This window comes from Caulobacter sp., assembly GCF_965279145.1.
In the GTDB taxonomy this organism is placed as follows: Bacteria; Pseudomonadota; Alphaproteobacteria; order Caulobacterales; family Caulobacteraceae; genus Caulobacter.
The window spans coordinates 2,956,450-3,013,222 of record NZ_OZ257139.1; the positions used below are offsets into that span (position 1 = coordinate 2,956,450).

Sequence of the window (56,773 nt, forward strand, 5' to 3'; positions counted from 1 at the left end):
TGGGGCGCACCTGTGGGCGTTGCCGCTTTTGTCGGGAGGGCGCCGAGAACCTGTGTGACCGCGCCGAATTCACCGGCTGGACCCGCGACGGCGGCTACGCCCAGATGGTGGTGGCCGATGCGCAATTCTGTTTCGTCTTGCCCGAGGCCTTGAGCGATGTCGACGCGGCGCCGCTGCTGTGCGCGGGGCTGATCGGCTTTCGGGCGTGGCGCAAGGCCATGGAGGGTCGGGTGGTTCGTCGCCTGGGCCTCTATGGCTTCGGAGCGGCCGCCCATCTCCTGGCGCAACTGGCGATCGCCGAAGGGCAGGACGTCTACGCCTTCACCCAGCCCGGTGATTTCGCGGCTCAGGATCTGGCGCGGGATCTCGGCTGCATCTGGGCCGGGGCGTCGAGCGAGGCGGTGCCCGCGACCCTGGACGCGGCGATCATCTTCGCCCCGGTCGGCGCCTTGGTCCCGGAGGCCCTGCGCGCGGTCCGCAAGGGCGGTGTGGTGGTCTGCGCCGGCATCCACATGAGCGACATCCCCGCCATGGCCTATGCCGACCTGTGGGGCGAACGGGTCGTGATGTCCGTGGCCAACCTCACCCGGGCCGACGCGCTGGACTATCTGCCGCGCGCCGTGGCCGCCGGCGTCCGACCCCACGTCAAGGTCTATGGCCTGCGTCAGGCCGGGCAGGCGCTCTCGGATCTGCGCGAGGGCGCCTTTACCGGCGCGGCGGTGCTGCGGATCGATCCAGAGCCTTAGGCGGAGTGTCGGCGCTCATCGAAAGTCGACGACGCGGCGCAGCCGTCGAGGCGCGCCAGGTCCCGTGCGAGACTTGGCGCAAAGTCTCGCGGCACGGTGGTGCTGGGTTGTCAGAGGGGATAAAATATTGATTTAATTGAATTATTTTTTGGGTGCGGCAGGATTCGAACCGACAATCCGCTGATTGAGAGCCCTTGATTCAAAGGCTGCTCCTTCCCCACGTCCAGGACTCGAGTTGTGGCTTGCGATCGCTGTATTTAGAATAGTAAAAACTACTTCATGGTCCGGCACTGAACGGGCCGCGACAAACCAGTAGGCCAGAGGCGTCTCGTGATCCGCGCGGCTTGGCCGGAGTCTGAAGGGGGAACCGAATGCTCGCTTGCTATACCGACCGCTTGAGCGTGCGCCCGGGCGAGCGCTTCGCCCTTCACGCCAGCGCCGAGAACGGTCCGTGCCACCTGTCGATCGCCCGGATCGGCGCGGAGCGCCTGACGGTTCTGGAGCGCGACGACGTGAGCGTCGGCCACCATCCGGTTCCGGCCAACGCCGACCGCGACGGCTGCGGCTGGCCCGTCGCCCTTGAGGTCGAGGTCGGCGAGGGATGGGCCTCCGGCTACTACGATATTGTCCTGACCGACGCGAGCGGCGCGCGGACCCATCACTTCGTGGTTGTCAAACCGCCGGTCGGCTTGCGTCGCTCCAGCGCCCTGATGGTGCTGTCGACCAACACTTACCAAGCCTATAACTACTGGGGCGGCGCCAACGCCTATTCGAACGTCTCGGGCCTGATGAGCGGGCAGGTTCCGTTCGCCCAGGCCATGGACGAAGCGATCGGCGTACTGTCGACCCAGCGTCCGTTTCCGCAGCTGATTGTCGCGCCGCCGCCCAATCCGCCTCGCCTGATCAACCTGCGCAAGCGTGGATTCGAGGAAGCCCCCTGGGCCTCGGACATGGCCTGGATGGTCGAGCATCGGGCCTCGCCCTACGACGGCTCGGCCGGTTTCCTGCACAAGTGGGAGCATGCCTTCGTGGCCTGGGCCGAGTCCTGCGGCTACGCGCTGGATTTCGCCACCGACTACGATCTGGACGCCGAACAGGATCTTCTGGAAGGCTACGCGGCGGCGCTGTTCGTGGGCCACAGCGAGTACTGGTCGGGCGGTCAGCGCGACCAGGTCGAGCGTTTCGTCGACGCCGGCGGCAACGCCGCGATCCTGTCGGGCAACAGCTGCTTCTGGAAGGTGCGCTGGGAGAACGACGGCAAGACCTATGTCTGCCACAAATGGAAGGGTTTCGAGGCCGAGGACGTTCCGCTCGAGAAGGCCACGCACCTGTGGTCGCACCCGGCCTTCCAGCGGCCCGAGGCCGCGCTGACGGGACTAAGCTTCGTCTTCGCCGGCTACCATCGTCTGGGCATGTGCGTATCCCGCGGCCAGGCCGGTTTCACGGTCTATGATGACCGCCACTGGGCCTTGGAGGGCTCGGATCTGTTCTATGGCGACGTGATCGGCGGCGATCTGCCGCTGATCGGCTACGAGAGCGACGGTTGCCGTTTCCAGTTCGGCGACGACGGCCTGCCCAAGGCCGTGCCGATGCTGGGCGTGCCAGAGACCCTGGAGATTATCGGCGTCGCGCCCTGCGCCTTCGGCGAGGAAGCCGGCCGCGGTTACTTCCCGATTATCCCGCCCGAGAAACTGGAGGTGGTCGCCGAGGTGATGTTCGGAGACTCCGGTCCCGAGGCCCAGGCCAAGGTCCTGCGCGGCCATGCCGTCGTCGCCAGCTTCAAGCGCGGGAAGGGCGAGGTGTTCAACAGCGGCACCACCGAATGGGCTCACGGCCTGGCCGCGCGCGACCCCTTCATCGAGGTCATCACTCACAACGTCCTGAGGCGCTTTGGCGTCACCCGCGCCACCCCGGCCTGAACCGCGCCGCCGACGTATTCCATCGAAAAAAGAAGGGCCCCTCGGCAAGAGGGGCCCTTTGTCATGGCTGATGTGCGAACGGGCCTGGATGCGTTGCAGGGAGCGCCGCCAGGGCAAGCCTGGCGGCGCCGCATCCAGGCGGTGCGATGTCCGTCAGTCGACCATGGAATGCAGGAAGGCCAGCTTCTCGACCGGCGGCAGGGGGCCTGCGGCCTTCAGCAGCTTGAAGGCCTCGTCGCCCGCCTCGATCGTATGATCGATGTCGGCGTCGGTCATGGCCGTGGTCATGAACATGTTGTGCCAGGGATGGAAATAGACCCCGCGCTTGAGCAGGGCGTTGTTCCAGAAATAGGCCTTGGCGCCGGTGGGGTCCTCGTCGAACATGATCAGGGGCAGCTGAGCGGGACCCGTCTGGCGCAGCGAGAAGCCGTGGCGGTCCGCCGCCTCGTCCAGGCCCGCGCGCAGGCGCTCGCCCAGGGCGATCGTGCGCTCCAGGTAGTCGGTCTCGCGGATCAGTTTCAGCGTCGCCAGGGAGGCCGCCATCGGCGCGGCCGAGAACCAGAACGAGCCGGTCGCATAGATGGTGGCGGCGGCGAAGCGGGCCTTCTCGGCGCCCAGCAGGGCCGAGATTGGATGGCCGTTGGCGATGGCCTTGCCCCAGGCCGACAGGTCCGGCTTGACCCCGACCAGCGACCAGCTGCAGTCGCGGGCCAGGCGGAAGCCGGCGCGCACGTCGTCGACGATCAGCAGCGCTTCGTGCTCGTCGCACAGCGCGCGAGCCCGGCGGGCGTATTCGGGATCCGGCAGCTCCTGGTCGACGAAGGTGTCGTGCTTGATGGGCGAGGCGAAGATCGCCGCCAGGTCCGAGCCAGCCGCCTTGACCGCCGCCTCCAGGCTCTCAACGTTGTTGTATTCGTAGAACACCTGATTGGCGCGGTCGGCCTCGGTCACGCCGTTCTTCAGCGGCGTGCACCAGGGCGCGGCGCCGTGATAGGCGCCCTTGGCCAGGACGATGGTCTTCTTACGGGTGAAGTTGCGGGCGATCATCATCGCCATGGTCGTGGCGTCGGTGCCGTTCTTGCAGAACATCGCCCAGTCGGCGTGACTGACCTGGGCTGTCAGGGCCTCGGCCAGCTCGACCATGGCCTGGCCGGGGCCGGTCATGGTGTCGCCTTGCTTCATGCGCGCGACATAGGCCTGGTCGATCCCGGCATGGCCGTAGCCGAACAGGTTGGGGCCATAGCCGCACATGAAGTCCACATAGCGGTTGCCGTCGACATCCCAGAGGTACGCGCCCTCGGCGCGGTCGAAGAACTGCGGGTAGTCGTCGGGCAGCAGCATTACCGACTGATGGCCGTACATCCCGTTGGGGATCACGGCCATGGCGCGCTCGCGCAGCGCCGCATCCTTGCTGTTCGTCCAGGTCAAGCTCAGCCCCTTATAAGATAGTTTTGACTATTATAATGACTGAGCCATATTGGCTGTCAATGCGTTGGGAGGACGTCGCATGAAGAACGGATTGGCCTGTATTGGGCTGACGACCCTGGACGTGGTGGCGCGCGCCATCGACGTGCTGCCGAAGGAAGAGGGCACAGGCCTGATCGAGGGCATCGGCTGCGCTCCGGCCGGCACGGCGGGCGCTCCGGCCCTGCTGGCGGCTTGCCTCGGCGTGCCGAGCCGGTTGATCTCGGCGGTGGGCGATGACTTGATCGGTCGCTTCATCCGCACGGCCCTGGCCGACGCCGGCGTCGATATCACCGACCTGGAGGTTCTGCCGGGCCTGCCCAGTTCGACGACCCTGCTGGCGGTCTCCTCCAGCGGCGTTCGCCCGGGCTTCCACGCGCTGGGCGCGGGCATGCTGGCCCGCGTCACGCCGAGTGCGCTGGAGACGGCCGCCGCGGTGGGCTTTCTGCATTACGGCGGCGTCGGCGGTCCAAAGCTCGACGGCGGGGAGGGCGAGGCGATCGTCCGAGCCGCCGCGCGGGCCGGGGCGATCGTGACCTGCGACCTGATCGCGCCCCAGCCTTCGGCGGTCGACGAGGTCAAGCGCCTGCTTCCGCATGTCGACTACTTCCTGCCCAGCGCCGCCGAGGCGGTGTTCCTGACGGGCCAGGAGGATCTCTTCGCCGCCGCCGGGACCTTCCGGTCGTGGGGCGCCAAGGGCTGCATCATCAAGAACGGCGCTCGAGGCTCGGTGGTGGTCCTTGACGGCGTCAGCACGACCCTGCCGGCGCATGTGATCACGCCGGTCGACACCACCAGCTGTGGCGATTCCTATTGCGCGGGGTTCATCGCCGCCCTCTCGCGCGGCTGGGCGCCGCTGGACGCCGCGCGCTTCGGCACGGCCACCGCCGCGCTGGTCGCCCAGGGCCTGGCCACGCTGGGCAAGGTCGAGAGCTTCGAGGCCACGGAGGTCGCGATGCGTCAGATGGCGTTGAGCGAGGCGGCGTGATGGGCGAGACAAATCAAGAGACAGTCCTGCGCGCGCGCATGGTCGAGGTGATGCAGGCCATGGAGGCGCGCGGTCTCAATCGCGGCACCTCGGGCAATGTCTCGGTACGCTGCGGAGAGGACATGCTGGTCACGCCCAGCGGCGTTCCGGCGGCGCGACTGACCCCCGATCATATGGTTCTGGTCCATCCCGACGGCGCTTCGCCTCAGGGTGCGCTCAAGCCGTCCAGCGAATGGCGCATGCACCAGGGCATCCTGGATCGCCGCCCGGACGTCGGCGCGGTGGTGCATTGCCATTCGCGTCACGCCACCATCCTGGCCTGCGCCGGCCGGCCGATCCCGGCCGTGCACTACATGGTCGCTGTCAGCGGCGGGACCAGCGTGCCGGTCGCGCCCTACGCCACCTTTGGCTCGGGCGAGTTGGCCCAGGCCGTGGTCGAGGCCCTGGACGGCCGCTATGCCGCCCTGATGGCCAATCATGGCCAGATCGTCGCCGCCCCCAACCTCGACTTCGCCCTGGCCATCGCCGAGGAGATCGAGGAACAGGCAGCCATCTACTGGGGAACTCTGGCGATCGGCGGGCCTAGCCTGCTGGCCGAAGAGGAGATGGACCGCATCCTGCTCAGGTTCAGATCCTACGGACAGCGCTGATCGCCGGAGGCGCGCGCCGCTCTGGCGAGGTCATTCCATTTTCCCGGCGGGATAGGGGCGGCGCGCGACTTGAATCCTGAAAAACCGAGGCGTCGACGGCCCAAGAAAAGGGCGCGTTCAACGCCCGGGGGCCCGCCCAGCCGCGCGGCGGGCTGGGCGGGCTCCGATCCCTGCTAGTAGTGGTAGCGCAGGAAGACGCCGAGACTGCGCGGCCGGTTGTTGCTCAGGAGATCCACGCCGAGGCTGTCGATATTGGAGATCGACACGGCGTAGGTCTTGTCGAACAGGTTGCGGGCGAAGGCGCCGGCCTCGATCTTCCGGTCGGGCGATCGCCAGCTGGCCTGAGCGCCGGCCACCCATACCGCGTCCTGCGACAGGCGCGCGGCGTTGGAGTTGTCGAAATAGACCCTCGACGAATAGTTGGCGTCGACATTGGCCAGGATCGACGCGCCGTTCGCCAGCGGCGCGACCCAGGTGGCCGCGGCGTTGAACGTCACTTTCGGCGACTGCGGCAGCCAGTTGCCGGTGAAGTCCTTGCCCTCGGTGAAATAGTCCCCGTACTTGGCGTGCAGCAGCGAAACACCCGCACTCAGGGTCAGGGGCTGGATCGGCCGGGCGGTGACCTCGGCCTCGCCGCCGTAGACCTTGGAGTTGGCGGCGTTGTCGAGCACCAGCACGGTCAGGCCGTTGCGCGTGGTCTGGGCGAACACCTGCTGGTTCTTGTAGTCGTAGTAGAAGCCCGACACGTTCAGGCGCACGCGGCGGTCGAAGAACTCCGACTTCAAGCCCAGTTCGTAGGCGTCTAGGGTCTCGTTGTCGTAGGGCTCCATCTCCTGGGCCGTCGTGGCCATGCCGCCGAAGAAGCCGCCGCTCTTATAACCGCGATTGTAGGTGGCGTAGATGTTGGCGTCGTCGTTCAGCGCATAGCGCAGGCCAAGCCGGCCCGAGACCGCCGAGAAGGTCTTGCTCTGCTTGGAGGTCAGGATGACGATCAGGCCGTCTTCGGCCTGGCTTTGGTAGTCCATGGACTTGTCGTCGGCCGACCAGCGCAGGCCCACCGTACCCGTCAGCCTGTCGGTCAGCTTGTAGTCCGCTTGACCGAAGACGGCGTAGCCCTTGGTGGTCTGGGTGTAGGGATAGCCGAAGGTCGCGACGCTGTTTTCGAGGCTGAGGCCCGTCGGATTGCTGGGCGTGACGAACAGGGGTCGCAGGTCGCGCAGCACGTCCTGGCGGGTGTTGTCCTGCACCTGCTCGTCCATGTAGTAGACGCCCAGGACCCAGTTGAGGCGAGCCGAAGCATCGTTCGACTGCAGGCGCAGTTCCTGGGTGAACTGGTGCTGGCGGGAACGATAGTTGATCTCGATCATCCGCAGGGGGCTGGCGTCGGTGTTTTCCAGGTCGTTGCGGTGGGCCCACTGCCAGGCCGTCACCGAGATCAGGGACATGCCGCCAAGCTTCCAGGTCGCCTGGCTGGAGGCGCCAAACAGGTCGACCTTGTCCTTGCCCTCCAGGTTGGCGTCCACGGCGCGGGAATTGTTGTCGGTGTCGGCGTAGCCCAGCAGGTCTGTGCAGGCGCCGCTGGCGTAGGCGTTAGCCGCGCAGAGGCCGTCCGCTCCGGTCGCCGCGGCGGTGGCGGGGAACAGGGCGCGGTGTTGCGGCGCGGTGGCGTCGCCGCGATTGACGTAGCGATTGACCTGGGTCAGCAGCTCGAAATCTTCGCTCGGCGTGTAGAGCAGCGACAGCCGCCCCGCCCAATGTTTGGCCGCGTTGAGATCATGGCCGGTGACCCGGTTGTAGGTATAGCCGTCGTCCTGGACGTATTGGGCGGCCGCGCGGAAGGCCAGCTTGTCGGCCACGATCGGCCCGCCCACGCCCAGATCGGCGGTCACGGCGTTGAAGCTGCCGTATTCCAGCGAGGCGTCGGCCCCGAAGGTCTGGCTAGGCCGCTTGGTGGTGATGTTGATCGCGCCGCCGTTGGTGTTGCGGCCATAGAGGGTGCCTTGTGGTCCGCGCAGCACCTCAACCTGAGCCAGGTCGAAGAAGCCCGCCATCTGGGCCAAGGGCGAGCCGACATAAACGCCGTCGACATACACTCCGACGCCGCTGGAGGCGTTGGGGTTGAAGTCGCTGAGGCCTACGCCGCGAATGTAGATCTTGGGATTGGCGGCCGCGTCGCCGGCGCTGATGCGCATGCCCGGGGCCAGGTTGTTGAGCGCCAGGACGTTGTTGACGCCGCGCGCGGCCAGAGCGTCGCTGGTCAGGGCGGTGACCGATACGGGCACGTCCTGAAGGTTTTCCGACCGCTTCTGGGCGGTGACCACGATCTCCTCGATCGCCGTGGCGTCGCGCGTTTGGGCCGTCGCGACGCCGGTTGACAACGCCAGCACGGCGCAGCTCAGAAACATACCCGCTTTCATATTCCACTCCCCGTCTATCCAGTACTCCGACCGGTCCAAGTCATTACGATAATAAAAACTATCTCGACGCAAGGGGGCGTAGCGCAAGCGATCGGACGGCCTTGCGTGACGCGGTGGTCCGGGGCGCCCGGTTTGCAGGCGAAACCGCGCCAAACCGCTCGAAGGACGACAGAGGGCCAGGGAAAGGGGGGGGATGGCCCGCGGGCTTGTGGTGATTTTCGGTCACGGTGGCGACGGCCGGGGCCGCGAGCGGATCGAGATTCAAGGCAGGCGACGACGCCCGTCCTCCTGGGCGCGGGCTCCAGGGCTCATGGCTTAGGGGCCATGGTTTTTGGGCTTGGGCCCGGGCCTGATCGCTTCCGGACGCAGGAAGGCGATCAAGCCTCGCTCGAAGCCGAAGCGCGATCGGCCTGGGCGCTCAGTCCTTGGATAGCTGTGACCGGCGGGGGAGATCGAAATGGTAGCGGCCGATCATCCAGGCGACTTCCTCGATGACCATGTCCTCGTCGAGCTCGGGATCCTCCACCAACATCTCCATGGCCGCGTAGCTCATCAGTTCGGAGACGCGCATGGACAGCTTCAGGCGCTCCTCGTCCACCGGGGGGCCGTCCTTGACGCGAAACGCGAAGATTCGGTCCAGCACCGCCGTGCGCGACTGGACACGCACGTCCTGCAGCGGCGGCATGGCGCGGATGGCCCGCAGGATCCAGAGCCCGCCCGGAAAGGCGCGGGTGACGGTGATGATCTCCTTTTGCAGCCGGATATGACTTTCGACGGCCGCGGGGAGGGTGGTCCAGTGGGCGCCGCCCGACTCCACCCAGGCGAAGACGACCTGATCCTGGGCGTCCATCAGTCGCCGGGTCAGCTCGGTCAGCAGGGCGTACTTGTTCGGAAAGTAGCGATAGAGCGCCGGCGGCGTCAGTCCCGCCCTTTCGCAGACGAGATTGGTCGTCAGGCGCTCGAAACCCACCTCGGCCAACAGCTCCCCGGTCGTCGCCAGAATCGCTTCGAAGGTGTTGATGCCGTTGCGCCGGGACGGCCGTGACTTGGCTTCGAGTTCTGGGGTGCTCACCACAGGTCCTTGAAAAGAGCCGCGGATCGGCGGCGTGCAGTCGAGTAGCAACTGAGCCGCGTCAAGAGAACCTGTCGCCGTCGCGGCGTGCGTCGCGTGCGCGGCGTCCAAAGCCGGCACGCGTTTACTGTAGCTCAAACTATCCTATTAGCGAGGGCGTTCGCGTCGAACCCGGTGTGGCCGCGGCGCGCGCAGGCCCGGCCGGTCGGCGCCCGGCAAAGCGGCATCACGGTCGAACCGGTCAAGCGGGAGACCTGTTGACGATACTCTTGAGATAGCAAAAACTACTCTAGAGCTGTTGGACGAAGACCCGTCGAAGAACCGATCCAAAGCCGGTTGGAGGAAATGCATGTCGCTCGAGGACACCCAGGCCCGCGCCTTGCGAGCCCACGACGGCTGGATCGGTCGCCGACCGACGGCCGCGCAGATCGCGGCTTTCCTGACGATCGGATCGGTCGCCCTGATCATGGCCGGCGTTCAGCCGGTCGTGTTGGGGGGGCTGGTCAATGCGGGCCGGCTCGACGTCAACCAGATTGGCTGGAGCGTGACGATCGAGTTTCTCGCCATCGGACTGGGCGTCGGGCTGGCCGACGCCTTCCTGCCGCCGCGCCGGCTCAAGCTGGTCGGAGTCGTGGCCGCGCTCGTCCTGGCCGGCGTCAATCTCGCCGGGCTGGAGGTGTCCGGACTGGGGGTCCTGGTGATCCGGGCGCTGGCGGGCCTGGCCGAGGGCGGCCTCGTCTGGCTGACCACGCTGATGATCGTGCGCTCGCCGACGCCGGGCCGTTGGAGCGGGATATTCCTGATCAGCCAGGCGGTGCTGCAGGTGGCGTGCGCGGCCGGCATACCGATCCTGGTCTCGCCTTCGCTCGGCGCCAACGCGGGCTTCGTGACCTTGGGCGTCAGCGCCGTTCTGGCGGCGGCCGTCGCGTTCGTCCTGCCGGCCAGTCTCGCGCCGCTGGCGGGAAACAAGAGCGATGAGCCGGTGCTGGCCGAGCCGATCCCGAAGGTGGCCTATGTCAGCCTCGCCGCCATCTTCCTCCTGTTTTCGTTCTTCATCGGGTTTCTGGCCTATATCGAGCAGTTGGCTGGCCAAGCGGGTTTGACCCCGGTCCAAGGCGGTCTGGCCGTCGCCCTGGCCCTGGGTTGCTCCATCGCCGGCTCGGGCCTCGGGGCCGTGCTGGCCGAACGGATCCCCTATCACCGCGCCTTCCTGGTCTGCCTGCCGGTGTTCCTTTTCGTGCTGATCGGCCTGTGGGTCTTGCCGAGTCCCGGCGCGTTCATCGCCTTCGCCGGCCTGCACGGCTTGGCGTGGGGTTTCCTGCAGACCTTGCAGGCGCCGTTCATCATCGAATCGGATCCTTCGCGGCGCGCGGTTCTGCTGGCGCCCAGCGTCCAGGCCGTCGGCGCGGCCGCCGGGCCGATGCTGTGCTCGTTCTTCGTCAGCGCCCACGAGGTTCGCGGCGCCCTTGTCGCCGCGGGCGCGTGCCTGGCGGCCTCGTTCGTCCTGGCGATGATGCTGTGGCTTTCGCGAGCCCGGGGGCAGGCCAGGTCCGCGCTCGCCGCCTCCTAGGGGCCGACGCGCCGCGCGGCCTGAGCAACCCACGCCCGAGCGTGTGGCGAAGGAGAAGATCATCTTCGGGCGCTGGCGACGCGGCCCAAGCTCGCGGCCCTGGCGCCCAAACAGCTTTTTCCGGGCTTGCTCCGCGCCGAAACGCTGATCGGCCTCTACCGGGGCGGGTTGGCCGGGATGACCGATGAGGAGGCTCTTGAACGCCGCCTTTTCCGGAGGTGAACCACCGGCAGTTCCTGGTGCATCTTTGACGGCGCAAAGGCGTCAGAAACGGGGTGCGGCCGCGTGCGTTCACTCGCCGCGGCGTTTCCATTCACCCAAGTAAAAAGGGAAATGTCAGGGGCGAGAAGCCCCGACTATTTCCGCTACACCGAGGTTTCCCTGGCGTAGAATGGTGGGCGCAGTAGGATTCGAACCTACGACCCGCTGATTAAGAGTCAGCTGCTCTACCAACTGAGCTATGCGCCCGCTCGGTCCGAAGCACTTGCGTGCCCTGGCGGCGAGGCGCGGAACATACGCAAAGATTCTTGGAACGCAAGGGACTATTTTTTGGCTAGACGAGACATCAGCGGCGCGGTCGATTTCGCCTATCTCGAGGGGTTCGCGGCGGGGGATTCCGGCGTGGTCGACGAGGTGCTCTCGCTGTTCCGCGAACAGGCCGCCCTGTGGGCTCCGATGCTGGATTCCAGCCATGCCGGCTGGCGTGACGCGGTCCACACCGTCAAGGGCGCCGCGCGGGGCGTGGGGGCCTTTTCGCTGGGCGACGTGTGTGAGCGCGCGGAGGCGGGGCAGGACGGCCTGGAGGCGGTCCGAAGCGCCCTGGACCTGGCCCTGATGGACATCGCCGCCTACACCCACGAGCAGATGCTGAAATCGCTCAAGGGCTGACCCGGCGGTTAGGTCGGGCGGACCCTGGCCGGCAGGAAGCGCGGGTTGCGCAGCAGGGCGGCGCTGACCAGGGCCACCAGCAGGCCCACGGGGAAGATCTCGGCGAAGGTCATGGGCAGGCGGTTCAGCGGGTTCTGGTAGGCGACGCGCATGCTTTCCAGCTCGACCGCCGCCTTGCGATAGGCTTCGCCTGTGATCCCCGCCGCGCGCTTGGCGGCCAGCACCTGGGCCACGTACCTGTCCATGAAGGCGTAGTGGGTGATCGCCAGATAGACCTCCCACACCAGCACATAGACAATGGACGCCACCAGGGCGATGCCTAGGCCCAGCAGGGCGGCCGTACGGAACGTGATGACGCCGCCCAGGACCTGATCACGGTGCTGCCTGACCCCGACCAGAATTGAGGACAGCGCCACCAGCATGATCAGATAGCCCAACCAGACGCTGGAGTGCGGCGCATCCCCGCCCGACGACACGGTGGTGGCGATGATGCCAAGGATGATCACCAGGCCCGAGATCAGGCCGTAGACGGCAATGGTGCGGATCATGGCGTTGGCTCCTTCATGCGACGCCCGGAAAGGAAGCCCCAGCCTGTCGCAGCGTCGGTGTCGGCGGTATCGCCCAAAAGGGTGAGATCGTACGTCCCGGCCTTTTGGCTGGCCTGTCCGGGCGAGGTGATCATGGGATCAGCCCAAGCTCCCGCGCCTTGCCCACTGCCTGGGTGCGTCGCGCCACCTCCAGCTTGCCGTACAGGTTGCCGATGTGCGTCTTGACGGTGTTGGGCGACAGGCCAAGCCCCTTGGCGATCTCCTTGTTGGACTGGCCGGCGGCCAGGCGCTCCAGCACCCGCACCTCTTGGCCGGTCAGGCCCAACGACCTGAGGGCCAGGTCATTGCGCTTGAAATCGCCGACGGGGCTCGCCCGCGCCGCCAGCGTCCAGCCCACCCAGGCGCCGCCCACGGCGAAGGCCGCGCCGATGACGCCGATATAGAGCTCCCGGGGAAGGGCGTGGACCAGATAGCGATATTGCAGCCATTGCAGCCCGAAGGCCGCGACGGCCAGCAGCAGGGCCCAGGGGACAAGAGCGCGGATCATCGGCGGGATGGTGCGCGAACCGCGCCGCCGGTCAATGCCCGCCGCGGCGACAGAATAAAGGATGTGTAATTGGCGAGGCGAGGGCCGTCCGGATAAGCTGCCGGCAGTTCAACAGGAGCCTTTCCATGCCCCCGAGCCCTTGGCATCACGAGCGTAACGCCAGCGTCGCCGACGATATCGACTTCGAGATCAAGGGACAGGAACTGCAGTTCCTGGAGATCGAGCTGGATCCCGGCGAGAGCGCCGTGGCCGAGGCCGGCTCGTTCGTCTGGAAGGACGCCAGCGTCGAGATGACCACCGTGTTCGGCGACGGCTCCAGCGGCGGGCAGGGCGGCTTCATGGGCAAGCTGCTGGGGGCCGGCAAGCGGCTGATCACCGGCGAGAGCCTGTTCACCACCGTCTTCACCCACACCGGCCAGGGCAAGGCGCGGGTGGCCTTCGCCTCGCCGACGCCGGGCTCGATCCTGCCGCTGAACCTGGGCCAGCTGGGCGGCCAGCTGATCTGCCAGAAGGACAGCTTTCTGGCCGCCGCGCGCGGTGTGTCGATCGGGGTCTTTTTCCAGAAGCGCGTGATGACCGGTCTGTTCGGCGGCGAAGGCTTCATCATGCAGAAGCTCGAGGGCGACGGCTGGGTGTTCGTGCAGATGGGCGGCACGCTGGTCGAGCGCGAGCTGGCGCCCGGCGAGGAGCTGCATGTCGATACGGGCTGCCTGGCCGCCTATACCCCCGGCGTCGATTTCGACCTGGTGATGGCTGGCGGGGTCAAGAGCGTGGTGTTCGGCGGCGAGGGCCTGTTCTTCGCCCGCCTGCGCGGCCCCGGCAAGGTCTGGATCCAGTCGCTGCCGTTCTCGCGGCTGGCGGGCCGGATGATGGCGGCGGCCGGCGGCCAGGGCGGCAACCGGGGCGAGGGGTCCATTCTCGGCGAGATCGGGGATTTGATCGGCGGGAACCGGTAGGCGCTCTCTTCTCCCTTCCCCCTTGATGGGGGAAGGGCGGGGTTGGGGGTGATGCGGTGGTTGATGTCGAGCGCCGCGCTATGCGGCCAGCTCAGAAGTCACCCCCATCCCCAACCCTTCCCCCATCAAGGGGGAAGGGGGCTCCCGCTTCAGCCCTTGGTCTTGTCCCAGCTGTCGTACTCATAGGCGATGCAGCGGTCGATCAGGGTGCGCCACACCGGCTCTGCTATCGACTCGGACAGGCCCGACTCGCGGGCGGCGGCCTTGACCTTGGTCACCACGTCCTCGATCCGCGCGCGGTCAAAGACCTTGGAGCGGTCGGCCTTGATGCGGGCGGCGGCGGCCATGTAGCCCTGACGCTCGGTCAGCAGCGCCACCAGGGCGCGATCCAGGGCGTCGACGCCCTGACGCACGTCAAGCATGGTCTGGCAGTCGCCGGGAACCAGCCGTTCGCCGACCTCGATATTCGTCTTGACCATGAAACCCTAGATACCCGCGCCGTTGTCCATCGTGAGGAGAGCCGCCTCGTGCGCGGCGGCCTCGTCCTTGAGCCAGGCGACGAAGGCCTTCACCTGAGGCAGTCGTCCCTTGGCCTTGGGATGGACGACGTAATAGGCAAAGTCGACCGCCGTGGCCATCTCGAAGGGGATCACCAGGCGTCCGGCGTCCAGATCGGCCTGGGCCAGGGTGCGCTTTGCCAGCGCCACGCCGCGGCCGTTGGCGGCGGCTTCGATGACCATGCTGGACTGGTTGAAGCGGGGGCCGCGCGAGCCGTCGATGCTGCGCAGGCCGCGCGCCGCCAGCCACATGGCCCAGTCGGGGCAGCTGTCGTCGGCGTCGGGCGAGCCATCGTGCAGCAGGATGTGGTGTGAGAGATCCTCGGGCGCCGCTAGCGGGTTCTCGGCCAGCAGGGCGGGGCTGACCACCGGCACCACGGTCTCGCTGAGCAGGCGGATGACCTCGAGACCCGGATAGCGGCCCGAGCCGTAGCGAATCGCCAGGTCGACCTCGCCGGCCGCGAAATCGACGACTTCCATGCCGGCCGACAGCCAGACATCGACCTGGGGCTGGGCCTGCTCGAACTTGCCCAGACGCGGCACCAGCCACTTGGCGGCGAAGGACGGGGCGGCGGTCAGGGTCAGGCGGCGACCGTCGACGGCGGCCGTCAGCAGGGACGCGGCCTCGGCCAGGCGGTCGAAGGCCTCACGCAGGGCGGGCAGGGCGGTCTGGGCGGCGTCGGTCAGCAGTAGGCCCTTGGGCGTGCGCTTGAACAGGGCCGCACCGACATAGTCTTCCAGGTTCTGGATCTGCTGGCTGACGGCGCCGGGCGTCACTGAAAGCTCGTCGGCGGCGCGGCTGAAGTTCAGATGACGGGCGGCGGCCTCGAACGCGCGGAGGGCGTTCAGCGGCGGCAAGCGACGGCGCTCGTTCTGTCTTTCCATGAGTTTTACTGAACGCCTCGGCAGAAGTCCTTGTTTGCGAATTGGACCGCCCGCGACCAGTTTGCAAGGGCTCGCTGGTGGATTGGCCCTTTTCACCGGCTGGCGCGCGCGGGGTCGTTCTTCGGAACGACCCCGTCTTGCATTTTATCGGTTTATCCCGACTGCGTTGATAGAGGTTCTGATACCCAATGTCCCGGCCCTCGGTCCGTAACCGCAAGTCTGGCCTCGTCGTTCTGGGCGGGGGCGACGCCGCGCGCGCCCCGGGCGTGGTGCATCTGGTCGGGGCGGGGCCCGGCGATCCGGACCTGCTGACGATCAAGGCGCTGAAGGCCCTGCAGGCCGCCGACGTCATCGTGCATGACGGGCTGGTCTCTGACGAGATCCTCGATCTGGCCCCCGCCAGCACTCAGCGGATCAACGTGGCCAAGCGCAAGTCGCGCCACACCCTGCCGCAGGACGACATCAACCAGCTGCTGGTCGCCCTCGCTCTCGACGGCCTGACCGTCGTGCGCCTGAAGGGCGGCGATCCGTTCCTGTTCGGGCGCGGCGGCGAGGAACTGGCCGCCTGCCGCGAGGCGGGTGTCGTCTGCCATGTGGTCCCCGGCGTCACCGCCGCCCTGGCCGCCTCGGCAGGGGCCGGCGCGCCCCTGACCTATCGCGGCTCGGCCCAGGCCGTGACCTTCGTCACCGGTCATGCCGCTCCCCAAGAAGGCGTGATGGGTGAGCCGGATCTGGACTGGGCGTCGCTGGCCCGGCCCAACCAGACAGTCGTCGTCTATATGGGCGTATCAACCGCTGGCCTGATCGCCGGTCGGCTGATCGACGCCGGCCGCGCGGCCTCGACCCCGGCCCTGATCGTCGAGAACGCCAGCCGCGCCGACGAGCGCCGCATCCTGACGACGTTGGCCGGGCTGGCGTCCGCCGCCGAGGGTCTTAAGGGACCGGCGCTGCTGATGGTCGGCGAGGCCATGGCCATGGCTGATATTTCCACCGCTCTCCCCGGCGAAGGCCGGGGCCCAGGTGAAACCCACGATTCTCTCCGGATGAATCTGGGTCCCGGCCTTCGCCGGGAAGAACGGAGTTTTAAATGAAAGCCATCACCGCCAACCGCCTGCTCGATGGCGAGGTCGTGTTCTGGAAGTCCGGCCAGTGGGTCGACGCCTTCGGCGACGCCCAGCTGTTCGACAATGACGATCAGGCCGTCGAGGCCGCCGTCGCCACCGGCAAGGGCCAGCCCACCGTGGTGGTCGATGTCTATCCGATCGATCTGACGCCGTCCGAGGGTCATTGGGCGCCGGTCAGCTATCGCGAGCGCATCCGGGCGCTTGGCCCCACCAACGAACCCACCCACGGCAAGCAGGCCGACGGCGGCGAATTTATCGACGCCCTTCGCCACGCGGCGGGCGCGGCGCGCTCGACCGGCCGCGTCGACCTGATCCGCAGGAAGTAAGCGATGTACCAGTACGACATCATCGACCGCGAATTCCTGATCGACCGCTCCAACGAGTTCCGGGGTCAGGTGCAGCGCCGTCTGGCCGGCGAAATGACCGAGGACCAGTTCAAGCCTCTGCGGCTGATGAACGGCCTCTATCTGCAACTGCACGCCTACATGCTGCGGGTGGCCATTCCGTATGGCTCGCTGAACGCCGCCCAGGTGCGTCGCCTGGCCTGGATCGCCCGCACCTATGACAAGGGCTACGGGCACATGACCACGCGTCAGAACATCCAGTTCAACTGGGTGAAGCTGAAGGACGCGCCCGACATCCTCGACGCCCTGGCCCAGGTCGACCTGCACGCCATCCAGACCAGCGGCAACTGCATCCGCAACACCACGTCTGACCCCTATGCCGGCGCCACGGCCGAGGAGATCGACGATCCGCGCGTGTGGGCCGAGGTGATCCGCCAGTGGTCGACCCTGCACCCCGAGTTCAGCTACCTGCCGCGCAAGTTCAAGATCGCCATCACCGGCGCGCTGAAGGACCGCACGGCCGCCAAGGTGCACGATATCGGCCTGATGCTGCGCCGGGCGCGCGATGGCTCGCTGGGCTTCGAGGTGATCGTCGGCGGCGGTCAGGGGCGCACGCCCTATGTCGGCCCGACCATCAAGGAGCACCTGCCGGTCAGCCGGCTGCTCAGCTATCTGGAAGCCGTGTTGCGGGTCTATAACCGCCACGGTCGCCGCGACAACATCTACAAGGCCCGCATCAAGATCCTGGTCGCCGCCCTGGGCGCCGAGGAATTCGGCCGTCAGGTGGAAGAGGAATGGGCCAAGATCGACGCCGCCCGCGCCGACCTGCCCGACCACGAGCTGGCCCGCATCCGCGGCGCCTTCGCCCAGACGCCGTTCGAGATCCTGCCGGCCGTATCGACGGCGTTCGAAGCCGCTCGCGCCGCCAGCCCGGCCCTGCAGCGTTTCGCGCGCAACAACATCAAGCCGCACAAGAAGCCCGGCTACGCCATCGTCGAGATCTCGCTGAAGGCGCAAGGCCAGACGCCGGGGGATGCGACGGCCGACCAGCTGGATCTGATCGCCGACCTGGCTGAAAAGTACGGCCTCAACGACGTGCGGGTGACCCACGCCCAGAACCTGGTCCTGCCGCATGTGAAGCTGGACGATGTTCCGGCCGTCCACGCGGCCTTGGCCTCGGCAGGTCTGGCGACGGCCAATATCGACCTAGCCAGCGACATCATCGCCTGCCCGGGCCTGGATTACTGCGCCCTGGCCAATGCCCGCGCCATCGGGGTCGCCCAGGACATCGCCGCGAAATTCGCCGACGAGGACCGCGCCGAGAAGGTCGGCGAGCTGAAGATCAAGATCAGCGGCTGCATCAACGCCTGCGGTCACCACCACGTGGCCCACATCGGCATTTTGGGCGTCGATAAGAAGGGCGAGGAATTCTACCAGCTGTCGCTGGGCGGGTCGGGCGCGGAAGACGCCTCGATCGGCAAGATCCTCGGCCCGGCATTGCCGGCCGACAGGGTGGCCGGCGCCATCGACACCCTGGTCGAGGCCTATCTGGGTATCCGCACCGGCGAGGAGCGCTTCCTCGACACCTATCGCCGCGTCGGCCTCGAGCCCTTCAAGGAGGCTGTCTATGCCCAGGCTGATTAAGCTCACGAACGGCGTCGCCGCCTTCGCCGACGACAGCTTCGTCAACGTCACCGACGAGGACGCCATCCCCGAAACCGGCGACGTGATCCTGTCCCTGACCCGTTTCCAGGCCGAGGGCGACGCCCTGCTGTCGTCCAACAGCCGCAAGGTCGGGGTGCGCATCGAGTCCAACGAAGAGGTCGAGGCTTTGGCCTATGACCTGCCGCGCTTGGCGGTGGTGGCCGTGGCCTTCCCGAAGTTCCGCGACGGCCGCGCCTATACCTCGGCCCGCCTGCTGCGCGAGCGGCTGAACTATACCGGCGAGGTGAGGGCGGTCGGCGACGTGCTGCAGGAGCAGGCCGGCTTCATGGTCCGCTGCGGCATGGACGCCTTCGAGCCCGTCGACGGCGCGACGCCGGAGGTCTGGACCAAGGCCGCCAGCCGCTTCCGCCACGTCTATCAGCGGGCCGCCGATGATCGGCAGGTCGCGTTCGAAGAGAGGATTGCGTGATGGCATACGACCAGACGGGCGCGGCGCCCCTGTCTGGTTCGGGCAGCCTGGCGGCCCGACTGGACGCCGAACTGCGCGACGCCCATCCGCTGACCATCCTGCGCAAGGCCTATGAGACCTTTGGCGACAAGCTGGCCCTGGTCTCGTCCTTCGGGGCGGAATCGGCCGTGCTGCTGCACCTGGCCTCGCGGGTCGCCCCCCAGATCCCGGTACTGTTCCTCGACACCGGCATGCTGTTTGGCCAGACGCTGGACTACCGCAAGTCCTTGTCGGCCCAGCTGGGCCTGACAGACGTGCGTGACCTTCGACCGGCCTTCGCCGACCTGGCGGTCCAGGATCCCAAGTCTGACCTGTGGCGCACCGACATCGACGGCTGCTGCCATATCCGCAAGGTGCTGCCGCTGGATCGCGCCCTGGGTGGCTTCGAGGCCTGGATCACCGGCCGCAAGCGCTTCCACGGCGGCGATCGCCTGCGCCTGGCGGTGGTCGAGGAGGCCGAGGGCAAGATCAAGTTCAACCCGCTGGCCAACTGGTCGAAGGCCGAACTGGACGCCTATATCGCCGAATACAGCCTGCCGGCCCACCCCCTGGTCGCCCAAGGCTTCCCGTCGGTCGGCTGCTGGCCGTGCACCAAGCCGGCCGAAGAGGGCGAGGACGTCCGCGCCGGCCGCTGGGCCGGGCAGGACAAGACCGAGTGCGGCATCCACGTGGCGCGCGCGCCGGGCGCCGCGCCGAACGTGGGCGGGGATATTTAGGGGACAATCCTCTCCCTGTGGGAGAGGTGTCGGCGCAGCCGACGGAGAGGGGCTGCCATGAATGCCCGACGACTTCCCCCTCCGGCGCTTCGCGCCACCTCCCCCTTCAGGGGGAGGATCTGAATCTACTGCCCCGGCCGATAGGTCCGCGCGATGTGCCCCTTCAGGTCCTCGGGATAGAAGTAGACGTCCCGCAGGTTCCCTTGAGCATACCGCTCGGCCTGGTCGTTGAAGTGCTTTGAGCCCGGATCACCGCTTTCGCCGCCGGCTGAAACAGCCCGCGCGCGGACCTTGGCGCCGAACTCGACCACGGCGACGAAGCTATTGCCCGACGTGCCGTAGTATTTCCGGGTCCCCGGCCAGCGCTTGGCGCCGAACGAGGCCAGCGAGCCCCACTGGGCCGAGGCGAAGGGCACCGGGATGCTGGGGCCGGCGTCGTTGAACGGCTGGACGATGTCGCCCGTCAGGCGCTGGAAGCGGTTGATCTCGCCCCAGGGCGTGCGCCAGCTGCCGAAGTCGGTCGCCAGGCGATCGGAGGCCTGGGCCAAGGCGTTCAGCTTCTCGGCCGGCGTCGCCTGGTCGGCCATGTAGTCGTAGACATTGACGCCCTTGGCCTTGGCGGCGGGCGCGGCGGTGGTCCACAGGGCCTCGCCCCAGAACACCGCCAGCGATGTCGCCTCCGACTTGGCGGACCACTTGAAGTCCCAGCCTTTCAGCAGGGCGATCTGCTCGGCCAGCTTGGCTTTCAGAGGATCACCGGACGGCGCCGCGTCATAGGCCGCCGTCAGCGTCGGGAGCAGACGCGCGAAGGCGGTCAGGTAGGGGTCATAGGCCGCGCCGATCAGGCCGGGCAGGGTGAAGTCCTTGCGGTCCGTCAGCACCCGGGTCGCGTGGACGCCGCGCGGGTTCTCGCCGAACGTATCCATGTATTTCGGGAAGTCCGCCTTCTTGGGGCTGTAGGGACCCGCCGCCGAATAGGGCCAGTCATTGGTGTTGAAGATCCAGCCGTTCTTTGGGTTCAGCAGGGCTGGCGCTTCGTTCAGGGCGTGCAGGCCCTTCCAGTCGGTGGCCGGATCGGCGCCGTCCACCGGCTGAGTGTAGTCGAAGCGGTCGTCGCGGCGCGGAATGAACTGCGGGTGCAGATAGGCGATCTGACCCTTGCTGTCGGCGAAGATGGTGTTGTTGGACGAGTTGGCCTTGAGCTCGGCCACCTTCATGAACGATGCGTAGTCGGTCGCCTTGGTGCGCAGGAACGACTGCTCCAGCGCCGCCACCGGCTTGTTCATCAGGGCGATGCTGATCCACTTGCCATCGGCCTCGCGGACGATCGGGCCGTGATGGGTGCGGAAGACCGTGAAGCGCCGCTCCGCCATCGTGCCGTCGGCCGCCTTGTAGGGCACGACGATCACGTCGCTGGTCACCGGCCGCAGGGCCTTGCCGTACTGGTAGAAGCGCTTGCCGTCCTTCTCGAGAACCGTTTCGGCGAATTCGTCGACCACGTCGACGCCGCTGGAGGTGTGCATCCAGCCGGCCTTGGCGTTGAAGCCCTGGTAGATGAAGAACTGGCCCCAGGTGGTCGCGCCATAGGCGTTGAGGCCCTCGTCGCTGGCCACCTGCATCTCGGAGCGGAAGAAGAACGAGGTGTGCGGGTTGATCAGAAGCAGCGCATTGCCGGCCAGGGTGTTGGAGGGCGCGATGGCGAAGCCGTTCGAGCCGGTGGGCTCGCGGAACGTGAGGCCCTTCTCGTCGGTGGTCATGGCCAGCTGGCGCTTGCCGTAGAAGTTCTCAAGCTGGGTCAGAGACACCCGCTCGATATCGCCGCCGATACTGCCTTCCGAGAAGCTGAGCGCCATCCAGGGCTCGAACCGGGTGATCGTGCGCGGCTTCACCGTTGGATGGGTGGCGAGGTAGAAGTTCAGGCCGTCTGCCCAGCCGTTCATCAGGGCCTTCAACCAGGCGGGGCTCTTGGCGTAGTCGGTCTTCAGGACGACGGGGGCGATGAACAGCTTCTGGCGCAGGTCGCTCCAGATCGCCTTCTCGCCATCGGCCTCGGCCGCCCGGCCCAGCGCGGTGATGTAGTTGGTCTCGACGCGGTTGAAGTCGTCCTCGGCCTGCGTATAGGCCATGCCGAACACCGCGTCGGCGTCGGTCTTGCCGTGGATATGGGCGATGCCCCAGTCGTCGCGGACGATCTCCACCCGGGCGGCGCGGGCCTTCAGGCGGGACAGGTCGTCGGCCGCGTGGGCGGGCGATCCGGCGAGCACAAGGACCGACAACAGAGCCAGCAGGCTGGAATGACGCATGAGACCTCCAGAGCCTTCAGGCTCGATCGGGTCTCAGGTTTAAGAGAAGCTTGGCCAAGCGCAAGGCTTTGGCGCGCCCGCTATTGCGGCGGGCAGCCCTTGAACTCGCCGACCTTGCTGACCGACAGGGCTGAAAGGTCGACTCCCGACAGCGCCTTCATCGACGAGGCGCCCGTGCCGCTGAACAGGTCCAGCTTCAGGCCCTTGATCGCCCCGCCGATGTCGGAAGCGTACCAGTAGCCGTCATGGGTGCCGCCATCGGGCATCGGCAGGCCGACCGTTTCCTTGATGAACAGCACGGTGCGACGGGGGATCACCTTGGGGTCCACAGCCACCGTGCGCATGGCGGCCACGCGGCAACCCAGCGAGTCGAGGCCGCGAATGCCCTTGGCCCCGGCATGATAGAGGGTGGCCCGCATCTTCCATTCCAGCGAGCCGGGCATGGAGCCTGTCAGGGCGCCCATGATCAGGTCACCCAGCGGGTCAAGTTGACCGGCGGAGTCCGAGTCGGCGGCGAAAGCGGGAAGTGCGGCGAACATGGCCAAGGTGGCCATAATTCCGGCGAGCGTGCGACGCATCGAGGGAATCCTCTTATCGGCGTATCTGTCGGGCGGGCACTGGATAGTCCGATCACGGCGCCGTGACAACCCTTTGGAGGCGAGCGATGGTTCTGCGGATCTTCGGTGACACGAAATCGGGCAACTGCCTGAAGGTGAAGTGGACAGCCCAGCACCTGCATCTGCCGTTCGAATGGATCGAGGTCGACATCCTGAAATCGGAGTCGCGGACCCCGGAATTCCTGGCGATGAACCCGGCGGGGCAGGTCCCGGCGGTGATCCTCGACGATGGCCGCGCCCTGGCTCAGTCCAACGCCATCATGCTGCATCTGGCCGAAGGGTCGGCGCTGATCCCGACTGACGCCTATGATCGCGCCAGGATGTTCGAATGGCTGTTCTGGGAGCAATACAGCCACGAACCCTATGTGGCCGTGGCCCGCTTCCAGGTGGCCTATCTGGGCAAGCCCGCGGACTCGCTAGACGCAAAGCTGGTCGAGCGCGGCGCCGCGGCCCTGGCCCGCCTGGAAGCTCAGCTGGCTACCTCGCCCTATCTGGTCGGCGAACGGCTCACTCTGGCGGATATCGCGCTGGTGGCTTACACCCGGGTCGCTCACGAGGGCGGTTTCGACCTGTCGCGCTATCCGGCCGTCAAGGCTTGGGTCGGCCGGGTCGAAGCGGCGCTCGATATCCAATAGTTCGTGGAGCTTCCATGTCGCGTCTGTCGCCCAGCCTGAAAGTCCTCGTCCTTGCCGCGAGCCTCGCCGCGCCGGCCAACTCGGCCCTGGCCTGGGGGGCGTCGGGTCACCGGCTGGTGGGGGTGCTGGGCGCCCAGAGCCTGCCGTCCGACCTGCCGGCCTTCGTGCGCACGCCGACGGCGATCGCCGCTATCGGCGAATACGCCCGCGAGCCGGACCGCTCGAAGGGCTCGGGCAAGATCCACGATACCGACCGGGATTCGGCCCACTTCCTGGACATCGACGACCAGGGCAAGATGTACGGCGGTCCGGCCTTCACGGTGGCGACCCTGCCGCCCACCCGCGCCGACTACGAGACCGCCCTGCGCGCCGCCGGGACCGACAGCTGGAAGGCCGGCTATCTGCCCTACGCCATCATCGACGGCTACCAGCAGCTGGTGAAGGACTTCACCTACTGGCGCATCCTGGTCGCGGCCGAGAAGCAGACCACCGACGCCACGAAGAAGGCCTATTACGCCGCCGACCTGAAGCGTCGCGAGGACCTGCTGATCCGCGACCTGGGCGTCTGGGCGCACTATGTGGGCGACGGCAGCCAGCCGCTGCACCTGTCGGTGCACTACAACGGCTGGGGCGACTATCCCAACCCCAACGGCTATTCCAACTCACGCTCGACCCACTTCGACTTCGAAGGCCCGCTGGCCAAGGCCGTCGGGGACGAGGCCCAGGTCAAGGCGCTGATCCCGGCCTATGCCGACTGCGCCTGTTCGGTGGAGACGCGGGTCGTTGGCTACCTGACCGACACCTGGAAGCAGACAGAGCCGCTGTATGCGCTGCAGAAGGCCGGCGGCATGGTCGAGACCGATCCCAAGGGCAAGGCCTTCACCCAGGCGCGGCTGGCGGCCGGGGCCGCGGCCCTGCGCGATCTGGTGACCGACGCCTGGCGGGAAAGCGCCAACGGCAAGATCGGCTATCGTCCGGAGATCAGTGTGGCCGACGTCGAGAGCGGCAAGGCCGATCCCTGGAACGACCTCTACGGCAAGGACTGACGGCTTGCTCGCGTTCGGCCAGCCGGAGCCGGGGCTAGACTATCTGGACCGACCGGCCGCCTTCGGCGTCGTCGAGAACGCCGTGGGCGAGATCGCGCTTGTCCGCGTCAGCAAGCCCGGCAAGCCGCCGTATTTCGATCTGCCGGGCGGCGCGGTCGATGGCGACGAGACCGAGCCGGAAGCCGTGGTGCGGGAGTTCGGGGAGGAGACCGGCCTGATTGTTCAGGTTGATCATCCGATCGTCGCCGTCTCGCAGTTCTTCCTGAAGTCCAACGGCCAGCCGGTGCGCAATTTCGGTGGTGTCCACGTGGCGCGCATGATCGGCGCGAACCCGGTCCTCAAGGTCGAGGATGACCACGAACTGGTGTGGCTGGATCCGCGCGACGCGGTGGTCGCGCTCCGCCACGACGCCCATGCCTGGGCGGTCGCGGCGTGGATGCGCCGGGGCTAGTCAGCGGGCGGCGAAGGTCGTCGGCTGAGCGCGGCGAGCGGCCTTCAGTTCGGTGTGCTGTGCGCGGGTCAATTCGGCGTTCACGGCGTCGTGGAAGTCCATGACACAGGCGCGGGCCGACAGTTCGCCAAGGCGCTCGAAGTGGGTGCGCGCGGCGCAGAACTGGTCGGCGGCGGCCTCGGCCCGCCGGTTGAACTCGGCGGCGTCGGCCGGATGCGAGAGGCGCAGATCGCCGATCTGGATTCGGACGGCAGGCTGGGCGCGCTCGGCGGCGTGGGCGGCGGTCAGGCCGATGATCGGCGTGGCGGCCAGGGTCAGGGCGGCGACGGCGGCCAGGCGATTGATCAACTTGCTCATTTTCTTGTCCCTCGAAGTGTTGGGCGCTCAGCGCCTTGTCTTGATCGAGGGTTTAACGGCCACCGCTGACGGAATCCCGTTACGAGTGCTTCATGACGTGGATTTAAGTCTATGAAAGGAAAGTAATATTTCCTGCGGTTCAGGCGGCGGCGAAGTCGCGGGCCTGGCTGATCTGGCTCTGGCGGACCGGGAGCATGAAGCTGACCGTGGTGCCTTCGCCCGGTGTGCTGGTCATCTCCAGCGCCCCGTCGTGCATCTCGATCAACGACTTGGTCAGGGCAAGGCCAAGGCCCGTGCCCTGGGTGGTTTTGGAAAGCTGGCTCTCGACCTGCTCGAACGGCCGGGCCAGGCGGGCCAGGTCTTCCTTGGCGATGCCGATGCCGGTGTCGGTCACCGAAACCCGGATCCGCTCGCCCAGCGGATCGCGGCGGATCTCGGCGCGGATCGTGATGCTGCCCGAGCGCGGCGTGAACTTGATGGCGTTGGACAGCAGGTTCAGCAGCACCTGCTTGACCGCGCGGTAGTCGGCTTCGATCTCGGGCAGTTGCGGGAAGTCGATGGCCAGCTTCAGGCCCGCCGCCTCGGCGCGGTTGCGCACCAGACGCACGGCGTCCTCGGCGACATCCTCCATGTTGATGGGCTCGAACTTCAGGTTCATCTTGCCGGCCTCGATCTTCGACATGTCGAGGATGTCGTTGATCAGGGCCAGCAGGTGTTGGCCGCTGTTGTGGATGTCGAGGCTGTAGCCCTTGTAGCGCTGGTCGCCGAGGGGGCCGAACATCTCGTTCATCATGATCTCGGAGAAGCCGTTGATGGCGTTCAGCGGCGTCCGCAGTTCGTGGGACATGTTGGCCAGGAACTCGCTCTTGGCCTTGTTGGCGCCCTCGGCCTTGACCTTCTCGGTCTCGTACTTGCGGGCCAGTTCCGCCAACTGCTCCTGGCTGCGCTCCAGGCCGGTGACGGCGCTCTGAAGCTGCTCCTCGTTGAGGCGGCGCGCTTCTTCCTGGTTCTTGATGGCCGTGATGTCGGCGGCGGTCATCACCAGGCCGCCTTCGGCCGTGCGGCGCTCGCTGATCTGGATCCAGCGGCCGTCGTTCAGCTCGGCCTCGCGCACGCCCCGCGCGCCGTCCGGAGCGGGGTGATCCTGCTTGATGGCCAGGGCGGCGAAGCGATTGACCTCCGCCCGCGCCGCGCCGGGCTTGAGCAGCTTGGGTTCCAGCGAGAAGACATTGCGATAGTTGCGGTTGCACATCAGCAGCCGGCCCTGGCGATCCCACAGGACGAAGGCTTCGGAGACGCTTTCGATGGCGTCGCGCAGGCGGTTTTCGGCGGCCTGGGCGCGGGCTTGGGCGAGGCGCTCCTCGGTCACGTCCAGGGCCACGCCGATGATGCGGACATAGCCATCCTGACCGGGCTTGCCGAAGCCCTGGCCTCGGGCGTCGATCCAGATCGAGCGGGCGCCCTGCTGGGTGGCCGGCACCCGGAACGAGACATCGAAGGCGCCGTACATGGCCGCGTTGGCCAGGGCCTGCCGAACGCGCTCACGATGATCGATGGAGATGCGGTCCAGCATCTCCTGGCCCGAAACTATGCCGCCGCCGCCCCATCCGAACATCGCGCCCGTCACGTCGGACAGAAACACCTGGTCGGCGCGCAGGTCCCATTCCCAGATCCCGCAACGGGCGGCCTCGACGGCGAGACGGAAGCGCTGTTCGCTGTCGACGAATTCCTTGTGGGCGGCCTCGACCTTGCGGCTCTGCATCATCAGCAGCAGAGCCAGGGCGATGCCGACGCCCAGCGGCGCCAGCAGGTTGAAGGCGCCGGCCATGACCTGACGGTCCATATTGGCCACGGTGTGCGAGGGCGCGGCCGCCACGGCCAGCAGCGCGCCTTCGGCCAGCGGCTGGGCGGCGACGTCCAGGACCGCGCCGTTGGTCGCCTGGCCTCGCCGCGCTGCGGCCTCGCCGCCGACATCGTCCATCGACAGGGCGAAGGCTTCCCTGAAGCTGGTCGCGCCCAGGGCCGCGCGACCCTGGCTGGCCAGCAGACGGCCGTCGGCGAGGGCGATGGAGCGTGCGCCGTCCTTGCCCGGATCCTTGACCAGGCGGGTCGGGTCGCCGCTGGCGATGACAAAGCCGCGCCCGGTTGAGGCCGGCGCTGTCGTGGCGACATATAGCCGGCCGGTGTCGCCCGCAGCGCCGATCCAGGTCGAGCGGCCCGAGGCGGCGGCGGCTGCGGCGGCGGCCTTCCAGTTGGCGGATTCGTCGCGCCCGGCGACGGCCTGAACGCCTGCGGCGCTGACCACGGCCACGGCCATGGCCTCGCCGCCACTGGCGCGCAGGGCGATCTCGGCGGCGTCCATGGCGGCGGCGGGATCACGCTGGAGAAGGTCGGCGGCGGCCGAGAGGCCGGCGCGCTGGGCGGCCAGATTGGCTTCGATGCGACCGGCCACCAGACTGGCTTCGGCGGCCAGGGACGCGCCGCCCGGAGGAGTCTGGGCTTCGCGCTGCAGGCGCTTGACGCCGAACGCCGTATAGACGGCCAGCAGCAGCAGGGCGGCCAGGATGGCGATGCGGATATAGGCCTGCGAAGGCGAGCGCGCGGTCATCGACCGCACGGCGCCCGCCACGGAAGGTCCGGCTCCCGCCAGCCTTCCGGGTCTCGCAACCCCAACTCGCAAACGCGCGGCTCCCCGTGGACTCCATGGCGAGTCACTTCGCCAGCACTGGAATCTAGCGCACCGCCGACGGCCGCGTCACGGCTCATCCGCCAAATTGGCGGGGTATGAGCCCATTGGTCGCAATCGGCTCACAGGCAATCGCGTCAATCGAGCGCCTTGGTCGCCAGTTCCAGCACGTTCTTCGACAGGCCGGGGTGCGCCACGATCTCGCGCAGCGCCGCCTTCATCTGGTCGGCGAGGGCCGGGGCATAGCGCCGCCAGCCGCCGAGAGGCTCGACCAGCCGCGCCGCCGTCATCGGATTATAGGCGTCGACCATCAGGATCTGCTCGGTCAGGAACCGGTAGCCCGCGCCGCTGACGTCATGGAAACGGGCGGGATTGAAGTTGGCGAAGGTCGAGACCAGGGCCCGCAGGCGGTTGGGGTTGGTCTTGTCGAAATCGGGGTGCCTCGTCAGGGCGATGACCCGCTCCAGCGCGTCCTCGGCCGGGTCGCGCCCCTGCACCGAGAACCACTTGTCCAGCACCAGCGGCTCGTCGCGCCACTTGGCGTGGAAGGCCGCCAGAGCCTTCTCGCGCGCCATGCCGCCCAGCTGGACCATGGGGAACAGACCGCCCATGGCGTCGGTCATGTTGGTGGCGGCTTCGAAGTGGCCCATCAGGCGACCGACATTCTCGGCATGAGGATCGGCGGCGAGGATGTCGGCGCAGGCGTTTCGCAGGGCGCGGCGCCCTGCGGCCGAGGCGGCGGCCGAGAACTCGCCCGCGCTCTGCATTTCGCCATGCAGGCGGCGCAGCAGATCGCCAAGATGCACGGCGATGCGACCGCGAAGGGCGTCGCGGGCGTGGTGGATCGCGATCGGGTCGGCCAGATCCAGCGCCAGGGCCAGATCGGCCTCGCTGGGCAGCGCCATCAGCAAGGCCTTGAAGGCCGGCTCGGACGCTTCATCCAGCAGAGCCTGGCCCAGAGCGTCGGCATAGCGCTCCTCGCCGACCTCGTCTGGCGTCCCGGCGGTGCGGGCCAGGATAAGGTCGCGGGCCAGGCTCTGGCCGGCTTCCCAGCGGTTGAACAGGTCCGGGTCGCCGGCGAACAGGGCGTAGCGCTCGACCGGGCGGGCGTCGGTGGTCAGGTTGACCGGCGCAGAGAAGCCACGCAGGGCCGAGATCACCGGGGCCGCCGGCACGCCGTCCCAGCGCACCGTCTTGGTGGGACCGTCCAGCACCACGATCTCGCTGTCGCGCAGCACGCCGCCGTCATGGTCCAGCAGGCCGATGGTCACGGGAATGGGCAGGGCGCGCTTGGTCGGCTGGCCCGGCGTCGGCGCGGTGGTTTGGGTGAGGGTGATCTCAAGCGTGCCCGTCGCCGCGTCGTGCCGGCTGGTCAGCGCCACCGTCGGCGTGCCGGCCTGCTCGTACCAGGCGAAGAAGTCGGTCAGGTCCTGGCCCGAGGCTTCGGCGAAGCAGGCGATGAAGGCCTCGACCGTGGTCGCCTGACCGTCGTGGCGCTCGAAATAAAGGTCCGCGCCCCTGCGGAACGCTTCCGCGCCCAGCAGGGTCTTGAGCATGCGGATGATCTCCGCGCCCTTCTCGTAGATGGTCGCGGTGTAGAAGTTGTCGATCTTCATGTAGCTGGACGGTCGCACCGGGTGGGCCAGCGGTCCGGCGTCCTCGGCGAACTGACGGGCGCGCAGGGCTCGCACGTCCTTGATCCGCTGCACGGCCGCGCCGCGCTGATCGGCGCTGAAGCTCTGGTCGCGGAAGACCGTGAAGCCTTCCTTCAGGCACAGCTGGAACCAGTCGCGGCAAGTGATGCGGTTGCCGGTCCAGTTGTGGAAATATTCGTGGGCCACGACCGCCTCGATGCGCTCGTAATCCAGGTCGGTCGCGGTCTCGGGATCGGCCAGCAGCAGGGAGCTGTTGAAGATGTTCAGCCCCTTGTTCTCCATCGCCCCGAAATTGAAGTCGCGAACGGCCACGATCATGAACAGGTCCAGGTCGTATTCGCGCCCGAACGCCTCTTCGTCCCACTTCATCGAACGCTTCAGCGCGTCCAGGGCGTAGGCGGCGCGTGAGGCCTGGCCAGGGTCAACGAAGATTCGCAGGTCGACGGTGCGTCCGCTCATCGTGACGAAGCGGTCGGTCAGCACATCCAGGTCGCCGGCCACCAGGGCGAACAGATAGGCGGGCTTGGGGAAGGGGTCCTTCCACTCGGCGAAGTGGCGGTTTCCCTCCAGCGCGCCGCTGGCCACCAGATTGCCGTTGCTCAGCAGGTGCGGGAAGCCGCGATCGGCCTCGATCCGCGCGGTGTAACGGCTGAGCACGTCCGGGCGGTCGGGGAAGAAGGTGATGGTTCGGAAGCCCTCGGCCTCGCACTGGGTGCAGAACCGGCCGCCCGACATGTAGAGACCCATCAGCGCCTTGTTGGCGGCCGGATTGATCTCGACTTCGGTGGTCAGGACGAAGGCGTCAGGCACGGCGTGCAGGGTCAGGCCCTCCTCGTCGAGACCATATTCATTGGCGCTCAGCGTCTGGCCGTCGATCGCCGCCGAGATCAGCTTCAGGCGCTCGCCGTTCAGGACCAGAGGCTCGCCAGCGTCGCCGGTGCGCCGGATTCTCAGCGTGGCGCGCACCCGGGTGGCCTCGGGATGCAGGTCAAAGACCAGGTCGGTGGTCTCGATGGCGAACGGGAAGGGGCGATAGTCCGAGAGGCGGACGGCCTGGGGCGTTTCTGTGCGCATGTCGGCAATGTAGTCGGCCCGCGCCCCCCCGGCGAGAGCCCTTAAGTAATAAGGCCTTGGCCAAAGGCCACAAATTCAGTGTGGACTTGTTCCGGATCAAAGAATGCGCGCCCGACTGGGCGCAAACCCCCTCTCGGGCGCCCCCAATGCAGCGTCCATTCGAAAGAAGGGGATAAAAATGACCATCGCTACCCGCCTCGCCCTGACCTGCGCCGCCAGCCTGCTGGCCGTTTCCGCCGCCCAAGCTCAGGAGGCTGTTAAGCCGAAGGCCAAGGGTGACCTGGTTCTCAATGTCCGCGTTACCGACGTGGCCCCCGACGCTGGCAATTCCATCGTTACCGCCGCCGGCGCGGCCACTGGCCTGAAGGCCGACGTTAATGACGACATCAAGCCGACCATCGGCCTGACCTATTTCCTGACCGACAAGGTCGCCGTCGAAGTGATCGCCGGCACCACCCAGCACACGGTCAAGGCCGTCGGCCCGGGCACGGACGTCGTCGTCCACAAGACCTGGGTGCTGCCGCCGGTCGTTTCGGTGCAGTACCATCCGTTCCCGGCCGCCAAGTTCAGCCCCTATGTCGGCGCGGGCCTGAACTACATGCTGTTCTACAGCGACAAGGATCTGAACGGCTTCAAGGTGAAACTGGACAACGGCTTCGGCTACGCCCTGCAGGTCGGCGCCGACATTCCTCTGAACGCTCGCTACAACATCAATATCGACGTCAAGAAGGTCTGGTTCGAGACCGACGCCAAGATCAATGGCGGAACGCTCAAGTCCAAGGTCAACCTTGACCCGGTCGTCGCGTCCGTCGGACTCGGCTACCGCTTCTAGAGACCCGCTTGCATGTCCCCGACCGCGGACTAAACCTGCGACGAACGCGGGCGGGGACGGCATGGCTGAGCGGGAATGCGGCGAATGCGGCCAGTGCTGCAAGCTGATCGGCGTGCGCGAGCTTGAGAAGGCTCCGCACGTCTGGTGCCGTTACTACAAGCGCGGCAAGGGCTGTGAAGTCTATGAAAGCCGCCCGCAAGGCTGTGCGCAGTTCGCCTGCGACTGGCTTCTGGATGTCCGGCTGGACGACGCCTGGCGGCCCGATCGCAGCGGATTTGTCCTGCACGCCGGCGAAGGCGGCAGGGTCATCAATGTCGAACTGGACCCCGCCCAGCCCATGGCTTGGCGGCGCGCGCCGTTCGAGACGGTGCTTCGCGGCTGGGCCAGGGATGGCGCGGCCGAGGGCATGGAGGTTCTGATCTGGGTCGGGCGCCGGTGCTGGCGGCTGGATCCCCGTGGCGGCGAGATCAGTCTGGGTCCGGTCCGACCGGAGATCGACTTCCCAGCCCATGGCCGAGGGCGTCGTCCCGGGTCCGGGCGCGACTGGCCGCCCAAGGCCTGACCCGGACCGTTACGGCGCTTGATGCCAATGCGTGTTCCGCCCCAGACTGGGCTGTCTTTGGGGGGATTTGCTGATCATGACCGGATCATCCATCGCGACGTCGGCGCAAGGCCTCGACGTCGGCGCGCGGCGTTTCCTGCATCCCGGACCGCTGCGCTGGCTGCGCGCGAGCGCCTGGATGGTCCTGATGTTCGTCGCCTTCACGCTGGTCTATGCGGGCGCCGGCGTCTTCGCCACGCCGATGTTCAAGAGCGGCGGCGACCTGCCGGGCGTCCTCAAGGTGACCGCGGTCTGCATCGCGGGGTTGGCGCTGTACGCCGGCGTCGTGCGGCTGGCCGAGGGTCGGTGGCCGAGCGAACTGGCTCTGAAGCAGGCTCCGCTCGAGCTGCTGACCGGCCTGGCGATCGGCGCGGTGATGCTGACGGCGGTGGTCGCCGGGCTCTACCTGTTGGGCGTGTACGACATCAGCGGTCCCCGGGCCTCGTCGCCGTGGGGCACGATCGGCATGGCGGTGGAATCCGGCGTGATGGAAGAGCTGATAACCCGGGCGATCATCCTGCGCCTCCTGATGCGGGCCTTTGGCGTCTGGCCGGCCCTGGTCCTGTCGGCCGCCCTGTTCGGGGCGCTGCACCTGTCCAACCCCAACGCCACGGTCGTCGCGGCGACGGCCATCGCTGTCGAGGCCGGCCTGATGCTGGCGGCGTTCTATCTGCTGACCGGGCGGCTGTGGGTGTCGATCGGCGTCCACGCGGCCTGGAATTTCACCCAGGGATGGGTCTGGGGCGCGGCTGTCTCGGGCATCGCCGTCAAGGAAAGTCTGTTTGTCAGCCATCCCAAGCCGGGCGCGCCAGAATTTCTCAGCGGCGGCGCCTTCGGGCCGGAGGCGTCGCTGCCCGCCATGGTCGTCGGCACGGGCGTGGCGATCGTGGTGCTGTACTGGGCCTGGAAGCGCGGCAACTTCCGCGCTCAACCGGATCCGATCGTGGCGGCCGAACCGCAGGAAAGCTAGTCCGAAACCTGGGTCGAGGTCGCGGTGTCGGCGGCGGCCGGGACCTCCTGCAGGAAGCGCTCTATGGCCGAGGCCTGCTGCGCCAGGGCGGTCAGGGCGGGCGGTGCGTCTTCCGGGTGGTCGGCGACCAGTTCCAGGATCTGACGGGCGAGGGCGTACAGGCGCGGGGCGCTGGAGATCAGTCTGGCCTGGTACTCAATCTTGCGCGGGTCGCGATCATATTCCGCGCCGGGGGTGCGCCAGCCGCCCCAGTCATTGGGATCGGTGACCACCACGGGATAGGTGCCAGGGAGGGGGTGGTGCGCGCAGTCGCTTTCCTGCTGCCATTTGTTGCGGGCCCGCAGCACCCGCCAGTTGGCCACCATGCCCGCGCCCACGGCGTCGACCTTGTCCTCGGGCTTGAGCTCATGGGCCAGGAATTCGCGGCCCAGGCCGACGTCATAGGTGACGCGCACGGGCTCATCGAAGCCCTTGGCCCAGATCGGCACGATTCGCTCGATCGTCGCCCAGGCGCCGACGCTTTCGACCCAAACCTTCTGGTTGCGTTGATAGACAGTCTTGGCCATGGCCCCGTGGACGCGACGTGAACTTAACGAGGCCCATAAGAACCTGAAATCCTTGACGCCGGGTCAATCTTTCCCTGGAGCGCAAGGTCGGTCAGGGTGATCCATGAGGCGCGCCGTCACAGAGCGCGGCCCAGGGAGGCGACCTGTGGATTTCGACTTTTCCGACGACCAGAAGTTCCTGAAGGACGAGGCGCGCAAGTTTCTCGATGGGCGCTGCGGCCCCGCTGTCGTGCGCGGCGTCCTGGATGACGCCAGCCGCTCGTTCGACCAGGACCTGTGGGCCGCTGTAGCCGAGCAGGGCTGGCTGGGCGCCTGCATCCCCGAGGAGTTCAACGGCCTGGGCCTTGGCCGGGTCGAGCTGTGCGCTATCGCCGAGGAGCTGGGCCGCGCCGTCGCGCCGATCCCGTTCGCCTCGACGGTCTATTTCCTGGCCGAGGGCGTCATGCTTGCGGGCAGCGAGGCCCAGAAGGCCGCCGTCCTGCCGCGCATCGCCGCCGGCGAGCTGATCGGTTGCCTGGCGACCTCGGAAGGTCCGGGCGTGGTCAACGCTTCGAACCTGGCCTGCCGGGTCGAGGGCGGCAAGCTGACGGGCGTCAAGATCCCGGTCACCGACGGCGACGTGGCCGATATGGCCCTGGTTCTGGCCAGCGAGGGCGGCAAGCCCGGCCTGTTCCTGGTCGACCTGAAGGCCAAGGGCGTGGCGCGCGAAACCCTGAAGAGCCTGGACCCCACGCGCGGCGTGGCCAAGCTGACCTTCGACGGCGTCACCGCCGAGCGGGTGGGCGAGGCGGGCGCGGGCCTGGACTTGGTGCAGGCGATCATGGACCGCGCCGCGGTGCTGCTCGCCTTCGAACAGCTGGGCGGTTCCGACAAGTGCCTTGAGATGGCCAAGGAATACGCCCTGGGCCGCTATGCCTTCGGCCGCGTCATCGCCGGCTATCAGGCCATCAAGCACAAGCTGGCCGACATGTACGTCAAGAACGAGGTCGCCCGCTCCAACGCCTATTACGGCGCCTGGGCCCTGAACGTGGACGCGCCGGAGCTGCCGATCGCCGCCTCGGCCGCCCGCATCGCGGCGTCCGACGCCTACTGGTTCGCCAGCAAGGAAAGCATCCAGGTCCATGGCGGCATGGGCTTCACCTGGGATGTCGACTGTCACCTCTATTACCGGCGCTCGCGCCAGCTCAGCCTCGTGGCCGGCGCGCCGCGGGTCTGGAAAGAGCGACTGGTCAGCCAGCTCGAACAAAAGAACGCGGCGTAAGGGAGAGACGATCATGGATTTCAACGATTCACCCGAAGAAGCCGCCTATCGCGAGAAGGCCCGCGCCTGGCTGGCCGAGAACGCCGCCGCGCACCGCGCTCAGTTTGGCGAGCTCAAGCCCAACACCGACCAGCACATGGTCGCCGCCAAGGCCTGGCAGGCCCGCAAGGCCAGCGCGGGCTATGCCTGCATCACCTGGCCGGCCGCCATCGGCGGCGGCGGCGGCACGCCGATCCAGTCGGTGATCTTCGGCCAGGAAGAGACCAAGGCCGGGCTCAGCTACGGCTACTTCACCATCGGCCTGGGCATGTGCGTGCCCACCGTGATGGCCTTCTCCAACACCGAGACCAAGCAGCGCTTCGTCAGCCCCGCCGTGAAGGGCGAGGAAATCTGGTGCCAGCTGTTCTCGGAGCCGGCCGGCGGCTCCGACGTCGCGGCCCTGCGCACCCGCGCCGTCAAGGACGGCGACGAGTGGGTGATCAACGGCCAGAAGGTCTGGACCACCGGCGCGCACTATTGCGATTACGGCATCCTGCTGACCCGGACCGATCCCGACGTGCCCAAGCACAAGGGTCTGACCATGTTCTGGATCGACATGAAGGACGCCGCCGTCGAGTGCCGGCCGATCCACCAGATGTCGGGCGGCCGCGAGTTCAACGAGGTCTATTTCACAGACCTGCGCGTCAAGGACAGCCAACGTCTTGGCGAAGTGGGCGAGGGCTGGAAGGTGGCCCTGGTCACCCTGATGAACGAGCGCCTCGCGGTCGGCGGCTCGTCGGGCCCCAACTATCGCGAGATCATGGGTCTGGCCCGTCAGCTGACCGGCGCCACCGGCCCTGCGCTGAAGGACAACGCCTTCCGCGAGAAGCTGGCCGACTGGTACGTGCAGTCGGAAGGCCTGAAGTTCACCCGCTTCCGGACCATGACCGCCCTGTCGCGCGGCCAGACGCCTGGACCGGAAAGCTCGATCGGCAAGATCATCGCCGCCAACCAGATGCAGGAGCTGGCCAATACCGCTGTCGAGATGGAGGACCAGTACGGCATCCTCGTCGATCCCGACCAGGCCCCGGCCGAGGCGGCGTTCCAGCAAAGCCTGATGTGGGCTCCTGGTCTGCGCATCGCCGGCGGCACCGACGAGATCCTCAAGAACATCATCGCCGAACGGGTCCTGGGTCTGCCCGGCGACGTGCGGGTCGACAAGGATGTGGCCTTCAAGGACATGCCGACCGGTCGCTGAACACCATCATCCTGTCATGAAACCAGGGCGTCGGTCGGTGGGCCGGCGCCCTTTTTCGTGTGTCAGGCGAGTAAGTCTGGCCGGCCGATTTTGCCGTCTTTCTGATGTCGCCAAACGGGAGTCGCCCAACACGGGTGCATGAACTTGACACTGCCAGGAGCGCGGCACATGAGTTCTTCTGAGATATGGTTAACGGCGTGCTGAGGGGGAGTGATGCACGAAACCAGCGACGCTGTTTCGCGCCTGTTAGAGCTCCAAAGTCGCCTGTTTCGGGCGGTTTCGGCGCGGCGCTATCTGCTGCGCCGGGCGCCGCTGGGCGCGATCGTCGCGGCGGTGGTGATTCCCCTCGTCGGCTGTGACACCGGTCCGAACCTGTGGTTCCAGAAACGCTCCAGCGCCTGTCCGCGCCCGCAGGCCGCCCAGGGCGTGTCCGGGCAGTTCAACCAGCAGCAACAGGAAATCAGGGCGCTTCGCCAGGGCGGCTTCCGCGGCGACTTCTTCGCCCAGCTGGAGCTGGCGCGCCGCTACGAAGGTCAGCGCTCGGTCGACAAGAACCTGGAGGACCCGGTCGAGGCGGCGGTCTGGTACGCCATGGCCCTGTCCAACGCCGGTGGCTACGCCCCGATCGCGGCCTACGAGCGTCGCGGCAAGGGCGAGAGCAAGGCGCTGTCACGGTTCGACGACTGCCGGGCCTTCGAACGCCGCAGCGCCTATGGCGCGCTGGACCGCCTGCTGTCGCGGATGTCGACAGAAGAGCGCGAAAGCGTCCGCAATCGGGTGATCTACATCCTGTCCAGCCAGGGGGCCGACGGCTTCCGGGTGCTGGCGCGGATGCATGACGGCTTCTTCGGCCCCTATGGCGAGCCGTCCGACAATCTTCAGGCCATCGAGGCCTATGGCAAGCCCAGCCAGCCCGGCGCGCCGGCCGCGCTGGATCTGTTCCGTCGCAATGACGTCGACGCCTATCTCTACAACTATCTGGCCGTTCAGACGGGCGACGTCTCGGCCTATGTGATGCTGAAGGACTTCGAGCGGTCCTCGCCGCAGCGCGCGTCGTATGGCGGCTTTGTCGAGACCAAGGCCAAGCGCTGGATCCCGCCCTACGAATTCTATCCGCCCGAGTCCCCGGAATCCGGCGTTCCCCATTCCGACGAGTCCGATCAGTCCGGCGAGGCGCGGGAAGCCGCCCAGGCGCGGCTGTCCGAACTGCCTTTCGTCCATATCGGCGAGGCCCTGGCCTATCTGCGCGTGATCCCGGCGCCGCTGCTGGACGAGAAACTTCTCTCCACCAACGACGCCCAGACCTTCCAGGCGATGATTGGCCGGCCAGCCACGGGGCGGCTGTCGCCGATCGAGAAGGTGCGCGCAGTCGAGTACGCCGCCGTCAACGGCTCGTCGAAGGCGCAGCTGGTGCTAGCGGTCATGTACTCCGAAGGCGTCGGCGTGCCGCGCGACTACGCCCGCGCCTATCACTGGTACGAAGAGGCGGAACGCCAGGGCTCGGCCGAGGCCAAGTACGCCATGTCGACCTTCTTCTCGCTGGGCCTGCAGGGCGTGGCCGACCAGGATCGCGCCAAGGCGGTGGTCTATCAGCTGGACGGCGCCCTGGCCGGCTTCAAGCCTTCGGTCTGGCGGCTGCAGCAACTGCTGGCCCAGGTCTCCAGGCCGCCCCGTCCCGCCGCGGATCGCGGCGGACGGCCCTATATCGAAAGGGACTATCGATGAGCCGCCTGAGCCGCCTCCTGGCCATTCTGGCCGTGCTGTCGCTCGGCCTCGTCTCGGCGCCGCAGATGGCCCTGGCCTCGCCGGACGCCAAGATCGACCAGCAGATCCGTCCGTGCTTCGGTCTGCTGCTCGAGCCGAACCTGTCGCGAGGCTGCAAGGTCCGTTACGCCAAGCCCAAGCCCTGCGCCCGGGGCTATTATCGGGTGCGGGGACGCTGCGTGGCCAATAACGGCTATGGCCCTGGCGGCGGTCGCTATGTGCCGCGCGAGATCAATTGCGACTACGCCTATCCGGGCCAGGTCAACGACACCCTGGCTCGCCTGTATGACGGCGACGTCCTGACCCTGACCTCCACCCAGGGCGGCGCCTGCGTCGAGTCGCTGAACATCACCCAGTCGGTGACCATCGTCGTTCGCGGCTACTCGCCGTCGCTGAACCGTCCGATCCTGGTGGCTCCGTCGGGCCAGCCCTGTATCAGGATCGCGCCGGGCGTTTCCTATGTGGTGCTGCAAGGCCTGGGCATCGAAGCCCTGCGCGCCGGCCAGGCCTCGTGCATCATCGGCCGGGCCACCGAGCTGGCGCTGAAGGGCGTGACCGTCCGCTATGACGGCGAAGGCTCGGCGCTCGACATCACCGACAGCCGGGTCGAGCTGGCCGATACGGTCTTCATCGGCCGCACCCGGCAACCCGTCGTGCGGGCGACGGGCGAGATCATGGCCTCCAATGTCGAGGTGGCCGCCACCGCGATCGGCGCGGCGTTCGAGACCTCGGGCGACAGCCGCATGAAGGATATCCGCGTCAGTCGCCTGGGCGACTGGACCGGATCGGGCCGGACGCGCAATTCGGCCGGCTTCGTGATCTCCGGCATGAACCGCCAGCAGCTGGTTCAGGTCGACGGCCTGTATGTCGATGGCTTCTCGCGCGGCGTCTATATCTCTGGCGGCGATGAGACCACGCTGCTGCGGCCGGTGGTTCGCGACAGCGACTGGGCCGTGACGCTCGAGGACTCCAACCTGCGCGTGCTCGACGGTCAGCTCGAGGCGGTCGATGTGGGGCTCTATGTCGACTCCGGAACCCTCTATGCGGCCGACAACAAGATCGTCGGCGTCATGCGCGCCGGGCTCTATGCCGAAAAGGGCGCCCAGATCCGGGCTCGCGACAATCGCGTCTTCGCCCGCCCCGGCGGCTGTCAGGCGCTGGTGACCGGCTTCTTCGACGGCGCCCTGACCTGCCAGCCGTGGTTCGAGGCTCCGGAGATCTTCCGCACGCCGCGCGACCAGGCCCGTCTGGATTTCGACTCCTACTGGCCCGCGCCGTCGCTCCTGCCGGCCGGCGCGACTGGCGACGCGCCGACCAGTCTGCCGCCGGCGCCGCAGGGCGCTTCGCTGGAGTCGCCGCAGACCCATTACCGTCTGCCCAACGCCTCGAACGGCTCCGGCGGCGGGCCGGCGATCTACACCTCCAAGCCTGCGCTGGCGGGCGCCCCCAAAGCTGAAGGAGCTCCCAAATGAGCAAGCTCGTTAGCGGTCTGGTCGCGCTCCTGATGGCTTCGACCTCGCTGGCCGCCGCACAGGCTCAAGGTCCGGCCGGGCGCGGTCCCGGCGGCGGCGGTCGCGGCGCGCCCTGCGGGGCTCCGCTGTCAGGCGAGGCGCCCGACATCATGACCTATGACCGCTCGACCGGCACCCAGGTGTTCGTCGGCGGGCGCGGTGACACCGAGGTTTCGGCCTTCAACGCCCAGACCGGATCTGCGGCGGCGTTGCGCGGCGACCTCAGCAAGCCGGGCCTGGTCTCGTCGTGCGCGGTCGATGGCTTCACCCGCGACTCGTATGGCGTCAACTCCGACGGCCCCGGCCAGCTCAGTGTCAGCGGCCGTGACGGTCGCGGCGAACGCTGGGCCTTCACGCGGGCCGACGGCAAGGTCGAGGTCTGGGATCCGTCGGGTGACAACCGCTGCTTCAAGTCGGGCCTGGGCATCTTCACGCCCAACGGCGGCCTCGGTCTGGCCGTGGCGGCCCCGCCCGGCTCGGTCGGAATCGGCCTCGCCGCTGGCCAGCGCTTTGGCGGCGTGGGCGTCGGCGCCAACCGCAACTTCGCCGGCGTGGGTCTCGTCGGATGCTGAGGACGGCGGTGATCGTGGCCCTGACGGCGCTGGCCCTGAGCGCCTGCGCCCCGTCGCGCCCGCCAGGCCCCCCGGCGCCCTATGCGCCGTCGGCGGGACGGGTCACCCCGCCGCCGCCGCCGATCGAGGCGATCCGGCCCCGAGTCTGAGCCCCGAATCTAGGGCGCGATCGTCGCCCGGAAGGTCGGCGGCTTGCGCTTCATCGTCGCCTGCTCGTAGGCATAGCCCAGGTTCAGGAGCGTCTTTTCGCTCCAGGCCGGGCCGATGAACGACAGGCCCACCGGCATGCCCGTCACATCGCCCATCGGCACGGTCAGGTGCGGATAGCCGGCCACGGCGGGCAGGGTGGTGGATGAGCCGCCATAGTTGTCGCCGTTCAGCGGATCGATGGTCCAGGCAGGGCCGGTGGTCGGAGCGACAATGGCGATCGCGCCAGTGTCCTTCAGGATCTTGTCGATGCCTTCGGGGCCGGCCAGTCGCTTGGAGTCGGCCAGGGCCTTGATGTAGTCGGGGTCGTCATAGCCCTTGGTCTTCTCGGCCTTTTCAAAGCTCTCCTGACCGAACCATTCGAACTCCTTCGGGGTCGCCGTGTTGAAGGCGATCAGGTCGGCCAGCGTGCGGCTGGGGACCTTCTTCGGATCGGTGGAAGCCAAATAGGCGGCCAGATCCACCTTCAACTCGGTATAGAGCACCACGCCCTCGGCCTTGCCGATCGGGCCTTCGTCGAAGTCCTTGACTTCGACCAGGGTCGCACCCTGAGCTTTCAGGTCCTTCAGCGCCTGCTCGAATACCGCGTCGGTCTTGGACGAATAGCCGGTGTAGAACCGCGCCACGGCTAGGGTCACGCCTTTCAGCGCATCCTTGCTCAGGCCCTTGGCGTAGTCGGTCTTGCGGGCGTCGGCGTCCTTGGTCGCGACGTCGGCGGGGTCGGAGCCGGCGATGGCGGTCAGGATTTTCGCGGCGTCCTCGACCGTGGTGGTCATCGGGCCCGCCGTGTCCTGGCTGTGGCTGATCGGCACGATGTGGGTGCGCGAGACCAGGCCGACCGTGGGCTTGAGGCCGACCAGGCCGTTGATCGCCGCCGGGCAGGTGATCGAGCCGTCGGTCTCTGTGCCGATCGCCGCCCAGGCCAGACCCGCCGCCACGGCCGCGCCCGAGCCGCTGGACGAGCCGCAGGCGCTGCGGTCCAGGGCATAGGGATTGCGCACCGTGCCGCCCATGGCGCTCCAGCCGCTGATCGAGTGGCTGGACCGGATATTGGCCCATTCCGACAGGTTGGCCTTGCCCAGGATCACGACGCCGGCGTCGGTCAGGCCCTTGACCAGCGGCGCGTCGCGGCCGGTGATGTTGTCCTTCAGCGCCAGCGAGCCGGCCGTGGTGGCGGTGCCGTCGGCGCTCTCGATATTGTCCTTCAGCAGCATCGGCAGGCCGTGCAGCGGCCCGCGCACCTTGCCGGCCTTGCGCTCGGCGTCCAGCGCCCTGGCGTCGGCCAGGGCGTGGGGATTGAGGGCGATGACCGCGTGCAGGACGGGGTTCCTGTCCTTGATCACGGCCAAGTAGCCCTTGGTCGCCTCTTCGGCGGACCCGGGCGCGTTCTGGGCGAAAGCCGAGGTCGAGAGCAGGGCGGCGAGAGCCGCTCCGGCAAGGCAGGCGGTCTTGGTCATCTGGTGTTCCCCCGAAGGACCGCGACTCTTAACGGGGCGGTCGGACGGGGCAGACAATGAGGTCAAAAATCCGCAACCGCCAAGCCTGTTTGAGCATGATCGTGCGCGGCTAGACAAACACCGCCACGTTTTGCCTCGCCAGGATCAGCGGCTGGCCGTCAGCACCCCACAACAGCATCTCCTGGGTCGAATAGCCCTCGGCGATGGTCTCCGAACGGCTGCGCAACAGGCGCCAGCCTTCGTCGTCTTCGGCGGGCAGGTCCACCACATCGAGCGACCAGGTCATGGTCGAGATCGGACCGAAACGCGGGAACAGGGTCATGGCCGGCGGCGGCGGGGTATCGGCCAGGGCGATCAGGGCGGCCAGCGAACGCGCCGCCGGATCGCGATGCCGGATCCACAGCAGGTATTCGGGCGGTTGGCCCGACAGTGGCCGCGCGCCCCCCGCCATCCGCACTTCGAACTGCCCGCCGAAGCCGGGACCGCCGCCTTGCGGAAAGAACAGCTCGCAGTCGGCGGCCGGCGCCACGACGGGGCAAGGGACCTGACTGTAGCTGACCTCTGACTCCCGCGCCGCGCCGAAGGTCAAGACGCCATGTGTCGCCGGACCCTGCTCGCCGACCAGGTCCACGCTCATGAACAGGGTCGACTTGCCGCGTCGCAGGATCCTGGTCTCGATCGAGAGTTCGCCGGCGGCCGGTCCCACGAAGGCGAACTGGCCCGAGCGCAGGGGCGGGGCGTCGGGGACGGCCTTCAGCGCCGCTTCCAGACACAGCGCTGCCGACAGGCCGCCATAGGTGGTGCGGCCCTGCTTCCAGTCGTCGGTGACGTGGACGGTGTGGCCGGTTTCGGTGGCGGTGATGCCGGCGATCAGGTCGGTATAGGTGGTCAAGCGAAACTCCGTGATGGGTCTGAAGTTCGTTTTCTTTCGCTACGGAAGTCAAGTCTTGCAGACGGGTTTGCGTCAGCCGATGTCAGCAGGGTCTCGCGCCGGGGTGGCGCGGGCGAGCCGGATGGTTCAGGAAGCGCCCATGAACCGCCTCGCCTTCCTCGCCCTGGCCGCCGCCGGGATTCTCTGGGGCATGGGCTTCCCGCTCGGGAAGCTGGTGCTGCAAGAGACCGACGCCGCCCACATGGTGCTGCTGCGCTTCGCCGTGGCGGCGGTGGTCTCTCTGCCGTTCGCGCTGAAGAGCCACGCGCGCGTGCTGTTTCGCTCGCCGGTCATCCTGCTCAGCGGCGCGCTTTATGGCGTGGCGTTCCTGGTGCAGTTCGAGGGGCTGGCCCATGTCAGCGTCACCCTGGCGGCGCTGCTGGTCGGCGCCATGCCGGCCCTGATCGCCATTTCGGCGAGGCTGCTGGGCGAGTCCGTCAACCGCGTCACCTGGGTTGGCGTCGCGGCCGCCACCCTGGGCGCGGCCCTGATCGCCGGCAAACCCGACGGCGCCGGCTCGCCCCTCGGCGTGGCTCTGTCCCTGGGCGCGCTGCTGATCTTCCTGGCCTGGATCGTGGTCATGCGCCGCGCGCCCAAGGTGGACGACGGCATGGCCGTGCCCGCCGTGACGGTGATCATCGCCGCCGTCACCATCCTGCCGATCGCCCTGGTCATGCACGGCCCGCCGAAGCTGGATCTGAGCCCGGTGACGTGGACGGCGATCCTGGCCCAGGGCGCGCTGTCGACCCTGTTCGCCACCGCCGCCTGGCAGTACGGCCTCGCGCGCGTGGGCAGCGCCAGCGCCGGGGTGTTCATCAATATCGAGCCGATGATGGGCGCGGTGCTGGGTGTGATGCTGTTTGGCGACCACCTGACGGCGGCGCTGATCATCGGCGGGCTGATGATCTTGGCCGGCAGTTTCGCGGTGGTGCTGGGCGAGAAGAGCGACGCGACGCCCGCGCCGATCTGATCGGCCGCGGGGCCTGCGCTCGCGACCTAGTGCAGCGTTCCGGCGGGAAGTATCCAAGACGAAAAGTTCAGCGCCTGACGTGTATCAGCGGCTTCTTCCAGCGCCAGTTCTTCCAGAGTGACAACGGCCAGCAGCCAGTCCTCAAGATCGGAGGCCGAGGCGCTTCCCTCTTCCAGGGCGGTCTTCACGACGTCGATCATCCATTCGACGGTTTCGATAGAGGTCTTCATGACCGCGCTGTCCTCACAAGCCGTGCTCAGGACAATAGAGACGGCTTCGCCGGTTGGCCCTGTGACACAGAGCCCCAAGGCGGCGCATTTTGTCGCGGGGTCCGCGCGCGAGGTTAACCCCGCGCGCGGAATGGAGCCTACTGGCCCTTCAGCTTGCGATCAAAGAATCCCAGGTGGGTCTTGAGAACATGCTGGCCCTTGGTCTTGCTGCCGGGCGCACTGTGGCGTTCGCCGGGATAGAGCATCATCTCGAACGGGATCGTCTTCTTCTGCAGGGCCGCGATCAGGCGGGTGCTGTTTTCGAAGATCACGTTGTCGTCGGCCATGCCGTGCAGCAGCAGCAGGCTGCCGGGCTTGAGCTTGTCCAGGCGATTGAGGATGTCGGAGCGGGCGTAGCCGTCCTTGTTCTGCGCCGGCGTGCCCATGTAGCGCTCGGTATAGGCGGTGTCGTAGAGACCCCATTCGGTGGGCGGCGCGCCGGCGGCGCCGGCCTTGAACGGCGTGTTGTCGGCCGTCAGCAGCATCAGGGTCATGAAGCCGCCGTACGACCAGCCCATCACGCCCAGCTTGTCGGCGTCCACATAGGGCAGGGTCTTCAGGTAGTTGGCGCCGACCAGCTGGTCGTCGACCTCCACCGTACCCAGGCGACGGTCCAGGGCCCGCATGAACTTGGCCGAGCGATTGCCGCTGCCGCGGTTGTCCAGCCGGAAGATGACGTAGCCGGCTTCCAGATAGGTGCGCTCCGAGGCGCTCTGCCAGGTCTTCTTGACCTGCTGGGCATGGGGGCCGCCATAGACCGCGACGATGGCCGGGTACTTCTTGCTGGGGTCGAAGCCCTGGGGCTTGAGGATTTCGTAGTACAGCGTCTCGCCGTCCGCCGCCTTTAGCGAGCCGTATTCCGGAACCGGCAGGGTCGCGGCGTAGGGCCAGTAGGGGTGACCCTCGGCCAGCCTGTTTTCCTCGATCCAGCGCACGCGCTTGCCGTCGGGGGCGTAGAGCGCCGTTTGCGGCGGGGTCTTGGGATCGTTGTAGGAGCCGGCGAAGGCGCCGCCGGTCTCGGCCACCTTGGCCGTCCACCAGCCGCCGGCCGAGGTCAAAGCCTTGGGCTTGCCCGGCTTGGCGTAGCTGACCTCATAGATGCGCCGTTCCAGCGGCGTGTCCATCGAGGCGGCGAAGATCGCCACATTGCGGGCTTCGTCGACGCCTTCCAGGGCCGAGACCGGCCAGTCGCCCTTGGTGATCTGGGCGATCAGCTTGCCGTCGGCGGCGTGGCGATAGAGGTGGCGGTTGCCGTCCTTTTCGGAAGACCACAGGAACGAGCCGTCGTTCAGCGGACGGAAGTCGTCGCTGATCTCGATGTAGTGGGCGTCGGTGTCGGTCAGGATCGTCTTGCCCAGGCCGGTGGCGGCGTCGAAGGCGATCAGGTCCAGGGTCTTCTGGTCGCGCGACAGGCGCTGGACATAGACGGTCTTGCCGTCGGCCGACCAGTCGACGCGGGCGACATAGATGTCCTTGTTGGCGCCGAGGTCCAGCTGCACGGCCTTGCCGGTGGCCAGGTCCTGCACGAACAGGTCGACCACGGCGTTGGGGCGGCCGGCGCGGGGATAGCGCTGCAGCACCACGGTGGCGCCGCCCGGGCCGATATCGGCGCGCGGCACGATGTCGACGCCGCTCTCATCCACGCGGGTGTAGACGATGCGGCTTTCGTTGGGCGACCACCAGTAGCCGGTGAAGCGGTCCAGCTCTTCCTGGGCGATGAACTCGGACGTGCCGAACGACAGGGCGTCCTTGCCGTCGGTGGTCAGGGCCTTCTCGGCGCCGCCGATGATCGGCTTGATGTAGAGGTTCTGGTCGCGGACATAGCTGACGAAGCCGCCCTTGGGCGAGACCTTGGCGTCGACCTCGTCGCCTGGGGTTTCGGTCAGGCGGCTGACCTTGCCGTCGGCGACGCTGTCCAGATAGAGGTCGCCGTCCAAGGGAACCAGGATGAAGCGGCCCTGGCTGTCCCAGCTGTATTCGACGATGCCGCGCGATGAGACGCGGGCCCGTTCGCGGCGGGCCTTTTCGGCTTCAGACAGCTCCTTGGCGCCCGAGGACAGGGCCGCCGAGTCGATCAGGCGATAGGGCTCGCCGCCCTTGACGTCCGCCGCCCACAGGTCCTGGACGTTGGCGGCCTCGGCCTTGCTCTTCAGATAGGTGACCCGCTTGCCGTCCGGCGACAGGGCCACGCCCTTGGCCGTCGGGCCGTTCAGGCTGGGGTCGGCGAAGATCCGTTCCGGGGTCAGCTTTTCCGCCAGGACCGGGGTGGAGAGGGCGAGGCACGTCGCGAGGACGGTGAGCGAGGGCTTGATCATGGCGCGGGACGCTATGCGGGAGCGTGGCGATTGTCAGCAGGGAAAAGTTTGATGGGCAGGCGATCAGCCGACCCTCAGCCCCGCCGTATCCACCACCTGCGAAATCTTCACCGCGCCCTTTTCGTCGTGGATCTTCAAGGTCACCACCGGCGCGGCCCCGCTCCAGTCGATCTCGATCAGGCCGAAGTTGCGCTCGCGCAGCACCGACGACACCCGCAGCGCGTTGGGAGGCGTGACCGGCCAGACCTCGGTCAGGCCCGAGGAGGTGACATCCCAGATCGGGTAAGGGACGTTGAGGTCCTGGCGCGAGACCTCGGCATAGTGGGTGTCGCCGCTGATGCAGATCAGGCGCTCGGCCTTCTGGCGGCGGATGGCGTCGAACAGGCGCTGATGATCGCGCGCATAGTTGATCCAGCTTTCCCAGCCGGCGAAGTCGGCCAGCACCTGCAGGCTGGAGCCGAAGATGCGCAGGTCGGCGGGCTGGGCCAGCTGGCGCTCCAGCCACGCCCACTGGGGCTCGCCGATCATGGTGGCGTCAAGATCGGGGATGCGATCATAGGGGCCGGGTGTCAACTGGCCGGTCAGGCCCTTGGCGGTGGCCCAGGCCTTGTAGCCGCCGGGAAAGGACTTCTCGACCAGCGGTGTGCGGTTCCAGCGCAGGTCGGGCAGGATGATCTGCACGCGCCGGCCGTCGGGCCCGAAGACATAGGCCGCATAGACGCCGTCACGGGTGCGGCGAACGGAGTCGGCGGGCTCTCCCCAGAAGTCGCAGAACTGCCTGCGGCTCTCGGCCTTCATCGGATAGTCGGCTCCGGCGTCGTTTTCACCGAAGTCATGATCGTCCCAGATGGCGACGATGGGCGTGGTCTCGCGCAGGCGCCTGAAGCCGGGCTTGGCGGCCAGGGTGGCGTATTTGGCGGCCATCACCTTCGGATCGCGGGTGTCGGCATAGATATTGTCGCCCAGGAAGACGAACAGGTCGGGTCTGGTCGCCAGGATCGCGTCCCAGATCGGCTGATCCTTGGACTGGTTGGCGCAGGATCCGAAGGCGATGCGGGTCAGGGTCTTGTCGAGAGCCGGATGGGGCGCGTCGAGGGTCGCGGCGCGCGCGCCGGGCGCAACGGCCAAGGCGGCGGCCGACAGGCCCAGGGCGGCGCGGCGGTTCAGATCGGTCACTCGGTGTTTCCTCGTCTTTGCGCGAACTTGAACGACAAAGGGCCGGGAGTCTCCTCCCGGCCCCAGGCTTGGCGATGGTGAAAGGCCTAGAACGCCTTCTTCACCGAGATGAAGAACTGACGCGGCGGGGCGGTCAGCACCGTCTGGGCCGTACCTGACGCATCGTTGGCGGCAAAGCCGCCCGAGCCGATGGTCGAGATGTAGTCCTTGTCGGTCAGGTTGGTGATGTTGGCCTGAACTTCCAGGCCCTTGGTCCAGGCGTTGTCGTCACCGAAGCGATAGCCGAGGGTCAGGTCCGCGACCGTGGTCGAGGGGGCCAGGCCGCCGATGTTCTCGTAGGTGTAGTAGCGCTCACCGGTATAGGCGACGCCCAGCTTGCCGAAGAAGCCGGCCTGGTCGAACGAGATCTCGCCCTTGAAGATGTTCTTGGGCGTGTTGACGACCGTCTTGTCCTTGGTGTGAACGCTGATCGCGCCCGCGCCGTTGATGACGTCGTCCTGGTAGGTGGAGTCATTGTAGGTGTAGGCGCCGTAGACCGACCAGGCGTCGGTCAGCTTGTAGGTGCCGGCCAGTTCCAGACCCTTGGTTTCCACCGAACCGACGTTCGACAGCACGGCGGGCAGGCCCAGGATCGGGGCGGCCGTGCTGGCGGCCAGCAGGCGGTTGTCGAAGGCCACGTGATAGACGGCCGCGACGCCCTGGAAGCGCTCGTTGCGATAGCGGGCGCCGAACTCGATGGTCTTGGAGCTTTCCGGTTCCAGCGTCTTGGCGATGTAGTTGACCGCCGCCTGGTTCTGCGAGCCGAACGGACCGGCCGTGGCCGCCGAGACGTAGGCGCCCATGTTTTCGGTGTAGCCGCCGAACACTTCCACGTCGGGCGTGGCTTTGTAGACGAAGCCGACCTGCGGCAGGAAGCTGTCCTTGCTCTCGATCGTGCCGGCCAACGGCGAGCCGACCACGGTCTTGACGCTGTTCTCGACCTTGATCGCCTTGAAGCCGAAATTGACCTTCAGGGCGTCATTGATCGTCCAGGCGTCGGCGAGGTAGCCCGTCGTGGTCTTGGTCTCGAAGCTGTACTGCCATTGCGTGAAGAACGGGTTGGACTGGAAGTCCAGCGGATCACGCGTCGGAGCGGCGGCGGTCTCGGCGTAGTAGCGGCGCGCCTGGTTGAAGTCGTTCTTCTCGGTCCAGAAGCCGGTGGTGACTTCATGGGCGCCCAGGTCGATGGTCAGGCCGCCGATCAGGCCCTTGCGGTCGATGTCGTATTCGGTGGTGCGGATCGACAGCGGGGCGGCGGTCGAGCCGGCCGTGCCGTAGCCGGGGCTGGCGACATAGGGCGTGTACCACAGGCCCTGGCCTTCATTGGTGTGGCCGTAGGCGGTGGCGTTCAGCTTGACCTTGTCGGTGACCGGCAGGTTCAGGGTCGCGCCGTAGAGGTTGTCGTCGCGGATGCCGGCGCCGGCATAGTAGGCGTCGTCGACGGTGGCGAACGGGGCGGGCAGGGCGGTTCCGGCCTGATAGGCCTTGGCGGCGGCGACGGCCAGGGCCCAGTTGGGCTGGGTGTTGTCCCAGTTGCGGCCCAGGCGCTTGATCATCTCGAACGACAGGTCCTGATAGTCCTGCTCGCGGCGTTCAGAGCGGCTGTAGAAGGCCGTCAGGTCGCCTTCGCCCAGGGGCAGAACGGCCTTGATGTCGTACTGGCGCTGCTTCTGCTCGCCGCCGCCCTTCCACTTGTCGGTCTTCTGGTCGGCGATCGAGGCGTAGGCGCGAAGACCGCCGAAGCTGGCGATGGCGCCGGTGTCGATGCGGCCAAACACCCGGTACATGCTGTCCGAGCCGGCGGTGACATTGGTCTGGGCGCCGAAGGTTTCCGACGGAGCGCGCGAGAAGAACTGCAGCGTGCCGCCCAGGTTCGACGTCGAGGCCACGCCCAGCGCGCCGGCGCCTTGGGCCAGTTCCACGCGGCCGATGTTCTCGGCGGCGATGGCGCGGCTGATGTGCAGGCCGTTGTGGTTGCCGTAGCTCATGTCGCCCAGCGGCACGCCGTCCAGGGTGAAGCCCAGCTGGTTCTGGTTGAAGCCGCGGATCGAGATCCGGGTCGACCACTCGTAGGCGCCGAAGGCGTCGGCCGACTGGAAGGTGACGCCCGGCAGCTTGTCGATGGCCTTCAGCGGGCTGGTGCCGGCGGCTTCCAGCGCGATGGCGTCGTCCTTCAGCGTCTGGACCTGACGGCTCTGGCCCTGACCGATAACCAGGACCGCATCGACCTCGGTGGTGGCGGCTTCGGCGGGCGTCGCGGTGGCGGCGGTCTCGGCGGCGAAGGCGGGCGCGGCGGCCAGGACAAGCGCGATGGAGGCGGCGCTCAGCAGCAGATGTTTTTTCATGATCTATCCCCAGTCCAGCGCGCGAAGCGGCGCTGTTGCGGCCCGGGTAACAGTGCTCCGCGACGAGGCGGCGACGGTTCTGTGTCGGCTATCCGACGGTCCTGAGACGGATTGGTGAAGGTCCTCTTCCGTCGCGCAGCCCGTCCTGGTGGGGATGAACGGAGGAGAGCGGTCCGCCGACATTGCGCAAACCGCCCCCGAGGGCTATTTCAGCGCCCGTCCTCCCCCGAACTTTGACAGCGAGACCGACGCCCCCATGGCCCAGCAATATATTTTCCAGATGCAAGGCCTGACCAAGGCGTTCCCGGGCGGCAAGAAGATCTTCGAGAACATCTGGCTGTCGTTCTATTCCGACGCCAAGATCGGCGTGGTGGGCGTCAACGGTTCGGGTAAGTCGACCCTGCTGAAGATCATGGCCGGCCTGGATGACCAGTTCTCGGGCGAGGCCAAGGCCGCCGAGGGCATCCGCCGGGGCTACCTGCCGCAGGAGCCGGTGCTTGACCCCACCAAGGACGTCTGGGGCAATGTCATCGCCGACTGCGAGGACAAGAAGATCTTCGACCGTTACAACGAGGCGGCCAACCAGCTCGGCGAGGAATATTCCGACGAGCTGATGGAGGAGATGACCAAGCTCCAGGAGATCATCGACGCCCGCGACCTGTGGGACATCGACTCCAAGGTCGAGATGGCCATCGACGCCCTGCGCTGCCCCCCCAACGACGCCAATATCGAAGCCCTGTCGGGCGGTGAAAAGCGCCGCATCGCCCTGGCGCGCCTGCTGCTCAGCAAGCCCGACATCATGCTGCTGGACGAACCCACCAACCACCTGGACGCCGAGTCGGTGGCCTGGCTGCAGCACCACCTGGAAAACTTCCCGGGCTGCGTCATCCTGGTGACCCACGATCGTTACTTCCTGGATCAGGTCACCAAGTGGACGCTGGAGCTCGATCGTGGCAAGGGCATCCCCTACGAGGGCAACTATTCCGGCTGGCTGGAGCAGAAGACCAAGCGCGTCGTGCAGGAGCAGTCGGAATCCGACAGCCGTCAACGCGCGCTGACCCGCGAGCTTGAGTGGGTCCGCTCCTCGCCCAAGGCCCGTCAGTCCAAGTCCAAGGCCCGCCTGGCGAGCTACGAGGAAATGGTCGCCGCGCAGGAAAACGCCCGGGCCGCCCAGACCCAGGCCCACATCCAGATCCCGCCCGGCCCGCGCCTGGGCAATCTGGTGCTGGAAGTCGAAGGCCTGGAAAAGGAATATGGCGACAAGGTCCTGTTCAAGGACCTGTCGTTCCGCCTGCCGCCGAACGGCATCGTCGGCGTCATCGGCCCCAACGGCGCCGGCAAGTCGACGCTGTTCAAGCTGATCACCGGCCGCGAACAGCCCGACCAGGGCACGGTCAAGGTCGGCGAGACCGTCAAGCTGTCCTACGTCGACCAGAGCCGCGACGCGCTCGATCCCAACAAGACCATCTGGGAAGAAGTGTCGGGCGGCACCGACATCATGATCGTCGGCAAGCGCGAGATTAACTCCCGCGCCTATGTCGGCAGCTTCAACTTCAAGGGCGCCGACCAGCAGAAGAAGGTCGGCCTGCTGTCGGGCGGTGAGCGCAACCGCGTCCACCTGGCCAAGACCCTGGCCACCGGCGGCAACCTGCTGCTGCTCGACGAACCGACCAACGACCTGGACATCGAAACCCTGCAGGCCCTGGAAGAGGCGCTCGAAGAGTTCGCCGGCTGCGCCGTGGTCATCTCCCACGATCGCTGGTTCCTTGACCGTCTGGCCACCCACATCCTGGCCTTCGAGGGCGACAGCCACGTCGAATGGTTCGAAGGCAACTTCGAGATGTACGAAGAAGACAAGAAGCGCCGCCTGGGCGCCGACAGCCTGATTCCCAAGCGCATCAAGTTCCAGAAGTTCGCGCGGTAGGCGGGTATTCAGCCCTGGACATCGAAGGCCGCGGGGTGACCTGCGGCCTTTTTGTTGCGTGACGCATGACGTCACGATGGCGCCGTTGACGCCTCTCAACCATTCCCCCTAGGTTGCACTCAAGCCTTAAGGTTGTGAGTTTTTTCGGCGCGCATCACGCGTCCAGTGTGGGAGTTCGCGTCGTGTCTGTATTTGCAGATCCCAAGGCCGTTCAAGTCATCACGAACGGCGCGTTGCGGGATGTGGCTTCCAGCGCCAGCGGCGCGACGATCTATGTTTCCAACAACGAGGGTTGGGTCACCGGATTCAATGCGGCGACAGGCGATGTCGCGGGTCGCTGGAAGGTCGGTGTGAATCTGTCCGGCATGGATGTCTCGCCGGACGGCCGTTACCTGATCGTCGGCGAGGCGCAGCCCACCAACGGCGTAGCCGTGATCCATCGCCTGGATCTGACGACCGGTGAGGTGAAGGACTTCTCGACCAATGTCGGCCCTTCGGACAGTGGCTTCTACGACGTGGCCTGGGGTAAGGACGGCACGGTCCTTGTCACCCAATATTACTACCTCACCCAGGGCGCGTTGTGGGCGCTGAACACCACGACGGGGCAGTTCGCGAAGGTCGGCGGCGACATCAGTCAGGGCGGCGTTCTGTCGGTCTCGGAGGACCGAAGCAAGATTATCTATGGGTCGGACAGCGCCCAAGGCGGATCGCTCTACGTCTACGACGTCGCGACGAAGGCCACGACGACGATCCCTAACAACACGACCTACTACAATACCGGTTTCCAGGCGGTCTCGAGCGCCGGTCAGATGGTAGTCCAGGCCTTGTATGGCGCCGTCCGGATCTATGACTTCAGCAACAAACTGATTACCGACCTGACGGCGCTCCATCCGGAGATCAAGTTTGTCACGGCCGGGGTAGAGTTCAGCGCCGACGGCTCGAAGCTGTTTGTGCTCGACACGCAGAACGATCGTATTCTGCAGATGTCGACAAAAGACTGGGCGGTCGAGCGCTCGATCCGTGTCGGCGGCGACGTCGGGGACAACTATGTCGGCTACGGCGCCTATGGCGACCGCCTGACCCTTTCGGCGGACGGTCACTACCTCGTGGTGTTCTCTGGCTCGACGGTGACGTCCGTCAATGTGGATCTCGCCTGGGATCCAGGCACGGACAAATCCGACGTCTTGACCGGAGACGCAGGCGCCAACGTCATCTACGGTTTCGCCGGTGACGATGTCATCGACGGCGGGGCGGGGAACGACAGCCTTTACGGCGATGCGGGGAACGACACCCTGATCGGCGGCCTTGGCGACGACTACCTGGACGGCGGCGACGGGATCGACACCGTCGACTACAGCGACGCGACCGGCGCTATCAACGTCGTGTTGGACTACTACAGTCAGAACGCGGGCCCCATGGGGCGCGACTCGTTGATCTCGATCGAGAACCTCAAGGGATCGGCCTTCGCCGACTACGTCCTCGGCACGGAGGGCGCCAACGTCATCGCTGGCGGAGGCGGTAATGATACGATCAACGGCCGCGGCGGTGATGACGTCCTGCGCGGCGAGGCAGGCGACGACCTGATCAACGGCGGAGCGGGGAACGACGTCATCGACGGCGGAGACGGTGTCGACGTCGTCTACTACGACGACGAACGGGGCGTCATGGTCGACCTGAGCAAGAGTGGGATCGCCCAGAACACCCGAGGTGCGGGCCTCGACACGCTGACCGGCATCGAAGGCGTCAAGGGTTCGGGCTATCGCGATGTCCTGATCGGCAATGACGGAGCCAACACTTTCGAGGGACGCGGCGGTGACGACCTGATCGACGGCGGCGGGGGCAATGACACCGCGATCTATGCGGGGGCGTCGACTGACTATTCCTGGACACGCAGCGCCAATGGCGCGTGGATCGTCCGAGACCTGCGCGTCAATGGCGGCGAGGGTGTCGATACGCTGCTGAACATTGAGGCCCTGCAATTCAAGGACAGGAGCGTCGCGCTTTCGCCCTCCAGCGCCAGCGTCGGTGTCCGTGATCTTCTCGGCGACAAGCCGGCTCAGCTGATCGCGTCCGGCGCATTCACCGACGCGATCGTCAGCCTTGATGGCAAGACGATCATCGCCACGACGGGCCAAGGCGAGGTCGTGACGTTCGATCTCGTCAGCGGTGACCTGAAGGGCCGCTGGAAGGTCGGCACTTATCTGGGCAGCATGGATGTGACGTCCGACGCCCGCTACGTGTTCGTCACGGAAAACGACCTTCCCAATACGTCGACGGATTCCAGCCTCTTCACAGGCACGGCCAAGCTCCACCGGCTGGATCTGACGACTGGCGCGGTCACGGATTTCACGATGGCGGTTTCCGGGGCGAGCCGCGGGTTCAGCGATGTGGCGGTGGGATCGGACGGAACGATCATCCTGACCCAGAACGCCATTTCCGGGAAAACGCCGCTTTGGTTCCTCAATAGCGCGACCGGCCAGTTTACGGCGTCGGGCGCGCACCAGCCTGCGGGTGTGCTGACCGCGTCCCCGGAGCGGTCGAAGATCATGTACGTCCCGCAGAACGACCCGGACGACCCGATCACGCTCTATGACGTCGCATCCAAGACGCTGACCAGCCCGGCGTTCGCAAGCTTCTTCATCTACGGCAAGCAGGCGATTTCGACGACCGGCAACATGATGGCGACATCGGCGTCGGCCCAACTGGTCGTCTTCGATCTGAGCGGGAAGGTCCTCGCCAACGTCACCGCGTACCACCCCGAGTTGCGCAATTACATCGCGGGTGTGGCTTTCAGCACGGACGGGTCGAAGCTCTTCATCCTTGAGACGCAGTACAACCGCGTTCTTCAACTATCGACCACGGACTGGTCGATTGAGAAAGGCTACAGCCTAGGCGCCGACGTGGGGTGGCTCAATGTCGGGGAAGGCGGGGCGATCGGCGGAGATCGGCTGACGACGTCGTCGGATGGTCGCCACCTGGTGATCGTGACGGGATCGACGGTGACCGCGGTCGATCTGCAGGCCAACTGGTTCTCGGGCTCGGATAAGCCCGATATCGTCACGGGCGACGCCAACGCCAACACCATCTTCGGCTTCGCGGGCAACGATGTGATCGATGGCGGGGCGGGCGATGACATCCTCTATGGCGATGATCGGCTGATCGGCGGCCCCGGCGACGACACGTTCTATGGTGGCGCTGGATTGGACACGGTCGACTACAGCACGGCCGCGGGCGCTGTGACGGTCGACCTTACGAACTATTACTCGCGCCAAGACACCAAGGGAGCGGGCTTCGATATCTTCTATCACGACGTCGAGAACCTGATCGGCTCGGCGTACAACGACACGCTTCGGGGCGGCTACTACGCCAACACGCTGAATGGCGGGGCCGGCGACGACGCGATCTTCGGGGGGAGCGGCAGCGACACGCTGATCGGCGGCGCGGGTGACGACTTCCTGAACGGCGAGGCGGACGACGACAGCTATGACGGCGGGGCCGGTTTCGACACGGTGACCTACGAGAACGCGTCCTCGGGCGTCACGGTCGACCTCACCAAGACTGGGCCGCAGAACACGCGCGGCGGCGGCGTCGAGACGCTGGCCAACATCGAGGCGCTGAAGGGCTCGGCCTATGCCGACGCCCTGACCGGCGACGGCGCGGCCAACACGCTGGAAGGCGGGGCGGGAGCCGACACCCTTTCGGGTGGGGGCGGCGACGATCTGCTGATCGGCGGTGCGGGCGACGACACCATGGATGGCGGGGCGGGCACGGACACGGTGCGTTACTACGGGTGGGCCAACGACTATTCGGTGGTCAATAACGCCGATGGTTCAGTGACCGTGACGGACCTGCGCGGCGGTTCGCCCGACGGAACCGATCGACTGGTTGGCGTCGAAAAGATGATTTTCCGCCCCGAGCCGACAGTGTCCGAGCTAACCGCCGAGCTGTCCTTCATCCTGCGGATACCGACCTACGACACCAAGCTCAGCGCCCTCGCCACTAGCGTGGCGGACCAGTGGTCCACTGGAAAGCTCGGCTTGGACCAAGTCACCGCTGAAATCATCAAGACCGCCGGCGCCACGACCTCTGTCGCCACCCTCGCCTACGAGTTCTTCACGGGAAAGATTCCTGGCCGGGCCGGGATCGACTATCTGGTCTCACCCACCGGACCCAACCCCAACAACCTCAACAGCGCCTACTATCAGACCTTCAATCTCGAAAACCGCTACATCAATTTCGCGGTCAATCTGGGCAAGCTGGGCGAGGGCAAGGACGCGTTCGCGGCCAAGTATGGCGCGATGAGCCTCTTCGATGCGACGCGGGAAGCCTACAAGACCATCTTCGGCGCGGCGCCGACCGACGCCAAGATTCATGCGCTGATCGATGGGCGCGCCGACTATTTCGCCTATTACGGCGGCGATGGCGCCAACGGGCAGGGGACCAAGGCGGCGATGGTGGGGTGGCTTCTCGCCGAGGCCGAAAAGGCTGACCTTGGCGTCATGGTGAGGTCCAACGACGCCTGGCTCACGGACCTCGCCGACGGCTCCGCGCCCTTCGCGATCGATATCCTCGATCCCGCCAAGGGCTACTACAAGGCCGACTTCGTATTCGGCGGGACCTGATCGAGGGCCGGGACGGCGTCGGCCGCCCCGGCGACGGCTTACGTTGGGGCAGGCGGCGGCGCGGATGGGCTGGACCTGTCTGAACGGGCGACGCCAGCCGCAAGGCGTTCGACGGGGTCGCGCCGCCTTTTGACGTGGCTTGCCGGTGGCGTCGCGCCGCAACTGGAGTAGCGTGTCGCAAAAGACTGGATGATCCCAACGAACCCTCGGCGAAACAGCGCCGGGACCGGTTGGGGACGGAGGAGCCCGATGCCGAATACCGCCGCCGACAAGCCGCACGTCCTGCTGTCGCACGAGATGCTCATGCCGCTGCAGCCGCTGCTGGAAGGCGCCTATACGGTGCACCGGCTATGGGACTATCCCGACCATCTGGCCTTTCTCGACGGCCCCGGGCGCGAGGTGCGGGCCATCGTGCACGCCGGCGAGATGGCGTTGCATCGCGACATGCTTTCGGAGATGCCCCGGCTGGGCCTGATCGCCTGCGTCAGCGTCGGCTATGACGGCGTCGATGTGCCGTGGTGCAAGGCGCACGGCATTTCGGTGACCCACTCCACCGGCCTGAACGCGGGCGATGTGGCCGACCACGCGGTGGGACTGGTCCTGGCCGCCTGGCGCGGCATCGTCGAGGGCGACCTCCGGCTACGTTCGGGCCATTGGACCCACGCCGAGCGCATGGCGCCGCGTCACGGCCTGCGTGGCCGCAAGGCCGGCATTGTCGGACTGGGCCACATCGGCGAGGCCGTGGCGCGCCGCCTGGAAGCCTTCGAGATGAAGATCGCCTGGTGGGCGCCGCGTCCCAAGGAAACCGATCGGCCG

The 56,773-nt window shown here is 67.1% G+C and carries 46 protein-coding genes, 1 tRNA gene and 1 pseudogene (2 of these 48 running past the window's edge); 28 read left to right on the forward strand and 20 right to left on the reverse strand.

Annotation, left to right across the window (positions count from 1 at the left end; genetic code table 11):
• On the forward strand, window positions 1–746 hold the 3' portion of the coding sequence (locus ACQY9P_RS13735; protein WP_421738722.1) for a zinc-dependent alcohol dehydrogenase family protein. It extends 250 nt beyond the left edge of the window; the window shows 746 of its 996 coding nt (coding positions 251–996); its start codon lies beyond the left edge, outside the window; the stop codon is at window positions 744–746.
• A 371-nt stretch (window positions 747–1,117) separates the two neighbouring features.
• Window positions 1,118–2,665: a N,N-dimethylformamidase beta subunit family domain-containing protein gene (locus ACQY9P_RS13740; RefSeq protein ID WP_421738721.1), complete on the forward strand. Its 1,548-nt coding sequence runs from the start codon at window positions 1,118–1,120 to the stop codon at window positions 2,663–2,665.
• 153 nt (window positions 2,666–2,818) lie between these two features.
• Here ACQY9P_RS13740 and ACQY9P_RS13745 read toward each other — a convergent pair whose 3' ends face one another.
• Window positions 2,819–4,093 (reverse strand): aminotransferase class III-fold pyridoxal phosphate-dependent enzyme, encoded by a 1,275-nt coding sequence (locus ACQY9P_RS13745; RefSeq protein ID WP_421738720.1) that lies wholly within the window; start codon window positions 4,091–4,093, stop codon window positions 2,819–2,821.
• Window positions 4,094–4,172: 79 nt separating this feature from the next.
• Here ACQY9P_RS13745 and ACQY9P_RS13750 point away from each other — a divergent pair, with 79 nt between their 5' ends.
• Window positions 4,173–5,117, forward strand: a complete 945-nt coding sequence (locus tag ACQY9P_RS13750) for a carbohydrate kinase family protein (protein ID WP_421738719.1) — start codon at window positions 4,173–4,175, stop codon at window positions 5,115–5,117.
• Window positions 5,117–5,767: a class II aldolase/adducin family protein gene (locus ACQY9P_RS13755; RefSeq protein ID WP_421738718.1), complete on the forward strand. Its 651-nt coding sequence runs from the start codon at window positions 5,117–5,119 to the stop codon at window positions 5,765–5,767. The genes ACQY9P_RS13750 and ACQY9P_RS13755 overlap by 1 nt, the downstream gene beginning before the upstream one ends.
• Before the next feature lie 173 nt (window positions 5,768–5,940).
• Here the strand turns inward: ACQY9P_RS13755 and ACQY9P_RS13760 are convergent, their stop codons facing one another.
• Window positions 5,941–8,184 (reverse strand): TonB-dependent receptor, encoded by a 2,244-nt coding sequence (locus ACQY9P_RS13760; protein WP_421738717.1) that lies wholly within the window; start codon window positions 8,182–8,184, stop codon window positions 5,941–5,943.
• A gap of 418 nt (window positions 8,185–8,602) precedes the next feature.
• The gene (locus ACQY9P_RS13765; RefSeq protein ID WP_421738716.1) at window positions 8,603–9,256 is read right to left on the reverse strand and encodes a TetR/AcrR family transcriptional regulator; all 654 of its coding nucleotides are present in this window, start codon (window positions 9,254–9,256) and stop codon (window positions 8,603–8,605) included.
• 349 nt (window positions 9,257–9,605) lie between these two features.
• On the opposite strand from ACQY9P_RS13765, the gene ACQY9P_RS13770 reads away from it, so the two are divergent.
• Window positions 9,606–10,826 carry an MFS transporter gene (locus tag ACQY9P_RS13770; RefSeq protein WP_421738715.1) on the forward strand — a complete coding sequence of 407 codons (1,221 nt, stop codon included), beginning with the start codon at window positions 9,606–9,608 and terminating at the stop codon, window positions 10,824–10,826.
• Window positions 10,827–11,218: 392 nt separating this feature from the next.
• Here ACQY9P_RS13770 and ACQY9P_RS13775 read toward each other — a convergent pair.
• A tRNA-Lys gene (locus ACQY9P_RS13775) sits at window positions 11,219–11,294 on the reverse strand.
• A gap of 81 nt (window positions 11,295–11,375) precedes the next feature.
• Between ACQY9P_RS13775 and ACQY9P_RS13780 the strand changes: the two genes are divergently transcribed.
• A complete protein-coding gene (locus ACQY9P_RS13780) occupies window positions 11,376–11,714 on the forward strand; it encodes an Hpt domain-containing protein (RefSeq protein ID WP_421738714.1) in 339 nt (112 codons plus the stop codon).
• 8 nt (window positions 11,715–11,722) lie between these two features.
• Here the strand turns inward: ACQY9P_RS13780 and ACQY9P_RS13785 are convergent, their stop codons facing one another.
• Both ACQY9P_RS13785 and ACQY9P_RS13790 read right to left on the reverse strand, forming a co-directional pair.
• Window positions 11,723–12,262 carry a DUF4199 domain-containing protein gene (locus ACQY9P_RS13785; RefSeq protein ID WP_421738713.1) on the reverse strand — a complete coding sequence of 180 codons (540 nt, stop codon included), beginning with the start codon at window positions 12,260–12,262 and terminating at the stop codon, window positions 11,723–11,725.
• 130 nt (window positions 12,263–12,392) lie between these two features.
• Window positions 12,393–12,809 carry a response regulator transcription factor gene (locus ACQY9P_RS13790; protein WP_421738712.1) on the reverse strand — a complete coding sequence of 139 codons (417 nt, stop codon included), beginning with the start codon at window positions 12,807–12,809 and terminating at the stop codon, window positions 12,393–12,395.
• Between the two features lie 125 nt (window positions 12,810–12,934).
• Here ACQY9P_RS13790 and ACQY9P_RS13795 point away from each other — a divergent pair, with 125 nt between their 5' ends.
• Window positions 12,935–13,765, forward strand: a complete 831-nt coding sequence (locus ACQY9P_RS13795; protein ID WP_421738711.1) for a TIGR00266 family protein — start codon at window positions 12,935–12,937, stop codon at window positions 13,763–13,765.
• Between the two features lie 149 nt (window positions 13,766–13,914).
• Here ACQY9P_RS13795 and ACQY9P_RS13800 read toward each other — a convergent pair whose 3' ends face one another.
• Both ACQY9P_RS13800 and gcvA read right to left on the reverse strand, forming a co-directional pair.
• Window positions 13,915–14,244, reverse strand: coding sequence for a chorismate mutase (locus ACQY9P_RS13800; RefSeq protein WP_421738710.1), 330 nt, complete (start codon window positions 14,242–14,244; stop codon window positions 13,915–13,917).
• Window positions 14,245–14,250: 6 nt separating this feature from the next.
• The gene (gene gcvA, locus ACQY9P_RS13805) at window positions 14,251–15,207 is read right to left on the reverse strand and encodes a transcriptional regulator GcvA (protein WP_421738709.1); all 957 of its coding nucleotides are present in this window, start codon (window positions 15,205–15,207) and stop codon (window positions 14,251–14,253) included.
• 188 nt (window positions 15,208–15,395) lie between these two features.
• Here gcvA and cobA point away from each other — a divergent pair, with 188 nt between their 5' ends.
• The 5 genes from cobA to ACQY9P_RS13830 are packed head-to-tail and all read left to right on the forward strand — an operon-like array spanning window position 15,396 to window position 19,564.
• Window positions 15,396–16,298 carry a uroporphyrinogen-III C-methyltransferase gene (gene cobA, locus ACQY9P_RS13810; RefSeq protein WP_421738708.1) on the forward strand — a complete coding sequence of 301 codons (903 nt, stop codon included), beginning with the start codon at window positions 15,396–15,398 and terminating at the stop codon, window positions 16,296–16,298.
• Complete coding sequence (locus ACQY9P_RS13815) at window positions 16,295–16,657, forward strand: DUF2849 domain-containing protein (protein ID WP_421738707.1); 363 nt, start codon at window positions 16,295–16,297, stop codon at window positions 16,655–16,657. Before cobA ends, ACQY9P_RS13815 begins: the two co-directional genes overlap by 4 nt.
• 3 nt (window positions 16,658–16,660) lie before the next feature.
• A complete protein-coding gene (locus ACQY9P_RS13820; RefSeq protein ID WP_421738706.1) occupies window positions 16,661–18,319 on the forward strand; it encodes a nitrite/sulfite reductase in 1,659 nt (552 codons plus the stop codon).
• The gene (locus ACQY9P_RS13825) at window positions 18,303–18,809 is read left to right on the forward strand and encodes a DUF934 domain-containing protein (protein ID WP_421738705.1); all 507 of its coding nucleotides are present in this window, start codon (window positions 18,303–18,305) and stop codon (window positions 18,807–18,809) included. Before ACQY9P_RS13820 ends, ACQY9P_RS13825 begins: the two co-directional genes overlap by 17 nt.
• Complete coding sequence (locus ACQY9P_RS13830; RefSeq protein WP_421738704.1) at window positions 18,809–19,564, forward strand: phosphoadenylyl-sulfate reductase; 756 nt, start codon at window positions 18,809–18,811, stop codon at window positions 19,562–19,564. Before ACQY9P_RS13825 ends, ACQY9P_RS13830 begins: the two co-directional genes overlap by 1 nt.
• 125 nt (window positions 19,565–19,689) lie before the next feature.
• Here the strand turns inward: ACQY9P_RS13830 and ACQY9P_RS13835 are convergent, their stop codons facing one another.
• On the reverse strand, window positions 19,690–21,867 hold the full coding sequence (locus tag ACQY9P_RS13835) for a penicillin acylase family protein (protein WP_421738703.1): 2,178 nt from the start codon (window positions 21,865–21,867) through the stop codon (window positions 19,690–19,692).
• A gap of 80 nt (window positions 21,868–21,947) precedes the next feature.
• Window positions 21,948–22,445 carry a 3D domain-containing protein gene (locus tag ACQY9P_RS13840; RefSeq protein WP_421738702.1) on the reverse strand — a complete coding sequence of 166 codons (498 nt, stop codon included), beginning with the start codon at window positions 22,443–22,445 and terminating at the stop codon, window positions 21,948–21,950.
• A gap of 86 nt (window positions 22,446–22,531) precedes the next feature.
• Between ACQY9P_RS13840 and ACQY9P_RS13845 the strand changes: the two genes are divergently transcribed.
• The 3 genes from ACQY9P_RS13845 to ACQY9P_RS13855 are packed head-to-tail and all read left to right on the forward strand — an operon-like array spanning window position 22,532 to window position 24,616.
• Window positions 22,532–23,119, forward strand: a complete 588-nt coding sequence (locus tag ACQY9P_RS13845; protein WP_421738701.1) for a glutathione S-transferase family protein — start codon at window positions 22,532–22,534, stop codon at window positions 23,117–23,119.
• A gap of 14 nt (window positions 23,120–23,133) precedes the next feature.
• A complete protein-coding gene (locus ACQY9P_RS13850; RefSeq protein ID WP_421738700.1) occupies window positions 23,134–24,165 on the forward strand; it encodes a S1/P1 Nuclease in 1,032 nt (343 codons plus the stop codon).
• Window positions 24,166–24,169: 4 nt separating this feature from the next.
• Entirely contained in the window at window positions 24,170–24,616 is a 447-nt protein-coding gene (locus tag ACQY9P_RS13855; RefSeq protein ID WP_421738699.1) for an NUDIX domain-containing protein, read from the forward strand.
• Here the strand turns inward: ACQY9P_RS13855 and ACQY9P_RS13860 are convergent, their stop codons facing one another.
• From ACQY9P_RS13860 to pepN, 3 genes are all read right to left on the reverse strand, one after another.
• A complete protein-coding gene (locus ACQY9P_RS13860; RefSeq protein ID WP_421738698.1) occupies window positions 24,617–24,973 on the reverse strand; it encodes a UrcA family protein in 357 nt (118 codons plus the stop codon). It lies immediately after the preceding gene.
• Window positions 24,974–25,112: 139 nt separating this feature from the next.
• Window positions 25,113–27,581: an ATP-binding protein gene (locus ACQY9P_RS13865; protein ID WP_421740094.1), complete on the reverse strand. Its 2,469-nt coding sequence runs from the start codon at window positions 27,579–27,581 to the stop codon at window positions 25,113–25,115.
• Window positions 27,582–27,796: 215 nt separating this feature from the next.
• Window positions 27,797–30,388: an aminopeptidase N gene (gene pepN / locus ACQY9P_RS13870; RefSeq protein WP_421738697.1), complete on the reverse strand. Its 2,592-nt coding sequence runs from the start codon at window positions 30,386–30,388 to the stop codon at window positions 27,797–27,799.
• 178 nt (window positions 30,389–30,566) lie between these two features.
• On the opposite strand from pepN, the gene ACQY9P_RS13875 reads away from it, so the two are divergent.
• From ACQY9P_RS13875 to ACQY9P_RS13885, 3 genes are all read left to right on the forward strand, one after another.
• The gene (locus ACQY9P_RS13875; protein WP_421738696.1) at window positions 30,567–31,220 is read left to right on the forward strand and encodes an OmpW/AlkL family protein; all 654 of its coding nucleotides are present in this window, start codon (window positions 30,567–30,569) and stop codon (window positions 31,218–31,220) included.
• Between the two features lie 61 nt (window positions 31,221–31,281).
• Window positions 31,282–31,782 carry a YkgJ family cysteine cluster protein gene (locus ACQY9P_RS13880; protein ID WP_421738695.1) on the forward strand — a complete coding sequence of 167 codons (501 nt, stop codon included), beginning with the start codon at window positions 31,282–31,284 and terminating at the stop codon, window positions 31,780–31,782.
• Between the two features lie 76 nt (window positions 31,783–31,858).
• A complete protein-coding gene (locus ACQY9P_RS13885) occupies window positions 31,859–32,791 on the forward strand; it encodes a CPBP family intramembrane glutamic endopeptidase (protein ID WP_421738694.1) in 933 nt (310 codons plus the stop codon).
• Here ACQY9P_RS13885 and ACQY9P_RS13890 read toward each other — a convergent pair.
• Window positions 32,788–33,357, reverse strand: a complete 570-nt coding sequence (locus ACQY9P_RS13890) for a hypothetical protein (RefSeq protein WP_421738693.1) — start codon at window positions 33,355–33,357, stop codon at window positions 32,788–32,790. The two genes, ACQY9P_RS13885 and ACQY9P_RS13890, sit on opposite strands and share 4 nt — an antisense overlap.
• 145 nt (window positions 33,358–33,502) lie before the next feature.
• Between ACQY9P_RS13890 and ACQY9P_RS13895 the strand changes: the two genes are divergently transcribed.
• The 6 genes from ACQY9P_RS13895 to ACQY9P_RS13920 all read left to right on the forward strand — a co-directional run bounded on the left by ACQY9P_RS13895 (window position 33,503) and on the right by ACQY9P_RS13920 (window position 39,851).
• Window positions 33,503–34,618 (forward strand): acyl-CoA dehydrogenase family protein, encoded by a 1,116-nt coding sequence (locus ACQY9P_RS13895; protein ID WP_421738692.1) that lies wholly within the window; start codon window positions 33,503–33,505, stop codon window positions 34,616–34,618.
• 13 nt (window positions 34,619–34,631) lie between these two features.
• Complete coding sequence (locus tag ACQY9P_RS13900) at window positions 34,632–35,855, forward strand: acyl-CoA dehydrogenase family protein (protein ID WP_421738691.1); 1,224 nt, start codon at window positions 34,632–34,634, stop codon at window positions 35,853–35,855.
• A 213-nt stretch (window positions 35,856–36,068) separates the two neighbouring features.
• The gene (locus tag ACQY9P_RS13905) at window positions 36,069–37,580 is read left to right on the forward strand and encodes a tetratricopeptide repeat protein (protein ID WP_421738690.1); all 1,512 of its coding nucleotides are present in this window, start codon (window positions 36,069–36,071) and stop codon (window positions 37,578–37,580) included.
• Window positions 37,577–39,091: a hypothetical protein gene (locus ACQY9P_RS13910; protein WP_421738689.1), complete on the forward strand. Its 1,515-nt coding sequence runs from the start codon at window positions 37,577–37,579 to the stop codon at window positions 39,089–39,091. The genes ACQY9P_RS13905 and ACQY9P_RS13910 overlap by 4 nt, the downstream gene beginning before the upstream one ends.
• On the forward strand, window positions 39,088–39,702 hold the full coding sequence (locus ACQY9P_RS13915) for a hypothetical protein (protein WP_421738688.1): 615 nt from the start codon (window positions 39,088–39,090) through the stop codon (window positions 39,700–39,702). The genes ACQY9P_RS13910 and ACQY9P_RS13915 overlap by 4 nt, the downstream gene beginning before the upstream one ends.
• Window positions 39,696–39,851 carry a hypothetical protein gene (locus ACQY9P_RS13920; protein WP_421738687.1) on the forward strand — a complete coding sequence of 52 codons (156 nt, stop codon included), beginning with the start codon at window positions 39,696–39,698 and terminating at the stop codon, window positions 39,849–39,851. The genes ACQY9P_RS13915 and ACQY9P_RS13920 overlap by 7 nt, the downstream gene beginning before the upstream one ends.
• Window positions 39,852–39,860: 9 nt before the next feature.
• On the opposite strand, the pseudogene ACQY9P_RS13925 reads toward ACQY9P_RS13920, so the two are convergent.
• Window positions 39,861–41,463 (reverse strand): annotated as a pseudogene (locus ACQY9P_RS13925) (amidase).
• A gap of 12 nt (window positions 41,464–41,475) precedes the next feature.
• On the reverse strand, window positions 41,476–42,258 hold the full coding sequence (locus tag ACQY9P_RS13930; protein ID WP_421738686.1) for a thioesterase family protein: 783 nt from the start codon (window positions 42,256–42,258) through the stop codon (window positions 41,476–41,478).
• 139 nt (window positions 42,259–42,397) lie between these two features.
• Between ACQY9P_RS13930 and ACQY9P_RS13935 the strand changes: the two genes are divergently transcribed.
• Window positions 42,398–43,267 carry a DMT family transporter gene (locus ACQY9P_RS13935; RefSeq protein ID WP_421738685.1) on the forward strand — a complete coding sequence of 290 codons (870 nt, stop codon included), beginning with the start codon at window positions 42,398–42,400 and terminating at the stop codon, window positions 43,265–43,267.
• A 26-nt stretch (window positions 43,268–43,293) separates the two neighbouring features.
• Here the strand turns inward: ACQY9P_RS13935 and ACQY9P_RS13940 are convergent, their stop codons facing one another.
• The 4 genes from ACQY9P_RS13940 to ACQY9P_RS13955 form a co-directional block, all read right to left on the reverse strand.
• Window positions 43,294–43,497, reverse strand: a complete 204-nt coding sequence (locus ACQY9P_RS13940; RefSeq protein WP_421738684.1) for a hypothetical protein — start codon at window positions 43,495–43,497, stop codon at window positions 43,294–43,296.
• A gap of 137 nt (window positions 43,498–43,634) precedes the next feature.
• Window positions 43,635–45,851: a DPP IV N-terminal domain-containing protein gene (locus ACQY9P_RS13945; protein WP_421738683.1), complete on the reverse strand. Its 2,217-nt coding sequence runs from the start codon at window positions 45,849–45,851 to the stop codon at window positions 43,635–43,637.
• 63 nt (window positions 45,852–45,914) lie between these two features.
• Window positions 45,915–47,027 (reverse strand): alkaline phosphatase D family protein, encoded by a 1,113-nt coding sequence (locus ACQY9P_RS13950; RefSeq protein WP_421738682.1) that lies wholly within the window; start codon window positions 47,025–47,027, stop codon window positions 45,915–45,917.
• 86 nt (window positions 47,028–47,113) lie between these two features.
• Entirely contained in the window at window positions 47,114–49,411 is a 2,298-nt protein-coding gene (locus tag ACQY9P_RS13955; RefSeq protein WP_421738681.1) for a TonB-dependent receptor, read from the reverse strand.
• A gap of 256 nt (window positions 49,412–49,667) precedes the next feature.
• Between ACQY9P_RS13955 and ettA the strand changes: the two genes are divergently transcribed.
• The 3 genes from ettA to ACQY9P_RS13970 all read left to right on the forward strand — a co-directional run.
• Complete coding sequence (ettA, locus tag ACQY9P_RS13960) at window positions 49,668–51,335, forward strand: energy-dependent translational throttle protein EttA (RefSeq protein WP_421738680.1); 1,668 nt, start codon at window positions 49,668–49,670, stop codon at window positions 51,333–51,335.
• Between the two features lie 134 nt (window positions 51,336–51,469).
• Entirely contained in the window at window positions 51,470–55,957 is a 4,488-nt protein-coding gene (locus ACQY9P_RS13965) for a hypothetical protein (protein ID WP_421738679.1), read from the forward strand.
• Window positions 55,958–56,206: 249 nt separating this feature from the next.
• Window positions 56,207–56,773, forward strand: partial view of a 2-hydroxyacid dehydrogenase gene (locus ACQY9P_RS13970; protein WP_421738678.1) — the 5' portion only. The gene runs 393 nt beyond the window's last position; 567 of the gene's 960 nt are visible here — the first part of the coding sequence; its start codon is at window positions 56,207–56,209; the stop codon falls past the right edge of the window.

What these genes read in the sequence shown, in the direction of transcription:
- ACQY9P_RS13835 (WP_421738703.1), bottom strand. Translation starts at nt 21,867, where the DNA reads ATGCGTCATTCCAGCCTGCTGGCTCTGTTGTCGGTCCTTGTGCTCGCC.
- ACQY9P_RS13815 (WP_421738707.1), top strand. Translation starts at nt 16,295, where the DNA reads ATGAAAGCCATCACCGCCAACCGCCTGCTCGATGGCGAGGTCGTGTTC.
- ACQY9P_RS13830 (WP_421738704.1), top strand. Translation starts at nt 18,809, where the DNA reads ATGGCATACGACCAGACGGGCGCGGCGCCCCTGTCTGGTTCGGGCAGC.
- pepN (WP_421738697.1), bottom strand. Translation starts at nt 30,388, where the DNA reads ATGCGCACAGAAACGCCCCAGGCCGTCCGCCTCTCGGACTATCGCCCC.
- ACQY9P_RS13760 (WP_421738717.1), bottom strand. Translation starts at nt 8,184, where the DNA reads ATGAAAGCGGGTATGTTTCTGAGCTGCGCCGTGCTGGCGTTGTCAACC.
- ACQY9P_RS13905 (WP_421738690.1), top strand. Translation starts at nt 36,069, where the DNA reads ATGCACGAAACCAGCGACGCTGTTTCGCGCCTGTTAGAGCTCCAAAGT.
- ACQY9P_RS13955 (WP_421738681.1), bottom strand. Translation starts at nt 49,411, where the DNA reads ATGAAAAAACATCTGCTGCTGAGCGCCGCCTCCATCGCGCTTGTCCTG.
- ACQY9P_RS13755 (WP_421738718.1), top strand. Translation starts at nt 5,117, where the DNA reads ATGGGCGAGACAAATCAAGAGACAGTCCTGCGCGCGCGCATGGTCGAG.
- ACQY9P_RS13840 (WP_421738702.1), bottom strand. Translation starts at nt 22,445, where the DNA reads ATGCGTCGCACGCTCGCCGGAATTATGGCCACCTTGGCCATGTTCGCC.
- ACQY9P_RS13885 (WP_421738694.1), top strand. Translation starts at nt 31,859, where the DNA reads ATGACCGGATCATCCATCGCGACGTCGGCGCAAGGCCTCGACGTCGGC.
- ACQY9P_RS13900 (WP_421738691.1), top strand. Translation starts at nt 34,632, where the DNA reads ATGGATTTCAACGATTCACCCGAAGAAGCCGCCTATCGCGAGAAGGCC.
- ACQY9P_RS13740 (WP_421738721.1), top strand. Translation starts at nt 1,118, where the DNA reads ATGCTCGCTTGCTATACCGACCGCTTGAGCGTGCGCCCGGGCGAGCGC.
- ACQY9P_RS13945 (WP_421738683.1), bottom strand. Translation starts at nt 45,851, where the DNA reads ATGATCAAGCCCTCGCTCACCGTCCTCGCGACGTGCCTCGCCCTCTCC.
- ACQY9P_RS13935 (WP_421738685.1), top strand. Translation starts at nt 42,398, where the DNA reads ATGAACCGCCTCGCCTTCCTCGCCCTGGCCGCCGCCGGGATTCTCTGG.
- ACQY9P_RS13915 (WP_421738688.1), top strand. Translation starts at nt 39,088, where the DNA reads ATGAGCAAGCTCGTTAGCGGTCTGGTCGCGCTCCTGATGGCTTCGACC.
- ACQY9P_RS13875 (WP_421738696.1), top strand. Translation starts at nt 30,567, where the DNA reads ATGACCATCGCTACCCGCCTCGCCCTGACCTGCGCCGCCAGCCTGCTG.
- cobA (WP_421738708.1), top strand. Translation starts at nt 15,396, where the DNA reads ATGTCCCGGCCCTCGGTCCGTAACCGCAAGTCTGGCCTCGTCGTTCTG.
- ACQY9P_RS13825 (WP_421738705.1), top strand. Translation starts at nt 18,303, where the DNA reads ATGCCCAGGCTGATTAAGCTCACGAACGGCGTCGCCGCCTTCGCCGAC.
- ettA (WP_421738680.1), top strand. Translation starts at nt 49,668, where the DNA reads ATGGCCCAGCAATATATTTTCCAGATGCAAGGCCTGACCAAGGCGTTC.
- ACQY9P_RS13800 (WP_421738710.1), bottom strand. Translation starts at nt 14,244, where the DNA reads ATGGTCAAGACGAATATCGAGGTCGGCGAACGGCTGGTTCCCGGCGAC.
- gcvA (WP_421738709.1), bottom strand. Translation starts at nt 15,207, where the DNA reads ATGGAAAGACAGAACGAGCGCCGTCGCTTGCCGCCGCTGAACGCCCTC.
- ACQY9P_RS13940 (WP_421738684.1), bottom strand. Translation starts at nt 43,497, where the DNA reads ATGAAGACCTCTATCGAAACCGTCGAATGGATGATCGACGTCGTGAAG.
- ACQY9P_RS13785 (WP_421738713.1), bottom strand. Translation starts at nt 12,262, where the DNA reads ATGATCCGCACCATTGCCGTCTACGGCCTGATCTCGGGCCTGGTGATC.
- ACQY9P_RS13865 (WP_421740094.1), bottom strand. Translation starts at nt 27,581, where the DNA reads ATGACCGCGCGCTCGCCTTCGCAGGCCTATATCCGCATCGCCATCCTG.
- ACQY9P_RS13880 (WP_421738695.1), top strand. Translation starts at nt 31,282, where the DNA reads ATGGCTGAGCGGGAATGCGGCGAATGCGGCCAGTGCTGCAAGCTGATC.
- ACQY9P_RS13860 (WP_421738698.1), bottom strand. Translation starts at nt 24,973, where the DNA reads ATGAGCAAGTTGATCAATCGCCTGGCCGCCGTCGCCGCCCTGACCCTG.
- ACQY9P_RS13850 (WP_421738700.1), top strand. Translation starts at nt 23,134, where the DNA reads ATGTCGCGTCTGTCGCCCAGCCTGAAAGTCCTCGTCCTTGCCGCGAGC.
- ACQY9P_RS13790 (WP_421738712.1), bottom strand. Translation starts at nt 12,809, where the DNA reads ATGATCCGCGCTCTTGTCCCCTGGGCCCTGCTGCTGGCCGTCGCGGCC.
- ACQY9P_RS13820 (WP_421738706.1), top strand. Translation starts at nt 16,661, where the DNA reads ATGTACCAGTACGACATCATCGACCGCGAATTCCTGATCGACCGCTCC.
- ACQY9P_RS13910 (WP_421738689.1), top strand. Translation starts at nt 37,577, where the DNA reads ATGAGCCGCCTGAGCCGCCTCCTGGCCATTCTGGCCGTGCTGTCGCTC.
- ACQY9P_RS13795 (WP_421738711.1), top strand. Translation starts at nt 12,935, where the DNA reads ATGCCCCCGAGCCCTTGGCATCACGAGCGTAACGCCAGCGTCGCCGAC.
- ACQY9P_RS13845 (WP_421738701.1), top strand. Translation starts at nt 22,532, where the DNA reads ATGGTTCTGCGGATCTTCGGTGACACGAAATCGGGCAACTGCCTGAAG.
- ACQY9P_RS13920 (WP_421738687.1), top strand. Translation starts at nt 39,696, where the DNA reads ATGCTGAGGACGGCGGTGATCGTGGCCCTGACGGCGCTGGCCCTGAGC.
- ACQY9P_RS13890 (WP_421738693.1), bottom strand. Translation starts at nt 33,357, where the DNA reads ATGGCCAAGACTGTCTATCAACGCAACCAGAAGGTTTGGGTCGAAAGC.
- ACQY9P_RS13770 (WP_421738715.1), top strand. Translation starts at nt 9,606, where the DNA reads ATGTCGCTCGAGGACACCCAGGCCCGCGCCTTGCGAGCCCACGACGGC.
- ACQY9P_RS13750 (WP_421738719.1), top strand. Translation starts at nt 4,173, where the DNA reads ATGAAGAACGGATTGGCCTGTATTGGGCTGACGACCCTGGACGTGGTG.